This is a genomic window from Lacticaseibacillus nasuensis JCM 17158 (assembly GCF_001434705.1).
GTDB lineage: Bacteria > Bacillota > Bacilli > Lactobacillales > Lactobacillaceae > Lacticaseibacillus > Lacticaseibacillus nasuensis.
Genome location: NZ_AZDJ01000003.1, coordinates 171,154 through 228,824, shown reverse-complemented (window position 1 = coordinate 228,824; position 57,671 = coordinate 171,154). Strand labels below are relative to the sequence as shown.

General features: G+C 55.1%; 44 protein-coding genes (2 of these 44 only partly in view). 13 read left to right on the top strand and 31 right to left on the bottom strand.

Annotated elements, in window-relative coordinates; genetic code table 11:
* Together FD02_RS02770 and FD02_RS02765 are read left to right on the top strand one after the other, a co-directional pair.
* Positions 1-552: the 3' portion of an FAD/NAD(P)-binding protein gene (locus tag FD02_RS02770; RefSeq protein WP_056950241.1), read on the top strand. The gene continues 1,254 nt to the left of window position 1, outside the view; 552 of the gene's 1,806 nt are visible here — the last part of the coding sequence; its start codon lies beyond the left edge, outside the window; the stop codon is at positions 550-552.
* 93 nt (positions 553-645) lie between these two features.
* On the top strand, positions 646-1,338 hold the full coding sequence (locus FD02_RS02765; protein WP_056950239.1) for a zinc-ribbon domain-containing protein: 693 nt from the start codon (positions 646-648) through the stop codon (positions 1,336-1,338).
* A gap of 57 nt (positions 1,339-1,395) precedes the next feature.
* Here the strand turns inward: FD02_RS02765 and FD02_RS02760 are convergent, their stop codons facing one another.
* Positions 1,396-2,544, bottom strand: coding sequence for a baeRF6 domain-containing protein (locus FD02_RS02760; protein WP_056950236.1), 1,149 nt, complete (start codon positions 2,542-2,544; stop codon positions 1,396-1,398).
* A 402-nt stretch (positions 2,545-2,946) separates the two neighbouring features.
* Here FD02_RS02760 and FD02_RS02755 point away from each other — a divergent pair, with 402 nt between their 5' ends.
* Positions 2,947-3,210, top strand: coding sequence for a GlsB/YeaQ/YmgE family stress response membrane protein (locus FD02_RS02755; RefSeq protein WP_054723655.1), 264 nt, complete (start codon positions 2,947-2,949; stop codon positions 3,208-3,210).
* 61 nt (positions 3,211-3,271) lie between these two features.
* Here FD02_RS02755 and FD02_RS02750 read toward each other — a convergent pair whose 3' ends face one another.
* The 7 genes from FD02_RS02750 to FD02_RS02720 all read right to left on the bottom strand — a co-directional run bounded on the left by FD02_RS02750 (position 3,272) and on the right by FD02_RS02720 (position 10,123).
* Positions 3,272-4,234, bottom strand: coding sequence for a Gfo/Idh/MocA family protein (locus FD02_RS02750; protein ID WP_082603282.1), 963 nt, complete (start codon positions 4,232-4,234; stop codon positions 3,272-3,274).
* A gap of 39 nt (positions 4,235-4,273) precedes the next feature.
* On the bottom strand, positions 4,274-6,328 hold the full coding sequence (locus FD02_RS02745) for a BglG family transcription antiterminator (protein ID WP_056950230.1): 2,055 nt from the start codon (positions 6,326-6,328) through the stop codon (positions 4,274-4,276).
* Positions 6,329-6,444: 116 nt separating this feature from the next.
* On the bottom strand, positions 6,445-7,074 hold the full coding sequence (locus tag FD02_RS02740; protein WP_056950227.1) for a beta/alpha barrel domain-containing protein: 630 nt from the start codon (positions 7,072-7,074) through the stop codon (positions 6,445-6,447).
* Between the two features lie 13 nt (positions 7,075-7,087).
* Positions 7,088-7,987, bottom strand: coding sequence for a dihydrodipicolinate synthase family protein (locus tag FD02_RS02735; protein WP_054722955.1), 900 nt, complete (start codon positions 7,985-7,987; stop codon positions 7,088-7,090).
* Positions 7,988-8,069: 82 nt separating this feature from the next.
* On the bottom strand, positions 8,070-9,329 hold the full coding sequence (locus FD02_RS02730; RefSeq protein WP_054722953.1) for a PTS ascorbate transporter subunit IIC: 1,260 nt from the start codon (positions 9,327-9,329) through the stop codon (positions 8,070-8,072).
* A gap of 37 nt (positions 9,330-9,366) precedes the next feature.
* A complete protein-coding gene (locus FD02_RS02725; protein ID WP_054722951.1) occupies positions 9,367-9,657 on the bottom strand; it encodes a PTS sugar transporter subunit IIB in 291 nt (96 codons plus the stop codon).
* A gap of 4 nt (positions 9,658-9,661) precedes the next feature.
* Entirely contained in the window at positions 9,662-10,123 is a 462-nt protein-coding gene (locus FD02_RS02720) for a PTS sugar transporter subunit IIA (protein ID WP_054722949.1), read from the bottom strand.
* Between the two features lie 279 nt (positions 10,124-10,402).
* On the opposite strand from FD02_RS02720, the gene FD02_RS02715 reads away from it, so the two are divergent.
* On the top strand, positions 10,403-11,011 hold the full coding sequence (locus tag FD02_RS02715) for a KpsF/GutQ family sugar-phosphate isomerase (RefSeq protein ID WP_225352497.1): 609 nt from the start codon (positions 10,403-10,405) through the stop codon (positions 11,009-11,011).
* 296 nt (positions 11,012-11,307) lie between these two features.
* On the opposite strand, the gene FD02_RS02710 is transcribed toward FD02_RS02715, so the two are convergent.
* The 3 genes from FD02_RS02710 to FD02_RS02700 form a co-directional block, all read right to left on the bottom strand.
* A complete protein-coding gene (locus tag FD02_RS02710) occupies positions 11,308-12,231 on the bottom strand; it encodes a DUF916 and DUF3324 domain-containing protein (protein WP_263849094.1) in 924 nt (307 codons plus the stop codon).
* Between the two features lie 87 nt (positions 12,232-12,318).
* Complete coding sequence (locus FD02_RS02705; RefSeq protein WP_054722946.1) at positions 12,319-12,885, bottom strand: WxL domain-containing protein; 567 nt, start codon at positions 12,883-12,885, stop codon at positions 12,319-12,321.
* A gap of 250 nt (positions 12,886-13,135) precedes the next feature.
* The gene (locus tag FD02_RS02700; RefSeq protein ID WP_056950225.1) at positions 13,136-15,502 is read right to left on the bottom strand and encodes a phosphoketolase family protein; all 2,367 of its coding nucleotides are present in this window, start codon (positions 15,500-15,502) and stop codon (positions 13,136-13,138) included.
* A gap of 304 nt (positions 15,503-15,806) precedes the next feature.
* On the opposite strand from FD02_RS02700, the gene FD02_RS11160 reads away from it, so the two are divergent.
* The 3 genes from FD02_RS11160 (at position 15,807) to FD02_RS02690 (ending at position 19,581) form a co-directional block, all read left to right on the top strand.
* Complete coding sequence (locus FD02_RS11160) at positions 15,807-15,971, top strand: hypothetical protein (protein WP_156408215.1); 165 nt, start codon at positions 15,807-15,809, stop codon at positions 15,969-15,971.
* 372 nt (positions 15,972-16,343) lie between these two features.
* Positions 16,344-17,795, top strand: a complete 1,452-nt coding sequence (locus FD02_RS02695; protein ID WP_056950222.1) for a family 1 glycosylhydrolase — start codon at positions 16,344-16,346, stop codon at positions 17,793-17,795.
* Complete coding sequence (locus FD02_RS02690) at positions 17,788-19,581, top strand: glucose PTS transporter subunit IIA (protein ID WP_054722944.1); 1,794 nt, start codon at positions 17,788-17,790, stop codon at positions 19,579-19,581. The genes FD02_RS02695 and FD02_RS02690 overlap by 8 nt, the downstream gene beginning before the upstream one ends.
* Positions 19,582-19,626: 45 nt before the next feature.
* Here the strand turns inward: FD02_RS02690 and FD02_RS02685 are convergent, their stop codons facing one another.
* The 11 genes from FD02_RS02685 to FD02_RS02635 form a co-directional block, all read right to left on the bottom strand.
* Entirely contained in the window at positions 19,627-21,087 is a 1,461-nt protein-coding gene (locus tag FD02_RS02685) for a response regulator transcription factor (protein WP_056950219.1), read from the bottom strand.
* 14 nt (positions 21,088-21,101) lie between these two features.
* Positions 21,102-22,796, bottom strand: a complete 1,695-nt coding sequence (locus tag FD02_RS02680; RefSeq protein WP_156408214.1) for a sensor histidine kinase — start codon at positions 22,794-22,796, stop codon at positions 21,102-21,104.
* 101 nt (positions 22,797-22,897) lie between these two features.
* Positions 22,898-25,171 carry a glycoside hydrolase family 31 protein gene (locus tag FD02_RS02675; RefSeq protein WP_056950337.1) on the bottom strand — a complete coding sequence of 758 codons (2,274 nt, stop codon included), beginning with the start codon at positions 25,169-25,171 and terminating at the stop codon, positions 22,898-22,900.
* 21 nt (positions 25,172-25,192) lie between these two features.
* Positions 25,193-28,261, bottom strand: a complete 3,069-nt coding sequence (locus tag FD02_RS02670) for an alpha-mannosidase (RefSeq protein ID WP_056950214.1) — start codon at positions 28,259-28,261, stop codon at positions 25,193-25,195.
* A gap of 109 nt (positions 28,262-28,370) precedes the next feature.
* Complete coding sequence (locus FD02_RS02665) at positions 28,371-29,840, bottom strand: ABC transporter substrate-binding protein (protein ID WP_054721622.1); 1,470 nt, start codon at positions 29,838-29,840, stop codon at positions 28,371-28,373.
* 67 nt (positions 29,841-29,907) lie between these two features.
* Positions 29,908-30,825, bottom strand: coding sequence for a carbohydrate ABC transporter permease (locus FD02_RS02660; RefSeq protein ID WP_056950211.1), 918 nt, complete (start codon positions 30,823-30,825; stop codon positions 29,908-29,910).
* A 19-nt stretch (positions 30,826-30,844) separates the two neighbouring features.
* Positions 30,845-31,762 (bottom strand): ABC transporter permease, encoded by a 918-nt coding sequence (locus FD02_RS02655; RefSeq protein WP_056950208.1) that lies wholly within the window; start codon positions 31,760-31,762, stop codon positions 30,845-30,847.
* 230 nt (positions 31,763-31,992) lie between these two features.
* The gene (locus tag FD02_RS02650; protein WP_054721621.1) at positions 31,993-32,601 is read right to left on the bottom strand and encodes a YesL family protein; all 609 of its coding nucleotides are present in this window, start codon (positions 32,599-32,601) and stop codon (positions 31,993-31,995) included.
* Between the two features lie 58 nt (positions 32,602-32,659).
* Positions 32,660-34,510, bottom strand: a complete 1,851-nt coding sequence (locus tag FD02_RS02645; protein WP_056950205.1) for a beta-N-acetylhexosaminidase — start codon at positions 34,508-34,510, stop codon at positions 32,660-32,662.
* A gap of 12 nt (positions 34,511-34,522) precedes the next feature.
* Positions 34,523-37,195, bottom strand: a complete 2,673-nt coding sequence (locus FD02_RS02640) for an alpha-mannosidase (RefSeq protein ID WP_056950204.1) — start codon at positions 37,193-37,195, stop codon at positions 34,523-34,525.
* Positions 37,196-37,207: 12 nt separating this feature from the next.
* The gene (locus FD02_RS02635; protein WP_056950201.1) at positions 37,208-38,491 is read right to left on the bottom strand and encodes a glycoside hydrolase family 125 protein; all 1,284 of its coding nucleotides are present in this window, start codon (positions 38,489-38,491) and stop codon (positions 37,208-37,210) included.
* Positions 38,492-38,615: 124 nt separating this feature from the next.
* On the opposite strand from FD02_RS02635, the gene FD02_RS02630 reads away from it, so the two are divergent.
* Complete coding sequence (locus FD02_RS02630; protein WP_056950198.1) at positions 38,616-39,680, top strand: GntR family transcriptional regulator; 1,065 nt, start codon at positions 38,616-38,618, stop codon at positions 39,678-39,680.
* Positions 39,667-41,742, top strand: a complete 2,076-nt coding sequence (locus FD02_RS02625; protein ID WP_056950195.1) for a GH92 family glycosyl hydrolase — start codon at positions 39,667-39,669, stop codon at positions 41,740-41,742. The genes FD02_RS02630 and FD02_RS02625 overlap by 14 nt, the downstream gene beginning before the upstream one ends.
* 55 nt (positions 41,743-41,797) lie before the next feature.
* Here FD02_RS02625 and FD02_RS02620 read toward each other — a convergent pair whose 3' ends face one another.
* Positions 41,798-42,625 (bottom strand): AraC family transcriptional regulator, encoded by an 828-nt coding sequence (locus tag FD02_RS02620; protein WP_054721614.1) that lies wholly within the window; start codon positions 42,623-42,625, stop codon positions 41,798-41,800.
* 151 nt (positions 42,626-42,776) lie between these two features.
* On the opposite strand from FD02_RS02620, the gene FD02_RS02615 reads away from it, so the two are divergent.
* A complete protein-coding gene (locus FD02_RS02615; RefSeq protein WP_056950190.1) occupies positions 42,777-44,525 on the top strand; it encodes an ABC transporter ATP-binding protein in 1,749 nt (582 codons plus the stop codon).
* 1 nt (position 44,526) lies between these two features.
* Positions 44,527-46,311, top strand: coding sequence for an ABC transporter ATP-binding protein (locus FD02_RS02610; RefSeq protein ID WP_056950187.1), 1,785 nt, complete (start codon positions 44,527-44,529; stop codon positions 46,309-46,311).
* 37 nt (positions 46,312-46,348) lie between these two features.
* Here FD02_RS02610 and FD02_RS02605 read toward each other — a convergent pair whose 3' ends face one another.
* The gene (locus FD02_RS02605; protein WP_056950185.1) at positions 46,349-47,221 is read right to left on the bottom strand and encodes an ROK family protein; all 873 of its coding nucleotides are present in this window, start codon (positions 47,219-47,221) and stop codon (positions 46,349-46,351) included.
* A 158-nt stretch (positions 47,222-47,379) separates the two neighbouring features.
* On the opposite strand from FD02_RS02605, the gene FD02_RS02600 reads away from it, so the two are divergent.
* Together FD02_RS02600 and FD02_RS02595 are read left to right on the top strand one after the other, a co-directional pair.
* Positions 47,380-48,756 carry a glycoside hydrolase family 1 protein gene (locus FD02_RS02600; protein WP_082603280.1) on the top strand — a complete coding sequence of 459 codons (1,377 nt, stop codon included), beginning with the start codon at positions 47,380-47,382 and terminating at the stop codon, positions 48,754-48,756.
* 69 nt (positions 48,757-48,825) lie between these two features.
* Entirely contained in the window at positions 48,826-49,146 is a 321-nt protein-coding gene (locus FD02_RS02595; RefSeq protein ID WP_056950183.1) for a PTS sugar transporter subunit IIB, read from the top strand.
* A 60-nt stretch (positions 49,147-49,206) separates the two neighbouring features.
* Here the strand turns inward: FD02_RS02595 and FD02_RS02590 are convergent, their stop codons facing one another.
* From FD02_RS02590 to walK, 7 genes are all read right to left on the bottom strand, one after another.
* The gene (locus FD02_RS02590) at positions 49,207-50,367 is read right to left on the bottom strand and encodes an LPXTG cell wall anchor domain-containing protein (protein ID WP_056950180.1); all 1,161 of its coding nucleotides are present in this window, start codon (positions 50,365-50,367) and stop codon (positions 49,207-49,209) included.
* Positions 50,368-50,487: 120 nt separating this feature from the next.
* Entirely contained in the window at positions 50,488-50,919 is a 432-nt protein-coding gene (locus FD02_RS02585; protein ID WP_056950177.1) for an Hsp20/alpha crystallin family protein, read from the bottom strand.
* Between the two features lie 763 nt (positions 50,920-51,682).
* The gene (locus FD02_RS02580) at positions 51,683-53,029 is read right to left on the bottom strand and encodes a S1C family serine protease (RefSeq protein ID WP_054721609.1); all 1,347 of its coding nucleotides are present in this window, start codon (positions 53,027-53,029) and stop codon (positions 51,683-51,685) included.
* A gap of 158 nt (positions 53,030-53,187) precedes the next feature.
* A complete protein-coding gene (locus tag FD02_RS02575; RefSeq protein WP_056950175.1) occupies positions 53,188-53,997 on the bottom strand; it encodes an MBL fold metallo-hydrolase in 810 nt (269 codons plus the stop codon).
* A gap of 18 nt (positions 53,998-54,015) precedes the next feature.
* On the bottom strand, positions 54,016-54,810 hold the full coding sequence (locus tag FD02_RS02570; RefSeq protein WP_056950172.1) for a two-component system regulatory protein YycI: 795 nt from the start codon (positions 54,808-54,810) through the stop codon (positions 54,016-54,018).
* Between the two features lie 12 nt (positions 54,811-54,822).
* On the bottom strand, positions 54,823-56,178 hold the full coding sequence (locus FD02_RS02565; protein WP_054721607.1) for a YycH family regulatory protein: 1,356 nt from the start codon (positions 56,176-56,178) through the stop codon (positions 54,823-54,825).
* Positions 56,168-57,671 carry the 3' portion of a cell wall metabolism sensor histidine kinase WalK gene (gene walK / locus FD02_RS02560; protein WP_056950169.1) on the bottom strand. 395 nt of this gene lie beyond the right edge of the window, so the window shows 1,504 of its 1,899 coding nt (coding positions 396-1,899); its start codon lies beyond the right edge, outside the window; its stop codon occupies positions 56,168-56,170. The genes FD02_RS02565 and walK overlap by 11 nt, the downstream gene beginning before the upstream one ends.

Here is a 57,671-nt window from a genome sequence, read left to right as displayed (position 1 = left end):
ATGGGGCTACTCAGTGACGACGAGTACCTCGACTTTTTCCTGCGGGAATTCGTCGGTACCAACGACTACCTGTCCATCGGCCCACCGCTCCTGCGGATTCGCCAGCTCGCCGCCTTGCTCCGCGCCGGCGTTGTGACCTTGCTGGCGCCGGGCATGCGCGTCACTGGCACCGCCGGCTATTTTGTCGCCAGTGCCGCCAGTGCCCCCACCGTCAGCTATCGCGCCGCCACGCTAATCGAGGCCCGGGTCCCGGCGGCCAACGCGCCGACCGCGGCCAACCCCTTGCTACAACAACTGCAACACGACGGCCTCGCCACCACCTTTGAGCTCCAGCTGGCTGGCGAGCGTCGCTTCGCTTCCGGGGCAATCCTGGTCGACCGCACCGATTCCCGTCTGCTCGACCGCAGTCGCCAGTCACACGGCAAGCTGTTCTTCTGGGGCGTGCCCACCGAGGGCTTCAACTGGCTCACCACCGCCAGCCCGCGCCCGTATGTCAATGACATCAGCCTGCGCCAAGCTAATGCGATTGCGCGGGCAGTCCTCGACATTTGAAAAAGAACATGCAAATCCGCAAAATTGCTCAACTGTTGCGCCACTTCCTCTTATGATGCAATCATGCACCAACAATAGAGGAGTGTGATTCCGATGAAATATTGCATCAAATGCGGCGCACAGTTGCCCGCCACCGCCGAGTTCTGTCCCGCCTGCGGCACTAAACAGCCGGCTGTTTCCGCGCCGGCTCAACCGGCACCAACAGTGACCCCGGCCCAGGCAGCGCCAGCTCAGGCCCAACCGCAGCCCAGCGCGGCTGTCACCACCCCACCACTTACGGCCCAAGGCAACGCCGGGGCGCAAGCCGGCACTGCCCAACCTGCCGGCGACATCCGCGCTGCCATGGCCCGCGCCGCAGCAGCCAAAGCCAAGCCTGGCGATCCGGAATGGGTCCCGTACAATCAATACCCAGAACATGGCTTGATTAACGGCTGGCGCGTCGCGTTCGTGGACTTAGTTCAACCCAACCAATGCATCGGCCGCGCGAATTACTGGTACGCATATATCTACGCCTTCGTCTTAGTCGCAATTTGCGAATTTGGCGGTCCTATCGCTTTGGCAATCGGAAACTTAGTTAGCATCTCCTTAGATTGGCGTCGGTTAAACGATATTATGCCAAATTCGACGTTGGCCTGGTGCATCATCATCGTTGATATCTTCCTCACCTTCACCAGTCTGCTAAACCCATTCATCATTTTTGGCGATGTAGCCATTTCACTATTCATCGGCCTCAGCAAAACCAACTGGCAAACTACCGGCGAACGGCCGGTTAGCCCAGCAGCCTAATTAAGCCCACAAGAATAGCCTTGCTCTCGAGTCAGCTACTCGAGGACAAGGCTTTGTTTACTCAGCCACCCTGTACCGCAACACTGCGACCACCGGTTCGGCCAAACTATCAGCCTCAAGCACTCGCACCTTGCCACCACGGGCCAAGGTTGCATCTGCCAGGTCCGTCAGTAGATTATTGTGCTTGGCTTGTGCGCTGTCGGTATCGACTGTGCCGTCACCCTGCAGCCGTCCGTTGATGCGCGCACCATTGCGAATCACTAACCGTTCGACGGCGCCGCTTTGGCTCGCCGAGATAATGGCGCCGAGATCATCGAGGTAGCGGCCGCCGCTTTTCGCCCCGTCGATCGTGGCGAGGATTCGGTTCCGGACATTGGTGCCGTTGTGCTCGCGCAAGACGTCGATGGCCGCGTCGAGCTCGGCGAGGGTGAGGTTGCTTGGACTCATCTCCACCTGCATGGAGCCAGACAGATGGGGGTTGCGGCTCACTTCCCGGAACAGCGCGATGTTTTGCGGAAGGCCGAACAACACCAGCCGGCGGTCGGCCAGGTTGGAAAAATGCGTGGTCACGTAATCGTCCACCGCCTGATAATAACGGCGCTGGTCAATCTCGGCCTCGCTGGACTGATCACCGTGGCCGTGATAGCTCACCCGCCCGGCCCCTTGCCCGACGGTATTCACGCTGCCACCACGCAGCTCGCTACCAAGCGCCTGTTCCAGCGTCACCGGCGCGCCGGCTGGCAGGTGGAGCGGCACGAGTTCATCGCCTTGATTGCGATACAAGGCGATGCTATCGGCATTCAGCGTCAACAAGTCGAACTCCAAGCGATTTTGGGCATCGAGAATTAACGGCAACAGCTGTGGCGTCGCGGTCACCATAGCCGTATCCACCACGGGATACTCCAGCCCTTGCCAATAGCGCTGCTCGCCGTTGGTCAGCACCCCGAGGGCGGCGCCGGTCAGGGCCATGAGCTCAGCTGGGTCTTGCGCCAGCGAAGTCAATTGGCTCGCATAGGGGGACCAGTCGGTGTCAGGCCAAGTCTCTGCCATGACAGCCTCGGCGTGGTCAATCAGGTGCCGCAACTGCAGGCGAAGCTGGTCGCGGTCGGTCATGGCTTCTCGGTTCAGGTAAATGGCCACGAAGGGTCCGGTCGTGGCGGTGGTCAGAAAGTGTTGTAGCGTCGGTTGCGTTGTGTCGGTTACCATATTAAGCGCCCCTTTCGTCTTTCTTCCCTAAGCTTACCAAGGCGGGTTAATGACATTCAATAAATCTGGTTATCGCCACATGTGGAATAGCGCGATAACCAAACTGTCACGAAACACGCCGGGTTTCGTCACAAAAATTTCACACCCGGCTTGTAGGATGAACATCATAGAAGTGAGCCACCCCCTCACTTCCCAACCCACTTTTTCATTTTCACTCCTCCTGAAATCCGGTGTCCCCGCACCGGATTTTTTTGCGTTAGCCACCGCCTATAAACTAGGTTAATACCGCCTTATCGAAATACTTGTATTCAATCATGCCAATTCGCTAATCTTAGATTAAGGGGTCATGCCCCGGAACTGTCACTGTGCGCGTTGGCGCACACTTACAAAGGAGGTTCTGACATGCTACACCTGATTTGGGTCTTAATCGTCGGCGCCGTTATCGGGGCCATTGGCGCATTGATCGTTGGGCGGGACATGCCAGGAGGCTGGATCGGGAACATTATCGGTGGCCTGCTTGGCGCCTGGCTGGGCACGGCCCTGCTCGGCGACTGGGGGCCAAACGTGGCTGACATGGCCATTCTCCCCGCCATTATTGGCGCGATGATTGTCGTGTTCCTGGTTTCATTGGTGATTGGCGGCATGAGTCGGCGCAGCAGAAGCTGAGTCGACGCTGACCGCAAAGGCACCCGTTGCTGAGTCTTGGACTCAACAACGGGTGCCTATTTTAGTGCTGTTCGTTTGGATACCAGTAGTCCCACGCCGTCCGCATGGCCGTCATGGTGGCCATGACGTCTTGGGTCCAGGCCAAGGTCGGATTCTCACCCGTGTCGATGGCCGTCACCATGTCAGCCACCTCGTACGCCAGTGCCTGGGCGGTGTCACCCGCGTGGCACACCTGATCGGGCTGGCCTGGATGCACGATGGTGGCGGTGTCGGCCCGGCCGTAATCGGCCACGTCGAGGTAGCCGTTCTTATAGGCGACCACCCCGTGATTCGGCAGTTGCCCTTGCAGACTCAAGGCGACGGTAACCTGTTCGCCATTTGGGCCCGCCAGTAAGGTCTGGCTTTGGTCGTCGGCGCCGGTCACCATGCGTCGCATTTGCGTGGCCACCAGCGTCAGCGGTCCGCCTAGCAGGAGCCGCGCGAAGCTTAAGGCGTACACGCCAATGTCCAGCAAGGCCCCGCCAGCCAGCGCGGGATTCAATAGTCGATCGCTGGCTGGCAACGCCGGGTTGATGCCAAAACTGATTTGCATCCCCCGCAGCGTGCCCAAAGCCGTGGCTGCCGTCAGCAACGCCGGGTACAACGGCATGTGATAAATCGTTTGCGCCTCCATCAAGATCAGGTGGCGCGCCTGTGCTAAGTCGACGAGCTCGCGGAGTTCGCTGGCGTTTAGCGTGATGGATTTCTCCGCCAACACGTGCTTGCCGGCCAAGAGCGCCGCCTTGATGTTGGCGTAGTGGAAGTTGTGCGTCGTGGCGATGTACACCACATCGATGGCCGGATCGGCAAACAGCGCCGCGTAAGTCGGATACACGCGCGGGTGCCCAAATTTGGCGGCGAAGGCCGCCGCCCGCGCGGGGTCGTGGGCCGCCACGCCAGCCAGCGTCTGATCCGCCGGTAACGCCGCCGCAAAGCTTTCACCCATGCGGCCTAACCCAATCATGCCCCACTGCAATCGTCTCATGTTGTCCTCCCGTGGTCCGTTTTGCCCATCATACCACGGTCATTGGCAAATGTAGCGCATGACACCTTCGGGGGTTTGCCCCGGCTCGGTGAGTACCGAAAAGAATGCCGGCTTGGCCAGCAGGTCGAGCAGGTCCTGCAGCACGGTGAGGTGGTCAGTCGCGTTGACCGCGCTGAGCACGAAGATGAATTGCACCGGGCGTTGGTTGGCGCCGTCGAAGTTCATCGGGCTGGTCAGCGTGGCAATGCTGATGGCCACCCGGTGCGCCCCGGTGCGCGGATCGGCGTGCGGCAAGGCAACGTTGGGCGCGATGATGTAGGACTCCGGCGAACGCTGGTCGGCCGAGTCGATAATATTATCGATGTAGCCTTGCGTAATCGCGCCGCTGGCTAACAGCGGCGCTGCCGCCTGGCGCATCGCGTCTTGCGGTGTTGCCGCCTCAATGTTGAGCTGAATCTCCGCCGGCGTCACCACGTCGCGCAGCCGCAACCGTTGCGGATCGGGGTCCACCACCTTGGCGTTAAACAGGTTCTCAGCCAACTCGCGGCGAATGCGGCCGCGAGTTTCGTGGTCGTCGACGACATGATCGACGACGGCCATGACGCTGCTCAACGTCGGCACGGCGAAGCTGGCCTCGGACATTTCCGAGTTGACCTTTTGAATCAGGTTGTACTTCTCCTCGGTGGTCATGATCGGGTTGATGATGAAGCACGGCTTGCCCTTGGTGAATAATTCACTGCGGTAGAAGGTCGAGAAAATCAGGTCGATTTCATCCAGGTGGGCATCCAAGTCAACATAGCGAAACGGCTTGAGAAATTTGATATTCGGAAACAAGTTGGTCAGCTGAATGTAGGCCAGCGCCGAGTTGCCGATGCCGTTCGGGCACACGATGGCGGCGCGGACGTTGTCGTTTTTCTTCGCGTCAGCGGTGTAGATGAAGCTGATCAGGTGAATGGTGAGAAAGGCGATTTCCTCATCGGGTACCCGGCCCAGCTCGGCGGAGAAGGTTTGCACGGCCTGGGCCACCAAGGTAAAGATCTCGCCGTATTCGGAAATCACCTGCTCGGTCAAGGGGTTGGTGATGGGGTAGTTGAACTGCAGGCGGTAGTACATCGAGCGAAAATGCGTGAACAGCTGCGAGGCCACCTTGTCGCGGTCGGCAAAGACAATCCCCGAGATGTCGGAGAAGCGCTGCACCACCTGCGTTGTGATCTCGTAGATGTGGCGGTTGAGCTTGAGGTGACCCAGGCCGCCGATGCTGAGGCACAGCACAATGGTCGCCAGGTACTCAGCGGCCGTCGCGCTCGTGACCCCGTCTTGGGCCAACAGCTCCTGAGCGAAGCCGTATTCGTTGGTTTCGGTGATGGCGATGCGCCGCGCGGCACTCGGCAGATACTCCGGGCGAATCCGCAGGCGGCTGATCATGAAGACGTAGATGTAGCCGAATTCCAACAGGCGGTTCTCGACAAAATCGATGTGGTGCTGCTTGGCCAACGCCGTGATCTGCGCGAACACGGCTTGGGTCTTCACGTGTTGAATCAAGTCCGCGCAAGTATTCAGCAAGTCGCCGTTGGTTTTGAACAGCTCGGTGCTCAGCGTCCGAATCAGATAGCCGCGCAACCGGTTCTCGTTGCCTTCCAGCCGGTAGCCGTTTTGCCGGTCGTAGTGAATGTGCAGCTGAAATGGCAACAGCGTGGACTCGAGGGTCTTCAGGTCTTTAGAAATCGTCGACTGGCTGACTTGCAAGTAATCTTGCAGGTGCACTAAGGACAGGTACCCATCGTGACACGCCAACAACAGCGAGATGAACAACTGCCGCTCGCTGGTGTTTAACGTGTAGTGATCCAAAGTCGTCAGGTTCTCGGTGGCCCGCAACGCCAATAGGTAGTCGTACGCCGGCCCGGGCACGACCACATAGGCGCCATCGGTATCGATCTGCGGCTGGTCGTGATCGGCCAGGTGCTGATTGAGCTTTTCGATGGCGTAATCCACCTGGCGGGTCGTTAAGCCTAGAGGCGACGTCAACCGGCTCTTGGTCAGAATCGGATTTTGAATGATGGTGTCGATGATCTGCAATTGCTTGATGTCGAGCATAACGACCTCCTTTGCCACAACGTCATGGCCACTGGCGAACGCGTCGTCAGCAGCCTGACGCCCGAACCGGGTAATTTCAGCTTAGCCCGGTTCGCGTCGTGACACAAATATTTGAACTACTTCGCGCGAAATGCGTCGATGGCCGCGCGAATCTTTTTGGCACTGGCCGCGATGTCGGCACTAGTGCCCTTGGACAAGGCCCCACCGATACCGACGACTTCAACGCCAGCGGCAAACCAGTCGGCGACGTTGCCGGCATTGACACCGCCGGATTCCAGCAGCGGCATGTCAGGAATCGGCGTCTTGATCGTCTTGATGACCTCAGGGCCGAGGATGCCGCCGTACGGGAAGTACTTGATGAAGGTCGCGCCGGCACGCAAAGCAGTCATTGCCTCGGTCACCGTGGTGCAGCCTGGGGCGTAAGGAATCTGGTACTCGTTGGCCAAGCTCATCACCTCGGCGTCGAACATCGGCGAATACAGGAACCCGGCGCCATGGGCGATGGCGTCCTTGGCGGTGGCGCCGTTGTTGACGGTGCCGGCGCCGACGAGAATGCGGTCGCCTAACGTGTCGTGCACCAAATCGATGGCCTTAGGCGCGTCGGCATTGGTGTAGCTGACTTCCATGACGGGAATGCCGCCATCGACGATGCCCTTGGCGATTTCCAGCACGCGCTCGGGGGTGGCCCGAACCACCGCCAGCGCCCCACTATCCAGAATGCGTTTCGTTAAATCAAATTTCTTCATGTTGTTTCCTTTCTTAGATGACACCTTGTTGCTTGTAATCCGCAACCGTTTTGGCAATATCCTTGGCCAGTTGACTATCCGGCGCTGGCATCAAAGCCGGCCGGCGCGCTGGGCCCACGTTAACGCCGCTAGCGGTCACTGCGGCCTTCAAGGACACCGGCGTGGTGGCTTCGTGCAAAACGGTGCGCAGCGGCTGGATGTTGTCCTGATACCGCTTGGCAGCCTCGAGGTCACCGGCCTGGAAGGCGTCATACAGTTTGACCACGTTGGCGACCAAGAGGTTCCCGGTGCCGGCAATCGCGGCGTTGCCACCGTGTTGCAGGGACTCGAGGATGCGGCCGTCGGAGCCCATGATCACCGTGAAGTCATCGCTGTTGCGGTTCTTCAAGTAGCCATCGAAGTTGTGCCAATCGCCTGAGGAATCCTTGATGCCGATGATGTTCGGGTGCTGGGACAGCACCTTCAGTGAAGCCGGCTCGATGTTGATGCCGGTTTTGCCGGGCATGTTGTACAAGACGCAAGGTACCGGCACGGCGTCGGCGACGGCCTGGTAGTGCGCCACCAGCTCGGCCTGGCTTGGCGCGACGAAGGACGGCGCCACCAGCGACAAGGCATCCGGGTGCAGCGTGGCGATGCGTTGCGAAAACGCAATCGTCTCGCGGGTACTGTTCAGCCCAGTGCCGACGATGATCTTGGCCCGGCCGGCCACGTAGTCGATGACGTACTTGGCGAAGTCGTATTTTTCGTCTTCGGTCATCGTGTAGGCCTCGCCGTTCGTGCCGAGGATGAACAACCCGGCCGGCTTTGCCGCCAGCAAGTAATCAATCAGATTTTTGGTGCGCTCATAGCTGACACTTTCGTCATCAGCAAAAGGCGTGACCATCGCAACAAGAATTCCAGAAAATGGCGCCATGAAGAATATCCTTTCTAGCGGGTGACCCCGCTAATACCAAGAGGCGAGGGAGACTTGCCCCCTCGCCTCACCAATCATTTCACTAGTGGAACAGGCCCAAGAATCCATTCAGGAGCGAGCCAACCACGTTGTAGTCGACGTTCGGGAACATGGCAGTCGTGATGCCCAACTGTGAAAAGGCCGGGTAGAGCATGACTGGCAGGAACACCAGCAACAAGCCAACGACGAAGGAGCCAAACACGGCACCGCGCCAGCCGCCAGTGGAGTTGCCGAAGATCGCGGCAGTACCACCGGAGAAGAAGCAGATATGCGCGGCTGGGATGATGACCATGGAGAAGTGGAACATGACCATGATGGCCACCCCAATCAAGCCGGCAGCGTATGAGGACAGGAAGCCAACCAGAACCGCAGTTGGGGCGTACGGGAAGATGGTTGGGACGTCCAGCGCTGGACGAGAACCAGGAATGAACTTCTCGGAAAAGGCCGTAAACGCGGAAGTGATTTCAGCCAGGAACATCCGAACACCAGTCATCAAGACACTGATCCCAGCGGTACAAGTGAGCGCTTGGATGAGTGGGAAGACCAACCAGTCGGTCCCACCAGACAGCTTCAAGACCGCGGTCTTGCCAGCAGCAATGGCGGAAATGTAGAACAGAATCAACATGACGAAGGCGAACCCCATCAGGAAGTCCTTGAAGAAGCTCAACCACTTCGGGAATTTCATGTTTTCAGTGGTGTCATCGGAGTGCTTCTTGAACAAGTTGCCCAGCAAGCCAGACAGCGCGTAACCAATCATGTTAAAGTGGCCGATGGCTTGGAAGTCACCGCCGGTAATCTTACGCATGAACGGCTGGCAAAGTTGTGGCAAAGCAGCGGAGCAGAAGCCCAAGATGGTCCCACCAACAACGATGGTCCAAGTGTCGCCGAAGCCGTGTGCCTTCATGACCAAGGCCAACACGCAGGCGAAGAAGAGACTGTGACCGCCGGTGAAGAATACGTTCTTAAACGGCGTAATGCGGGCAAACACCAGGTTCATGACGAACCCAATAATCAAAGTCATAGAAACGGCAAAGCCGAACTTGCTTTGCGCCAGGGCCGTCGCCGCTTCAGGCGAAGCGATGACCCCGTTGATATGGAAGCCCGCCGTGAACATCGCGTTGAAGTTCTGCAACGTGGTGGTCATGGTCGAAGCCCCAATCCCAAAAATTAAGAAGCCGATGGCCGTCTTAGCGGTCCCGGTAAAGACCTGGGTAGGACTCTTGCGTTGTGACACCAGGCCGACGAATGATACCACCGCCAGAAGAATCGCTGGCGTTGAGAGCAAACTGACAAGAAAGCTCATGATCTATCCCCCTTATGTTAAGCGTGAGCGCGGTACGTTATTTGGCGCCGATCTTGTCCAATGCGGCCCCGACTTTAGTTTCGATTTCTTTCTTATCGAGGATGTTGGTAATGCCGACGACTTCCTTCTTGATGCCTTCGTTCTTCAGGTCGTCTGCCACATCACTCAGCGTCACGACGATTGGCCCATCGAAGCTATCCAATTCATCAAGCGACGAATGTTCAACTTCCATGTCCCAACCTTGTTCGTCGATGACCTGATTCAGCTTGATCTTCAACATCAAACTGGAACCAACACCGGCACGACATGCAACTAATGCCTTGACCATAAAATCACTCCTTTTCCGCAGCCACGTTCTCTTGAACGTACTGCATAATCTCGTCAGGTGATTGAGCCTGATCTAGTATCTGATAAAACGAATCCGCCGATAACAGCTCAACGAGTTCCTGCATCGCCTTCAGGTGCGAATTGGAATCGGGCGCGCTGAGCGTGAAGACGTACTTCACGGGATCGTTATCGGGGTTATTGAACACGACGGCTGGCTTGAGGGTCGTGATCCCCATCGCCAGGTGTTGGGCGCCTGCATCACTCGGTGCGTGCGCCAACGCCACGTGCGGCGCAATGACGAAATACGGGCCATATTGCTCCACGGAATGGATAATTTCTTCCACGTAATTTTGGCTAACCGCGCCCGCTTTGACTAACGGTGCGCCTGCCTTGTGGATGGCATCTCGCCAATCCGACGCGACCACATTCAGTTGGGTCAGCGCTGGGTTCATCATTTTCTCAATCATTCTTTCACCACCTGTTTGCTTGGTACGACTCTAATGTAAGCGGTCACCCCATGCCGCTTCAAGGGGCATTGCTTGTCATCCTTGTTGCCGAGCCTCACAATTTTTACGACCCAGACTTATGAAAATCAGTTGAAATCATTGACCGATGCGGGTTGTGTCGAACTTCACTTGATTGTTGTTTGAAGATTGCGTCGGCAAAAACAAAAATCGTTACCAACCGTCCTTGAGCCCGTCCTATCAAGCCGCAACAATAGGAGGCAGATAAGGAGGACGAGTTCATTGACTGAAACGACTACCGAATTAATTCACAAATACATGGACCGCGAAATCGCGGCCATGCAGTATATCCAAACTCACACCGACGACGCCCAGTACGACGCCTTGGTGGACCGCATCTTGCACCTGCAAGGCCACCTGATCTTCATGGGGGTCGGCAAAACCGGGCACATTGGCGCGAAGCTGGCTGCCACCTTTGCCAGCCTCGGCACCCCAAGCTTCTTCGTTCACGCGACAGAGGCGATGCACGGGGACATGGGCATGATCACCGCCGAAGACCTGGTGATCCTCATTTCCAATTCCGGTGAAACCAAGGAGACCTTGGCGCCGCTGCCACCACTACGCCGCATCGGCGCAACCACGGTGGCCTTCACGGGTAACGCCGACTCCAGCCTCGCCACGGCCTGTGACGCGGTGCTGACCATTCCCGTGGCCGGCGAAGCGGACGACTTGGGCTTGGCCCCGACGAACAGCTCGACGGCGGCCTTAATGGTCGGCGATGCCATCGCCTGTGCGGTATCGCGGTTAAAGGGTTTCACCAAAACCGACTTCGCCGGGTTTCATCCCGGTGGCGCGTTAGGCCAGAAGTTGCTGCAAGGCCAGGCGCTTTAATCAACAAAAGAGGCACTAGGAATGTTCTTCCTAGTGCCTCTTTTTAATGGTTAACGGTCCTTGTCAGTCTCCCAATTGATACCGTAGCGTTCCCCCAAACATTCCACAGTCACTGACATTGATTTGCTAACTAGAAGTAATATAGCATATTCGCTTCGATAATAGTTGGTTTTTGTAACAGTTTCTGAAAAACTGGCCCACCCTTTGCGGTGTCACTCGAAACTTTTTTTATTGCATCCACAAGGTACGGACCGTTCTTCGGCACAATCATTGGGTAGCCAAAGTAATACAGTTTCTCAGCGCTGTTTTCGCCGGGCGAACCGCCACAGTTGCCGAATCAGGAACCCAACGACAATCACAGCGGCCAAAGCATCGATCGCCCACCACAACAATTGTTGCCAATTCAGGCGCAACCGGTGCACCAACGCGCGGCGCCCGGCCGCACCACTGACGGTAAAACCGTGAGCTAAGCGCCAGTGGCCATTATCGCCGTGCACGGTGAGCACTAACCGGTAGCGTCCGGCGCTTAACCCGCTTTTCATATCGAGCGGCAAGGTCACCCAGAACCGGTTGGCTGGCGCAAAGTTCATTCCGGTAAAACGCCGCGCGGTCACGCGGCGCTGCCCGCGGTACACCCGCGCCAGCAAGGTCACCTTGCCAATCAGCGCCGGCTGGTCGTTGTTGATTCGTGCTGTGAGTTGCGGTCGATTTTGTTTATCTGAGTAGCGCACCTGAGGCAGCTTTATCTGTGGCGTCACCGTCGCCGGGGTGCCATGTAGCGAAACCCCAATCAGGTATTGCGCCAAGTTGACCAAGCCGCCTCGCTTGGCGCCCTTAGTTTTAGCGGTTTGCGAATTCACCGCAAACGCGCCGAGAATCAGGCCCCGAAACTTTGGCACAGTCATCGTGTAACTAACCGTTTTGGTGGCGCCTGCCGCCAGGTGTACATTTTGTGCTAACGGCTGTGTCAAAACGCTGCCGAAGGTCGGATGCGCCGGTCCATTCGCCTCTAGCCCATTCGGATAAGTGATCACACCGTTGGTCCCGGTGACCGCATTGGTGGGTGTTACCACCAGTGTTTGGGCCGTAGTCGCCTCGTTGTGCAGGCGCAGTTGCAAGGTGCGCTTGGTCCCGGCAGGCAAAGTCAGATCAAAGTATCCTTTCGTCGCCGCGTTATCGCTTGGCAACAATGGCGTGACGGTGAACTGATGGCACCGCAGCCTGCACCGGGCGCGGTGCCATCAGCAGGCCAACCAGGATCAGGCACCACCCAAAAAGCCGGGACCAGCCCGGCTTCCGAAACTGCATTAGTTACTGGTCTGGGTCGTGCCCAGCGTCCAGGTCAGATCTGCGGTATAGGTGGCATTGATTGCGGGAACTGTAACGCCGTTTAAGGTCACGTTACCCATAGTTAATGTTGACTCACCAGTACCGGTACTTGGGGCCGCATTTTCAAGCAGAACACCCGAATCCCCGGGCGCTGTCTGGGTGACTCCGGAGACAGTTGGTGCAGTGTTTCCAGCTGTCGTCGCGGCAGCAGTATCACCAAGGAAAACAAGATAGCCTGGTTGCGTGGTTAAACCAGAGAATTTCCCAAGCTGCAAGCTTAGCGACCAACCGGCCCCTGTGCCACGTTCATCGTCGACTTTAACGGCAGTGTCACCAGTATTTTTCAGCGTTGCCGCACTTTCGGCCCCAGTCGACGCAAACTTAAAGTTTGGTGCCTGTTCGAGGGTTAAATCTCCCGCGGGCACACTGACCGTAACCGTCGCAGTACTTGTCTTTGTCGTTGGTGCAGCCGCGTGTACCGTTGCCGGCAGACTCAAGGCGGCCGCAACGGCCACCGCGCCTAATGTAATCAATCCATGCTTCATGATGGTTCCCCCAAAATATTTAGATTTTCACGTCATACTACCAGGCGCAACAAGGTCAGCATACCACGAAAGTAACCACATGTTACCGGTCGATTGATAATAAAACTAATAATTTTGATTAATTAGTGGACAAGCCAGGCAAAGGACGGGCCGCTGTGGCAACCACGCAAAAACGCCGCCGCGACTAATCGCGACGGCGTTTCTGTTATCTACGCATGATCTGTTTTGTTTTGCTTAGAAGGGGCGATGACTACTTGATTGGAGACCATACCCAGTTCTCGACTTCTGGAATGTCTTCACCGTTTTCACGGATGTAATCATGGTGATACTGAAGCTTCTCGTCCATCTTTTCGGCATATGCCGCGGCCTTTTGCTCGAAGCCAGGCACGTGGGTGATGATGTCCTTGGACAGGTGGAAGCGATCCAGTTCGTTCAATACCCGCATATCGAAGGAAGTCGTGATGGCCCCTTCTTCACGGTAGCCGTGAACGAACAGATTGTGGTTGTGACGATCGAAGAAGATATCCTTGATCAGGTCTTCGAAGCCATGGAAGGCGAAGAAGACAGGCTTATCGGTCGTGAAGTAACGATCGAATTCTTCGTCACTCAACCCGCGCGGATCGTCTTTCTTCAGCTTGAGCAGATCAACCACATTGATGAAGCGGATCTTCAAGTCTGGGAAGGATGCGTGCAACAGGTCGATGGCGGCTAGGCTTTCCATGTTCGGCTCAGTCCCGGCGGCAGCGATGACCACGTCTGGTTCCGCATCGTCGTCAGTGGAAGCCCAGTCGATACGCTTCAAGCCCTTGTCAGCCAGCACTTCTGCTTCTTCGATGGAGTAGAACTGCGGACGAGGCTGCTTGGAGGCAATCAACAGGTTGATCGTGTTTTCGGAGGAGAATAACTTCGGCGAAATCGCGAGCATGGAGTTGGCATCAGCCGGCAGGTATTCGCGAATGAACGCGCCCTTCTTTTCGGCCAAATGCGTCAGGACACCTGGGTCTTGGTGAGTGTAACCGTTGTGGTCCTGCTGGAAGGAAGTCGACGTGGAAACCACGTTGAGACTTGGGTATGGCTTGTGCCATGGTTGCTCGTTAGCTTCGCGCATCCACTTGAAGTGCTGGGTGAGCATGGAGTCAACGACGCGCAGGAACGCTTCGTAGCTGGTGAAGACACCATGACGGCCAGTCAACGTGTAACCTTCAAGGAAGCCTTCAGCCTGGTGTTCAGACAGCTGGGAGTCGATGACCCGGCCGGCCGGTGCCAAGTACTGATCGTAAGGTTCCTTGATCGGTTCCATCCATTGACGGTTCGTGGCTTCCCACAAACCATACAGGCGGTTACTCATGGTTTCATCAGGGCCGAATACCCGGAAGTTAGTCGGGTTCAGCTTGATGAGGTCGCGCAGGTAGTCGGACCAAACCAACATATCCTGGTTGACGTTGACGCCGCGCTTAGTATTGTCCAGCGCGTAGTCCTTGAAGTTAGGCAAAACGAGTGGCTTGGTGTTGTAGCCCATGTTGGTGATTGGGTTAGCCGCCATGCGCTTGTCACCCTTAGGCGTCAAAGCCTTCAGTTCAGGCAACAGCACACCGTTTTCGTCAAACAGTTCTTCAGGACCGTAAGACTTCAACCAGCCTTCCAGCGAGTCGGCATGGGTCATGTCGTCGCGCTTAACAGGAATCGGAATCTGGTGGGCACGGAAGGAGCCTTCGATTGGTTCGCCGTCCCAAGTCTTTGGACCAGTCCAGCCCTTTGGCGTGCGGACGATGATCACTGGCCAGTGCGGCATCGTGGCATCGTTGTTCTCGCGGGCATTCTTCTGAATGGCCTTGATTTCTTCGATTGCGGAATCGAAGACTTTAGCGGCCGCTGGGAAGACCTTGTCAGGATCGTCGCCTTCAACGAAGTACGGCTTCCAGCCCATGCCTTCGAAGTACTTGGTCAAGTCGGCATCGGACTTGCGAGACAGGATCGTTGGGTTAGAAATCTTGAACCCGTTCATGTGGACGATTGGCAAAACAGCACCATCGGAGATCGGGTTGATGAACGTGTTGCTGAACCAACTAGTGGCCAGCGGGCCGGTTTCGGTTTCGCCGTCGCCAGTCACAGCCGCAACGATCACGTCAGGGTTGTCGAGAATCGCACCAGTGGCATGGCTCAACGCGTAACCCAGCTCGCCACCCTCGTGGATCGAACCAGGAATCTGAGCGTTGGCATGGGAAGCGGCCCCACCTGGGAAGCTGAAGCGCTTGAAGAGAATCTTCATGCCCTTCTCGTCCTGGGTGATGTTCGGGTACGTTTCGGTATACGTGCCATCGAGGTAGGCGTTGGAGATCATGACCTGACCACCGTGACCTGGGCCTTCGATGTAGAACATGTTCAGGTCATACTTGTTGATGACCCGGTTGAGTTCCGTGTAGATGAAGTTTTGACCAGCAATCGTGCCCCAGTGGCCGATTGGGTAGAACTTCACATCTTCGGATTGGAGCGGCCGCTTCAACAGCGGGTTATCCTTTAAATACAATTGGCCAACTGAGACATAGTTGACGGCGCGCCAGTAGCGCTTCATCTTGTCAATGTACGCAGCTGAATCATAGTCGATTGTGGTTGCCATGATGTGGGTTACCTACCTTCTATATTTGATTTACGAGATTCAGTATAGCACGCTGACGTCAGAAAATCACTTACAAGTGCTTAAAACTGCTTAAAAAGTTCCACAACCGCCGCGATTGCTGTGGTTCTAGGGTTTCTCGCAAGATGTTTCGCACGGTCTCCGCGGCAAAACGGCAGACATTGTGGCAAAATGACTTAATTCTCGTCGGTCAACGCGAAATTCAGCCGCCTCCAGCCAGAAAAAAGCGCTTCACCGCGCGGCTCAGGTGGTAAACTGAAGGAGAACCGAGAATGGAGGGAGCCAAATGAAATTCGCTCTGTTTGATTGGGATCTGTTGGGCCTGGCCATCGTGGCCGTCATTATCTTATTGGCGTTGGGTGAGGTCTTACCCGCCGTCGTGATTTTGCTGCTGATGATTGCCGCCGTCGTCATCGACCGCGACCATCCCCGCTCTGGCCACGTGTTATAACAAGGCAAAAATTAATGGTTGACTGCCGGAACTAATTCGGCTAGGATAGCCTCAATTAAATGAATTAGCATTAAACCGTTGACGCGGAGATCAAGACTGTTATGCCCGCACAGAGAGCGACCGGCGCTGAAAGTGTCGCCGGACACAGGCAGTTAAATGGACCGCTGAGGGTTCCCCCGAACGCCTTGCTAGTACGGGGAAACGGGTAGGCACTCGTCAGTTGCCGGGAGGGTGTTGGCCCTTCGCTAAGTGTGGTTTGACGCGGCCGTTTTTGGCGTCGCGTCGAGCTGAATTAAGGTGGCACCGCGGGTAACCGTCCTTACAAATTTAATTTGTATGGGCGGTTTTTGTTTTGCCCGGAAAGAGGTCAAGATGACATATTTACTCGGCGGAGCCATCGCCAGTTCGCAAGCAGAAGGTGGGTTTCACGACGGGGGCAAGGGCCCGAGCACCCAGGACATGCGCTACCTTGACGGGGCTTGGACCCCGGAACAAATCGAAACCAAGCACCAGCAGTCGCCGTTTACGCAAGCAGAGTTGACTGCCGCCTTGGCCGATGATGATACCACCTACTACCCCTTGCGCCGCGGCATCGATTTTTATCATCACTACAAAACGGACATCGCCTTACTGGCCGAGCTGGGGTTGCAAGTCTTTCGCACCTCGATCAGCTGGTCGCGACTTTACCCCAACGGCGACGAGCTGGAGCCCAACGAAGCAGGCATCGCCTATTACCGCGACTTATTCACCGAGTGCCAGCGTCACGGCATCAAAGTCTTGGCCACGATGATCCACTACGACATCCCCGTCCACCTCGTCACGGCTTACGGCGGCTGGCAAAACCGGCAGCTAATCACCTTCTTCAAGCGCTACGTGACGACGCTGTACACCCGCCTCGGGGATGTCGTCGATTACTGGCTCCCCTTCAACGAAATCAACGCGGCCAAGTTCTCGCCTTGGGACGGCGTCTGCCTGATTCCCACGCCGCGCGCCGGCTTAGACCAAGCGATTTACCAAAGCCTGCATCACCAGTTCCTGTGTAGCGCTTGGGCGGTGAAGCTGGGCCGCCAGCTCGTGCCGGGCAAGCTAGTCGGCGGCATGATTGCCCGCTTCACCACCTATCCTGCGACCTGCAAACCGGAAGACAATTTGCAGGCACTACAAGACGAGCAATATGCCAACTGGTTTTACCTCGACGTCTTGGCGCGCGGCAGCTATCCCAGCTACATGACCCGCTACTTCAATAAGATTGGCGTCCACATTCACACCGAGCCCGGGGACGCGGCCTTGCTTCAAGAAGGACGCGTCGGCTTCGTGGCCTTTTCCTATTACTTCTCGCAGGTCGCGACCAACCAACCCGATTGGGAGCAAACCGCCGGCAATCTCATCATGACGAAGAAGAATCCTTACCTCACCACCAGCGAATGGGGCTGGCAAATTGACCCGGTCGGCTTGCGCATCACGTTGAATCAGCTCAACGACCGCTATGGCCTGCCCATCATCGTCGCAGAAAATGGCTTGGGCGCTCACGACGAGCTCACCGCCGACGACACCGTGCACGACCCCTACCGCATCGCCTACCTCAAGGCGCACCTCGCCCAGCTCGACTTGGCCGTGGCCGATGGCGTGAACCTTCTGGCCTACACCATGTGGGGCATCATCGACATCGTGTCTTGCGGCGCGCTGACCATGGCCAAGCGCTACGGTGTGATTTACGTGGACCGCGACAACGCCGGTCACGGCAGCGACCGCCGGGTCAGAAAAGATTCGTTTTATTGGTACCGCGACTACATTGCCGCACATAAGGAGGCCACTCATGACTGATTCTGAATTGGCTCGCACCATTATTGCCGACCTAGGCGGGTCGGCGAATATTACCCACCACCTGCACTGCGTCACGCGCTTGCGCTTCAACCTGCGCGACGATACCGCGGCCGATCTCGATGCCATCGCCGCCCTCCCCGGCGTCCTCGGCACGCAACGCCAAAACGGCCAGACTCAAGTGGTCATCGGCCCGCGGGTCGCCGATGTCTATGCCCAAGTGGCCGCCCAGCTCGGTGGGGCTAGCGCGGCCCCGGCGCGGCGCTTTTCGCTTCAGCTACTCTTCGACGTCATCACCGGCATCTTCAGTCCGATCATTCCCGCCTTGGTGGCCGGCGGGATCTTGAAGGGGCTGTTGGCCATCGTCGAAAGCATTGCGCCGGCTTTGGCCAAGAACAGCACGGTGGCGTTAATCAGCATGATTTCCGACGTGCCGTTTTACTTTCTACCAGTGTTACTCGCTGTCACTGCAGCACGCCGCTTCAAGGTCAACGAGTTTTTGGGCCTGTGCGTAGCGGGCGCCATGCTGTACCCGAGTTTTACCGCCACGATTGCCAGTGGTAAGTCCGGCCTCAGCCTGTTTGGTGCCACCATTCCTAGCTTCACCTATTCGGATTCCGTCTTTCCCGTCATCCTCAGCGTCGGCTTGTTGGCGCTGGTGTATCACGCCATCGATCGGGTGATTCCCGACATGTTCAAGCTGGTGGTCGTCCCCGCTGTGGCGCTATTGATCACCATTCCAGTGGCGTTACTCGTCTTGGCGCCGCTGGGGGCCTATGGCGGTCAATACCTGGCCAGTGGCATCGTTTGGTTATTCACCAAGGCTGGCCTGTTGACCGGTTTTCTCCTGGGCTTCTTCATGCCGCTGATCGTGCTTACCGGGATGCACCAGTCCACCAGCCCCATTCAGATTCAAAACATCGCCACAATGGGCTACGACTACCTGCTGCCGATTTCCTTCGCCCACAACATGGCCGAAAGCGGCGCCGCGTTCGGGGCGGCCTTGCGGATGAAAAATAAGGAACGCCGCGCGGCAGCAATGTCCACGAGCTTTTCGGCATTCCTCGGGATTTCCGAGCCCGCACTGTACACCGTCAACGTGATCAACAAGACGCCGTTGATCGCCGCTATGATTGCCAATGGCATCGGTGGTGCCTTGACGGTCGTCTTTAGCGTCAAGTGCTACGCCTTCGTTATGCCTGGTATCACCTCACTGCCCGTGTACGCCAAGGCGGGCAACATGATGAACTTGGTTTGGATGATTGTCTGCATCGCCGCCACCTTCGTCATCGCCGCTGGCTTGGCCTTCGCGCTGAGTCGTCAGCTCGCCACCAGTGAGTCAGTGCTGGTGCTCCACCAGCCAGTCGCCGGCCAGCGCGAGCCTCTGAGCGCCGTGGCGGACGCCACGTTTGCCTCTGGTCAGGTCGGTCAAGGATTTGCGGTGCAACCTAGCGACGGTGAAGTCATGGCCCCAGCCGCTGGGACCATCGCCAGCATTGCCGAGACGCACCACGCCATCACCATGACGACGCCAGACGGGACCGGTATCTTGCTCCACCTCGGGATCGATACCGTCTCCGCTGACGGAGCGCCGTTTACCGTTCACGTGGCCGTCGGCGATCACGTAACAGTCGGCCAGCCGCTCGTCACCATGGACCTCGCCCAGCTGGCCGCGGCGCATTTGGACCCCACCGTCATCGTCACCTTGCCGGACGCCCACCGGCCCTTTACCATCGCCGCGGCGCCGACTCCCGCCGCACCGGTAGGCAGCACACTGGCAACGAGTTAAGCGAAAACGGCACCGCACGAATGTTGACGTGCGGTGCCGTTTTGCTTAGTCTTGGGCGTTACCGGCAGCCGCGCGGTATTCACGCGGCGACATGCCCGTTTGTTGCTTGAATAATTTATAGAAGTAACTCGGCGTCTGATAGCCTACCGCCAAGGCGATACGATTGACGTCTTCCTCGGAATTTTGCAGCAGGTCCATCGCTAGGCCCATTCGCCAGTCGTTGAGATACTGGGAAAAACTACGGCCCGTTTCCTGCTTAAACTGTTGGCCGAGGTACACGGCATTCAGGTGTAACTCCTTGGCCACCGTGCTCAGGCTAAGTGGCTCCTGGTATCGCGCCCGGACGAGTTCACGCATCATCAAGACGTTGCGGGAATACTGGTGGCGCTCCTGCAACGCGGCGCGCTGGGCCACGTCGACTAAGGTCGTAATCAGCTTCGTCACCGTTTGCGCCTGATTGATCGCGGCAATGGTCGTTGACTTGCCTTCCGTTGCCGGCAGTTGCTCGCTTAATACCAACAACACAACTAAGGCGAACTGCTTGGCAAACGTGACGGAGGCATTGGCCTTGGCAAATTCCGCCATTTGTTGCACTAGCCAGTGGCGAAAGGCCGCCGGCTCGAGGTCTCCGATTGCGTCTTTTACTGTGCTGTACCCCGGTAGCGTCAGCACTTGGCTGGCCTGAGCCGGGCGTGTTAACTCTCGTAACCCCGCCGCGGTTTCGAAGAAATACTGCCGGGCAATTTCGGCCGTGAGCTGCGCGTAATCCTCGCGTAGCTCCGCCGGTCGGCTCGCCGGCGGGCCGATGAGCACTGGCCGCCGCGACGAACTCACCGGCAGTGGCGCTTCCTGCACGAAGGTCGCCAGCTCCTTAGCATCCCCTTGGAACAAGATGAAGAAGTCCTGCCCTTCACGGAAAAACCCGTGCACGGCCGGCATCACGCGCAGAAACTTGACCAGCACCTTGGGCGGAATCGGGTTCATGACAGCCAATAGCCGTACCGGTGTCCCCATACTGGCAAAGTTGACGGCCAGCGAGTCAATTAACGCCGCCTCGTCGCCCGCCCCGGTGACTAAGTCGCGTAGCTCGGCTTGCGCGGCCAGCGAGGCGTTATAGTCGCTTTCCTGCCGCGCCGCGATTCGCTTCATCGCCGCCTCGAGAGTGGTGATCAACTCGTCGGTATCGATGGGCTTGCGCAAGTAATTCACGGCGTGTTGCTGCAAGCCGGCGCGAACGTAGTCGAAGTCCTCATAACCGGAGATGACGATGAGTTCCATATCCGGTTGTAAGGCCTTGGCCTTGGCGACAAAATCGGGCCCTGCGAGTTCCGGCATGTTCATGTCGGACAGCAAAATATCGACGGGTTCTTTGCCAAGGTAATCCAAAGCCAGCAACGGATTTTGCGCCGTATTGACGATAGTTAGACCCATGGCTTCCCAATCGATCAGCTTACGCAGACCGCGCAGCAACATATATTCATCATCGACAATCATCACGCGTAGCATCGCCATCCCCCTTTCTACATCGGCGCCGTTTGTGGCTTCACCGTAAACTGAATCGTCGTCGTCACGCCGTCGTCATCGCTGGCCAGCCACATGGCAAAGCTGTCCCCGAAGTAATCCCTAAGCCGCGAGTAGACGTTTTGCAAGCCAATCGAGTGCACCTGCGCCTCGCCCAGTGGTTGCTGCATCCGGGCATTAAGCTCGCTCACTCGCGCGGCAGATAACGGTTTGCCGTTATTCGCCACGGTGATTGTCACGCGATTCTCTTGGCGCGTTGCCTTGATGTGTAAGGCGTTGTCTCCGCGGGCAAAATCGACGCCGTGCACGAAGTAATTCTCCACAATCGGCTGAAAACTAAACTTCGGAATCTCAAGGGCGGCCACACTCGGTTCAACCGTAATCTGGTACGCCAGCCGCCGCGGGAAGCGCACCTGGTATAAGAAGACATACTTGTCGATGAAGTCGAGTTCCTTTTGAATCGTCGTCAGCGGTGAAAAATCGGTATTGTTACGCAACAAGGCGGCAAAACTGTACACCACCTTTGCCAGCTCCGGTTGGTCGGCGTCTAGCGCGGCCATGCGGATATATTCCAGCGTGTTGGACATGAAGTGGGGATTGATCTGCGCCTGCAAGGCCTTGATGTTGGCCTCTTGCTGGGCGATACGCAGCTGGTAAATCGTGTAGATATAGTCGTCTAAGTCGCTAAGCATGCGGTTAATGCCTTCACCTAGCTCGCTTAAGTCGGCTTGGCGCACCGTTGCCGGCACCCGCGCCTTGATGTCGCCATTGCCCACGGCCTTAACGGTATCGAGAATCGTATCGAGCTGGCGCCGGTAGGTTCCAAACATCAGCCACAACACGACACTCAACAGGAACAGCAACGTGATGCCGATGGCGGCAATTTCGCTGACTCGCAGGATCAGCAGTTGCTGGAGTCCTTTTTTGTTCACAACAAACAGCAGCTGAAACTCATTGCCGATGTCCTTGCTGTGCACGGTATAGCCCTTCAGCTTGGCCAGTGTGTCACCAGTGACCGCCTTAGTCACCTGCCGCCGCTCACTTGTCGCCACAGAGGCATCGCTGAAGTGGTTGACGATAGTGTGATCGCTGTTCAACACGAGCACCTGCAAGTGCGCCTTGACGTCGATGGCGCTGAGCTGTTGATCCAACAGGTGCTTGTTGTAATCCACGCCAATGGAACCGTCCACCGTGGCACTCATCGGGTTGATCAAGGCAGAGAAGAAGTCTGGCGTGTTGCCCCGGAGCTTCTGGACGCTGCCTTCTTTTTTCTGTTGCGTGGCGATGAACGCCTGGTTACTGGTCGCCCGAGGAATCGTCACAATCAGACGCTGCACCTCGGGATGTTGCATCATGAAACTGTATGATTCGTTGGGCCAATAGTAATACGGCGCATCGCCTTGGCTTTGGTCGATGGCGTAATTCGCGTACCGGGCCGGGGATAACACGAAGTATTGGGAAATATTCGTCAGTCTCCGCGGATCCGACGTGATGTTGGCGGCCAAGTCGTCCGTCACCTGTTGGTAGCGGGTGACGAGGTCGCTTGCCCGCTGCGTCGCCATGTTTTCCGCCTGCTTGACCGCCGCTTGCGCACTGCTGACCGAAATGATGATACCCACACCGGTCACGCCCATGCCCATCACAATCAGCACGACGGTATAGATCTGCATCAGTCGCCGAAAATTCACTCTCACCGTCGCACCTCCAATTCATTCAGTTTAGCACAAATGGCCCCATCATTTAGACCCAAAAAAAACGCCGAAGCCCACGACTTCGGCGTCAATATCCGCCTGACTTACCGGACTAATTCATACTGATTCCCGGCTGCATTCAACTGAAACTGCAGCGTCTGGGTCGGGGTTTGCACCGTCACGTGTTGATAAGGTGTGACGCCGCGATGCAGGAAGGTCACGCTTGCCTGCCCCGTCGCGTTCACCTTGACGAGATAACGGTTATACGCCCCTTGTTGGTAGGCGTAGTCACTCCCGTTATCCTGGTAATGCTCACACTCGCCCCGGCTGCCGAATAACTTGAAGGTCAGCGTGGTTTCCGTGGTGGGGTCGACCCACTCACTCGCCGGCCGTAACGGCAACAGGGTATCGGCGTGAACAAACAGCGGCAGATGTCCTAACGGCGCCTGGACCAAGGCAGTTTGCCGACCGGCGTAGTGCTTGCCAGTGGTGAAATCGAGCCAATCGCCGGCGGGGAAGTAGACGCTGCGCGCCGTCTCCCCTGGCATCAGGACCGGGGCCACCAGCAGTTGTTGACCAACCAGGTACTCGCTACTTAAGTCGGTCACCTGTGGGTCATCTGGGTAGTGTAACACCAGCGGCCGCATCACCGGCAACCCGGTCCGGGTCCCGGCTTCCAACAGATCATAGAGGTAATCGATCAGCTGATAGCGTAGCTGGAGATTTTGCCGGTACAAGTCCAGAGTTTGCTCGTCAAACTGCCAAGGCTCCTGCATCCGCGTGCCGGCGCAGCTGTGATTGCGCAACAGCGGACTGAACAAGCCGGCTTCGAGCCAGCGGACTAACAGCTCCGCCGTGGTATCGCCGAGAAAGCCGCCGATATCGGTACCGGCGATGGCAAAACCACTCAGGCCAAGGTTACACAGCTGCGGAATCAGGAGCTGCAGGTTCGACCAAGACGAGCGGTTGTCGCCGGTCCACACTGTGCTGTACCGCTGGGTGCCGGCATACGCCGCCCGCGTGATGACAAATGGCCGCTTGCCCGTTTGTTCCCGCAGGCCTTCAAAGGTGGCCTGGTCCATGTTGTGCGCATACTGATTATGCATCGCTAGCGCCGTGCTTGGCTCATCATCGTCACTAAACACCGTGTCGTCGGGTAGCTCGCCGCGGAAGCTGGCTGGCTCGTTCATGTCGTTCCAAACGCCACTCACGCCGAGGTCGGTGAGAATCTGCTGATTCTTCGCCCACCACCGCCGCACGCGCGACTGCCCGAAGTCCGGATAAACGGCATCCCCTGGCCAAACCTGGTTGACGTACACCTCTCCTTTAGGCGTGGTGGCAAAGGCGTGCTGCTTGATGCCTTCCTTGTAGATGGCGTAGTCGGGATCCACCTTTACCCCGGGGTCGATAATGGTCACCGTCTTCAGGCCAACGTTCAACAAATCCGCCGTCAACTTCTTCATGTCTGGGAACTTGTGTGAATCAACCGTAAATACCCGGAAACCATCCATATAGTCGATGTCCAAGTGAATCGCGTCGGCTGGTAGGTGCAGCTCTCGCAGGTGCGTTGCGACATCCCGTACCGCCCCTTCGGTTTCATAGCTGAAGCGCGACTGCTGATAGCCCAGCGTCCATTTTTGCGGTAGCGGTGTGCGCCCGGTCAAGTAGGTGTAGTTGCGCACCACATCGGTCAGGCCGGCGCCACCAATGATGTAGTAATTCAACTCGCCACCAGCGGCAGAATAATAGAAGTAAGCCGAAGATTCCTTGCCCAGATCAAAATGACTCGGATACGGATTGTCGAAAAACAGCCCGTATGCCCGGTCATGGACCAGCCCCAGCAAAAATGGAATGCTCTTGTATAGTCGCGTAATGTCCTCAAGGTGCGGGCGGCCATCGTCGGTATTCCAGTTGTCATACACATAGCCGCGCTTATCGAGCCAACCGGTTTTGTCCCCAAGGCCGTAGAAGTGCTCATCGGCGCGGAGCTGCTTGACGACCTGCAGCTTGGCCGCCGCTGGCGCAGCGGGCAAGGAATGCCCCTCGGCCTCAACCAAAGCACTTTTGGCGGCATCCATGTCGCGCTTCAGCGGCGTCATTTCGCCGCGATAGTCGATTACCAGCGGTGTCCCCACGCTATCATAGGCATCGACATGGCCGGCGGCATCGACTCGAATCGTCAACGCGCTGGAGGCCAAGGTCAACGTTTCGCCCTGAGTAACCGTAATTGGGGTCGTCTGCTCGCGCTTTGGCAGCACGGCCACACTCGCCCGTCCCGGCGCCTGCAGGCTTTGAACCCGCACGATTTCGGCGGTAATAAAGCTGATGCGTAGGCCGGCGTTGGGAACAGCAAAGCTCTGTCCAGTTTGTTCAAACATTAACGTCAATTGTCTATCCTCCTACTTCAAGGTGACTCGAATTGTTTGGACGGCAAACCCGCCAAATGGCACGGTGACGGTGTGACCATCTGGACTGATGGTCAGTGCCGATTCCGGTTGCTCTAACAGGTTACATAGATCCGCACTCGCCAAGGCCTGTTGGAAGGTGATGGTCGCCGTGGTTTGCGCGTTGGCGTACTCATACGCGCGCAAGATGATGGCGGCATCGTCCTCGGCAGGCTTAATCGTGTCAATGATGATGTTAGGCTGGGCCACACTCACCCAAGCCTCAGTCCGTTGCGCCGGGGCAGCGACATCTGACCACACCACCGCAGGCGTATTCAAGGCTAAGGCCGCCTGCATCGTACCAGCTTCTCGCCAACCACCGGCGTGCGGGAACAGGGTGTAGGTAAAACGGTCATGACCGGTATCGGCCTGCGGATCCGGGAAGGTCGGGCACCGGTGCAGCGACACACCAAGGTGCTGATACCCGGCATCATAACCGTACTTGGCATCGGTGAGGATACTCAGGCCGTAACCATTATCGGATAAATCGGCCCACTTTTGGGCGGGCACTTCAAACTTGGCCTGCTCCCAGCTGGTGTTTTTGTTCACCGGCCGCGTCAAGTTACCGAATTGAATGTCGTAGCTCGCCTCGGTGGCATTCACGGCTACCGCATTTTCACACCGTAAGAACGTATGGTCGTCGTGCCAGTCGAGGTCGCAGTCAATTTGAATCTTGGTGGTGCCGTGAATGAAGTGCAGCCGCGTGTCGATGGTGGAATGTTCAAATCGGCGCACGATATGCAAGGTGTCGCGCAAGGCGCCTTGCCCCTCGATCGTGGCACTGACCACGGTGGCTACCGGCCAGGACTTCGCGTGATAGGTCGAATCGACGTTCCACGCGTCGTATTCCGTCGGCAGGTCTTGATACACCACCAGCTGATTCAATAGCCCGCCAGCAGGCACGACTTCGCGTTGCGCCTGCTTGTCATACAAGCTCGTGATGTTATAGGCAGCATCGAATTTGACCTTCAATTCCGCAGTTTCATAAGTCTGGCCCAGCGGTTTGGCCGCTGGCACAGCCACTGCTGCTTGCTTGACCGGCGTGATGGTGGCAAAGGCAAATGGCGCTACCTGAGGCACCTGCACCAGGGCAGTGGTCGCACTTAGCTGTTGCGTCGCCACGGGTTGCCCGTTCACCGTCGCGCCTTGCTCTGGCGTTAACGGCAACTCAACTGCCACCGACCGCGTCTGGCCCCACGGGTTATATACCGTCGTCGCCCCTGGCGCTGGGGTCAATTGGCCCTTGGCATACTCGGCTTGCAGGTCGTGCAACTGGCTAAACGCGGTGGCGTAGTCCTGGTCCGTTTGCTGATACACCTGCGGAATTGAGCTTCCTGGTAAGACGTCATGGAACTGATTGAGTAGTGCCCGCTCCCAAATTGGCCCCAACACTTCTCGATGGGCACCGGCACTCGGCGTCGTTGCCAACAGTTTCTCGGTGGACTGCAATTGCGTCTCCAATGCGCGGTTAGCGTGTTTAGAATGCGCCTGCGACGTGTAAGTGCCGCGGTGGAACTCAAAGTACAGCTCCCCCATCCACACCGGCACGGCATCGCGATTGGCCGCCATGGTGCCAGCCAAGTGGTCGAAGTACTCGCGCACGCCAGCCTGACGCACGCGTGGCATGCCGGCAATGCCATGCTGGAACCGATTCAGATATTCCATCATCTCAGGCGTCGGGCCACCGCCGCCGTCTCCCCAGCCATAGGCGACCAGAACGCTATCGCTGACGTCTTTTTGCCGATACTTATCCCAGGTTTTCTTCAGCACATTCGGGGTCACCAACCCAGAATAAGTACTGTACCATTCGTTGAGGCTCCAGAACTCACTAATCGTGTTGATGATGTGCGCCACGACCTGCGTCCCGTCGATCCCTTGCCAGTAGAAGCTGGTATCCGGGAAGATGTTGGTATCATTCCAAGCCAATTTGGTGGTCATGAAGTAATCAACGCCAGCTTTTTTCATCAATTGTGGCAAAGAGGCCGAGTAACCGAAGACATCCGGCAACCACAGGACCTTCGAGTCGATATCAAACTCACGCTTGAAGAAGCGCTTGCCGTACATCAGCTGCCGCACCAGCGACTCACCCGATGGCAAGTTCGTGTCAGGTTCGATCCACATCGCGCCTTCCGGATGCCACCGGCCAGCCATCACCGCCGCTTTGATTTCGGCGTATTGGCTTGGATACTTTTCTTTAATCCACTTGTACAACTGCGGTGAGCTGTGCATGAATTGGAACTCCGGGTACTGCTTCATCAGGTTCAACACCGTAGCAAAGCTGCGGTTGGCCTTTTCTACCGTTTGCTCGATGGGCCAGAGCCAAGCCATATCAATGTGGGTGTGCCCGATGGCGTAAATCGTGCCATTCTTCGGATCTGGCGCCTCATCGAGTTGATCATGCAGGATCTGACTGGCCGCCGTCAGACTCGCCTGATAAGCTTCAGAGCCAATGTCCCGCAGGTCCAGGTGGTTAGCCGCCTCTTCCAGCGCGGCCCGATAACGATTATCCAGATTTTGTTCCGCCGTCACATTCTTCCAGCAGCCCAGATACGTCATGAAGTCAAAATACGTCGTGCGCGTCTGTGGGTCGATCAGGTTCACCACCGCATCCAGTGGGAATTTCTTGTCATCGCGGCCGGCATAGATTTGAAGCCGAAAAGTGAGTACCCCATCCACAAACCAGGCGGCATCAAGCGGGCAATCGTGGTGATTCACGTCGAAGGCCTGCACTAATTCCGTGCCGATGAACAGTTTGATTTGCGGGTTCCGCGTGTTGTCATCGTTATACCCGCGGGTCCCAACGGTCAACACATACTGATTCGCCGGGTCAAAATCCGGCACCGACACCGTCATGGTCATATCATAATTGGCGTTTTCCCCACCGAAATAGTCTCCGGCATGGTAGGTGCGCTCGCCATCAGCGTCGCTGAGTGTGGCCGAGGTGAATGGATAACTCTTGGTGACGATGTGTTCCTGAAGTACCTCCGCGATGCGGCTGATCCGCTTAAAACTAGCTTCGTTCATGCTATTCCTCCTTGGTTAGATATCAAAAAAAACTGGTACCGATGGATTTTTCCCACCGGTACCAGTAACCTACCTCCTATGAGGCGAGTGGCAATCAACTTGCCGAGATTTACTTTTCACTCTTCAAAAAGGCATCGTATTGCTTTTGCAGCAACTTCTGCACTTTCGCGTAGCCAGCCTGCTTGAGTTCAGCATCCATCTTCTTGACCGTCGACTTTGGTTCAGCCGTCCCGGTGTTCAAGATATCAGCATACTTACTCATGACGTTACTGATGTTCGTCAGCTCAGTCTTGACGGAGCTGGTGTCTGGGTTGAAGCCCAGAGCAGCAGATTCAGGCGTGTCTTTGATGGACTTGTCGCGAGTCGCCTTGTCAGCAGTCGTGATGTTGTCCTTGGTGTACAGCAGTTTGTTGTTCCCGTTCAGCCAAGCACCGAGTGCCTTAGGCGCATCGTAACCCTTCAAGGTCTTGATGGAACCAGTCTTCTCGTTGGTGAACTTCCACTGTTCCCCTTCAACACCCCAAACCAAGGTGTTTTCGAGCTTCTTATCAGTGTTGATCGCATTCATGACCTGCATCGCAGCCTTTTGGTGCTTCGAAGTCTTGGACATGACGTAAACAGCCATTTGTGCATCAGACGTGTTCTTGAATGGCTCAGAAAGATCATTGATGATGATTTCCTTACCACCGGCAGCCGTATTCAACGCCTGGTTACCATAGTCGAAAGGACCGTTCGTTTGAGTCTGCATGAACCAAGTGTCCGTGCCAGCGTTATAAGTCGTGGAGCTCGTTGCAGCGTCCTTAGGGATGTAGCCCTTTTGGTACCAGCTGTGCAACGTCTTCATGTCCTTCATCATTTCGTCGTTGTCATAAGGGTTGAACACCTTGGTGCTCTTGCCAGTGGCATCAACGGCAAACGGGAAGTTGTTCCCCAACGGATAGGACATCGCCTTAGGCACAATCCGATAGCCCTTAACAATTGAGAAGGCCGCAGTGCTTGGGTTCTTGGCGTGGAACTGAGCCAAGACCTTGGTGGCATCTTGATAGGAGTTAACACCCTTCACATCGATCCCATACTTCTTGGTATACGTCGAGTTGAAGGCCAGAACAGTCTTGGAAAAGACATTGGCGTTAGTCGGGAAGCCGTAAATCTTGCCGTTAACGGTAACCCCTTTCCAATAGGCCGGGTCAATGGCGTTGTAAGCCGGCTTAGCGTATTTCTTAATCAGGCTGGTTTGGTCTTGGAACAGGCCCTTCGCCGCGTTGTTCGCGTAGTCTTCAGCAAACATGAGGTCATATGATTCCCCAGAAGTCGTCATGACGTTAAACTTCTGTGGATAATCCCCCCAGTCGATTTGCTTGATCTTCAATTCGACGTTCGGATACTTCTTTTGCAGTTCCTTGTTCGCAGCAGCCATCAACTTTTTCTCGTTTTGGATGCCGGAACCAGGTTGAATCAAGGTAACAACGGTCTTGCCATTGCTACTACTGTCGCCCGAGCTACTCTTACCGCATGCTGCCAGCAAGAGCACGCTAGCAGCCGTAGCCGCCAACGCTAATGCATGTTTGACTTGAACCATAGTGAACCCCTCCACATATATGTTTTGTGAATCCTTCTAAAACAACTTGAACCCTAATTAAGTGAGACTAACCCTTGACCCCGCCAATGGTCATGCCCTTGACGAAGTACTTCTGGAAGAATGGATACGTGATGGCGATTGGTAACGTGGCCACAACCACCACGGCAAAGCGCATGCCTTCTTGAGGAATCTGGTTCGCGATTTGCGTTGCGCCGCCTTGCGCCGCCTGTTGCGCTAGCACACTGATATCATTTTGAATCTTGACCAGCAGGTATTGCAGCGGAATCCACGTCGAGCTGCTCATGTACAGCAACGCGTTGAACCAGTCGTTCCAATACGACAAGGTGGTAAACAGGCTGATCGTGGCGATCCCAGGCACCGCCAGTGGCACCACGATGCTCCGGAAAGTCCGAAACTCGCTGGCGCCATCCATTCGGGCCGATTCAACAATCGCCTCAGGAACGGAGGTCATGTAGAACGTCCGCATGATCAGGACATTCCACACACTGAAACTCATTGGTAGAATCAGTGACCACACGTTGTCCTGCAAGCCCAGCATCTTAGTGACGACCAAGTAAGTTGGCACCATGCCTGGCGTGAACAGCAAGGAAATCAAGGCGAAAATGGTGAAGAACCGGGCAAATTTGAAGTTCGGCCGCGAAATCGCGTAAGCATAAGTCGAAACGAATGTGGTGTTGATCACAGTCCCGACAACAGTGACAAAGATGGTCACAGCCAGCGACTTAAAGATCTGACCACCCATGTTACCAAGATACTGATAGCTCCCCAGTGACCAATGCTTCGGCCAGAACTGGTACCCGAATTGGGTGATATCCGTTTCCTTCGTCAAGGACAAAATGATGATGAAAACGAAGGGTAAGACACAACTTAAAGCGAAGATGCCAAGCACGATGTTAAAGAACAGGTTCGTTCCAGAACTGAACTTACGGATATCTTCAGCGGTTACAGTTTTTTTCTTCCGCAATCTTGAACGCCCCTTTTCTCTAGAATAGTGCTGCTTCTGGCTGCTTCTTCCGCACGATCAGGTTCGTGATGATAATCAGAACCGCCCCGACCACTGATTGCACAAGCCCGGCGGCGGTTGACATCCCAATATCATTCGTCGTCGTCAACGCACGGTAGATGTAGGTATCAAAGGTCTGCGTGACGTTGATCAGCGTCCCCGATTCTCGCGGCAACAGGTAGAATAGCCCGAAGTCGCTTCGGAAGATGCCCCCGATGTTCAGAATCAACATCAAGGTCGCAACCGGCAAAATGTGTGGCAACGTCACGTTCTTAATTTGTTGCCACTTGTTGGCGCCATCGATCATCGCCGCATCGTAATAGGATGGGTCGATGCCGCTGGCGGTCGCGAAGTACAGAATACTGTTGTACCCAATGCCTTTCCAAACGCCCATGAAGATGATAATGAATGGCCAGAATGTCGGATTGTTGTAGAAATCAATCGCGGTCCCACCGCTACCGGTGATCAAGTGATTGATGACCCCTTTATCCGTGCTGAGGAAGGCATACAGGAAGTACGCGAGAATCGCCCAGGACAAGAAGTAAGGGAACAACATCGACGTTTGGTAAACCTTGAGCAGCCGCTTGCTACGCATTTGGCTCATCACGATCCCAAAGAAGATCGCGAAGACGAAGTTTAACCCGAGGAAGGTCAGGCTATACCCCACGGTGTTCCGTAACACCAGCCCGAAATCGGCAGAATGGAAGAAGAACTCGAAATTCTTGAATCCGACGAATGGGCTATGGATCAGGCTGTAGACAAAGCCTTGCGGATCGTACTGGAAATTTTGGAAAGCGACCACGTTCGCTAGTACCGGAATGTAGAAGAACACGATGAGAAACAACGTGCCCGGTAAAACGAAGAGCAAATAAGTGCCGTTGTCCTTCAGGGTGCGCATGAAGCCGCGCTTCGTGGTCCCTGACTGTTTTGTCGCAGGTGCTTGTGCGACAGCCGTACTACTATCCAATTCACCCGCCCCTTTCTTTGTTTTGTTAACGGTTACAGTATAAAAGCGTTTCCAGAGGTAACCAATCTACAAATTTAAGTTATTCGGTGACAAATTAAAGGAGTGGTGTGATATAAGCCAACACAAAAACGCCGAGACAACTGCCTCGACGCTTGTTGATGTTATTCAGCTAAGTGCGCATCGACAAAGGTAAACCACTTTGCCGAAATATAAAATGTCCACAACACCAGGGCTGGTATGGTCATAAACAGAATCAATCCTGGCCACTTGATCGTGAAGACAACAATCATGAGCAACCCACCTAAGAACAGCAATAGCCGGGGAAAGCTCGAGAAGAACTGACTGACCGCCAGCCGCAGCGCCACCTTAAACGTGACGTCGTAGTGGCTTTGCAGCACTATCGTGAACATGCCCAGCGCCAAGCAAAGCAGCAAGGCAAAAATTAGGATGAAGATGATGAACAACATCCACCCGACCTTAAACTGTAAGGCGAGATATAAGCTTTCACTCAGAATTGCCCCGACAATGGCAAAGCCCCACCACTGCATGTTTGCCGCCTTGAACACTTGCTTAAAGGTTTGCCAGCTCTCATGCCAGTGGTATTCCCGATACTGCCAGCCATGGTGGTCATAAATCTCTGCCACGGTCCGCATTGCGGGGCCAACGCCTGCAATCACAAGGCCGGCAACCGTCAGTATCCAGAAGTAAAAACTCAGAATCAACATCACATACACTTTTGTAAACACATTTTGGGTCGCCTGTCCGAGCATGATCCACCTCTACCTCAAAATTCCGGAATAGCTCCGGGCCTTGCCTCAGTGTAGCACATCAATGCAAGACGTCACTCGGGCTCACGATCTGTTTGTACAAACCATGACCGACAGGGCCATTGGTCCACTTGTCCATCGGTAGCTTGACCTCGAATAACTCAGCTAACTCATCGGCACCGGCGGCAAACCGATCTAGCCGCCATAAAACGGTGTCAACGCGGGCAACCAGCCCACCGAGGCGAATGTCGAGCACTTCATACCCTTCACCGCGCCGTTCGGCATGCCACAACGCACGAAATTCCGTGATTAGCCGCTGTAGTTCTGCCTTTAAGGTCGTCAGTGCTGCCACCGCGACACCAGTGTTTGCCCGGGCTTGTGGCATCAAGGCCGCCAACGCATCAAGGGCTTTCACCTTCGCTGCCAACGTCCTAGCTAACTGCTGATAAAACTTGAACGTTTGCGCAGAATTAGCACTCACCGTGACCTGCGTCAGCTTGGTCGCCAACGCCTCATAATGCTCGGCCAAGTGCTCTGGCGCCAGGTTTTGCCGGTAACGCTGCAACAGTAGGTCTTCGTACAACACCAGCTTGCTCGGGTTGTCGGCATCCGTATTGACGGTGCCAGGCCGCAAGTTATCAAAGTCATCGAGCAAGAGGTAACTTGCTGCGTCTTCGCCTTGCATCAAGGAAAAGGCATCGGCCAATTCAGTCGGGCTGACCGTGTCGTGGTACTGGTACTCGATGAAGTCCTGCAGCCCCAGCCAGCTGGCAGACAGCGGCGTCTCCGCGCCATCGTCGAACCACATCGTCGCAACGACTTCCTTGATTCCTTCTGCCTTGGCGCCGGTCATCCCGGCCTTGATGCTGGCCAACATCTTGCTTTGGTCCGGCGCTAATCCGGCCCAGGTCCAAACCCCTCCGGCCCATACAAGCGACTGCTTAAGCTCTTTATGTTGCTTCAGCCGCACCTTGTAGATTTCTGGTTCGTCGTGGTAATAGTCCCAAAAGACTTGCCCAACGTGTGGCAGACTCGCCACGAACTCGGGGGTGAAGTGTACGGACTCGTCATACATCGTGTGCGTTGGACTGGCAATGGTAAACCACATATCACTCCACATATACGGCGTCAGTCCCAGCTCCTGCGTCAGCTCGACCACCATTTTCAGGTGATCTTGAATCAGTTGCTGCTGGTCAACGTAGCCATCATCGAGGCGCTTACCGCGACCGAGGTTATAGGCCTCATCCATCCCGATGTGAATCTTCTTGGTCAAAAATGGGGCGCTGGCGGCCGTCAACATGCGCTTCAAAAATGCGCGTGTCTCCGTTTTACCCGCATACAGCACGTCATCGGCGTCCTTCACATTGTCAAATGCCTGCCACCGCAACAAGTTCTGCAGGTGGGCCAGCGTTTGAATGGCCGGTACCAAGGTGACGCCGAAACGATCGGCGTACACCGCCAGATCATGCAGTTGCGCTTGCGAGAATCGGCCACGGCCTAAGCCGAAGTATGGTTCGCCGGGAACCTCAAAGACATCTTCAAGATAAAGCCACACCTCGGTGTACCCCAGGCTGGCCGTCCGCTCGATGAACGCCTTCAGGTTGGTCACGGTCGGTACCCCATTTCGGGCCACATCCAGCATCACTGCCACCGAATCGAAACTCGTTTGCTCTGCCACCGAGAACGCCGTTTCATGTTGGGCGTGCCCCAACCACAGCGTGACGCCGCGCATCAAATCCGCCGGGGTGTGATACGCAATGGTGCCGGTATCGCCGGCCCGCTTTAGGGTCAACCCGGCTGGCCCTTCGGTGACGGTGACCGTCGCCGTGACGGCTTGTTCACCGTGTTGATTCGCCAGTTGCTGAACGGCGAATTGATACTTTGCAGGAATCCCCTGCCATTCAACTGCCATGTTTAAACTCCTTTACTTGAATGCATATGTCCGAATTTCAGCCGGCCGCAGCGCAGTCGTTGCCGCTTGTGGTAGCGCCTCTTCCGTAAAATCAACCAATGTGGCCGACTTGCCAGGCACCGTCACAGTCACGGGCTGAGCCTGCCCGGTCAAGTTGTAGCCGCGCACGAGTAAGGTGTCGCTGGCCGGCGCGTGATATGTCGCCGTCACGGTGAAGGCCGGATTGTCGACGGTGAGGTAAGTCGCTGTGGCGGCCTTAGTTCCTGTATGCCTGCCGGTATCGGCGGTTAACACGGGCACTTGGGCGGCCCGGTCTGCTTGATAAGCGGCCAGCCGTTCGGCATCGGAGCCATCGGTCAACGCGAGGCTGAATTCGGCGTGGAACTCACCGAGGCACTGCGCCTCAGGAGTTGGGAAGTAGCCCCAATCCCCCATTTCACCGATGCACCGCAACAAGGTAATGCCAATTGTTCCAGTGCCTTGCATCACTTCATACTCATGCAGCGCATAATTGCCCACAACCACACTGTGCTTGGCGTCAGCCAATTCGACAAAGGCCTGTTGATGCTCTGGGTGGGTTGGATTTTGCCACGTCTTTGGCACGGTGTTGTCCCGCGTCACCACTTCATAAATCGATTCCGCACGATTCTCAGCAGCGGTAATGCCCGTATCAATTAAGGCCCGAATCCGGTGATCCTTGGCCTGATTATTCCCGGTGACGCTGACGGCCAACCGGTTCCCCACAGTTGGCAACGTTAAGGTCACGTGCAACGCCAGTGGCACCAGCGTTTTGCTCCGCCCTGCCGTTCGTACCGTCATATCAATCACCGCGCGTTGCTCGTGCGCTAACTGCGCATCAGCGCTTACCGGCACCATCAGGGTTTGCGTGTAACGCAACGTCGTGCCACCAATATGGTGCTCCCGCCGCAAGTCACTAATCGGCGCGCCGGTCGACAACACTGTCTGCTGGTCAGCGGATTGCCGGTAGACGTATTCATTCCCGATATCGCCGGTATCCTCAAAGGTTAACGCATGTGGCAATACGGCACCGGTTTGCCGATCGGTGACGGTCAGCTCACCGTTACCGGCCAGGCTTACCCGTAACCGGTCATTTTCCAACACGGGCACATCATCTGGCGCAGGCACGCTCGTCGGCGTCCCAGCAACCAAGGCATACGTTGCCCAAGAAAATGCTGGCAGCTGCGGCGCAATTTCGACATCGAGATACAGTGCCATATACGGCACCCGAAACGCGTGGTCCGGCAAATCGTAACCAAAGCGAACTTCGCTATGGGCAATCCGGCTAGGGATTGCGTGCCCATCGCTGTCAACCACTGCTAACGTCGGCAGAGCCTTGCGCAAGGCCTCCAACTTGGCGTATTGGGCATCTGGCTTGCCTTCACTGAATGGCGCGCGGGCGTATTCAACCCGCACGGTAACAGGTTCTTGCTTCGTCGCACCGGTGGTATTCAACAGCACGAACGGTTTGCTACCAGCGGGGCAAGCGCTCGTATCGATTTGGCCGACGAACGCGGCCAACGCCGTATCGCGAACGGATTCGCCCACGGCTTGTGCATTTTCAAAACGGGCCATCATCCCGCGGTGCACCGGATCCACGGAGCAGCCGCAAATACTGTCATGAGGATTATTTTGAAGCAAGGTCCGCCAGGCATAATCCAGGCGGTCTTGGTTCGTTGGAGTCCAAGTACCCGACAGTGCGAGTAGCGGTTCCGCCTCGTTTTCTAATAAGCGTTCCGTACGCACATTTTGTTGCTTCAGGTAGATCCGGCTCGATGCGGTATTGGCCAGCGTGTACCAACCATCTGTGGCCTGGCTCGTTAACTCGCCGTGAATCGTTGACAAATCAGCTGGCAAATCAGCCTTCAACGCCTTGATGTAGGCTGGGAAGTTCGAGTGAATGAATTCATAATCCGGGAACAGCTGATTGGCCAATTCGATGGCCTGCGTCAAGTTTTGTTGTACTGGCTGGTGGTCGACGCCGTTCATGAACAACAAATTATCCGTCGCCGCGTATCGCTCAGCGTCGGCGAGGTGTTTGGTCCAGTATGCCTTAGCAGCCTCGGGCTCGGCCGGAATCTCGTTGCCGTTGGAGTACCAATTGGCGAATAAAATACCGAGGATTTTGCTGCCATCTGGGCCCTCCCACCACATTTCCGAATAGGTGGAATCGAACTTGCCTCGACTAGTTTGGTTGTTGAACCCAGTTGGCGTGACCCCGCGCCCCCAAGCGGCTGTATCAAGGTGTGCCAGTTTCATCATCTGGGCCGTTTGCCCCATGTTGCCGAAGGTATCGGGGAAGTAGCCCAGCGGCACTGGCGACCCCCACTGGTGACTCGCCTTGAGTCCGTACAAGGTGTTCCGGGTATTGGCTTCGCCGCTGATGAGAAAATCATCCTGCAAGATGTAAAACGGACCGATTCGCAGCTTGCCTGCCTTGATCCAATGCGCTAGTTCATCGCGCTTCTCCGGCCGCACCGCTAGGTAGTCGTCGAGGATGATGGTTTGACCATCAAGGTGGAAACTGTCAAACTTGGGATCCGTTTCAAACAGGTGAAACAGGTCATCCATCAAGGTAATCAGGCGCATGTGGTGCTTTTCGTACGCCATGTACCACTCGCGGTCCCAGTGACTATGAGAAATGATAAAGACTTTTTTCTTTGCCAATTTTGCTTCCTCCTACTGGATTACGCGCAGATCAAAGTAATCCATCACTAACTCACAAAACATCATGTTGGCCCAGCTGAACCATTCACGGGTAAACTGGCTCGGGTCTTCAACGTTAAAGCTCTCGTGCATGCGCTGCGTACCCGCCGTTGTGTTGGCCAACAAATCCAGCAACCGCGCCTTTTCCGTTCGATCTGATTGCGTCAATCCTTGCACTGCCAAGGCAATTGGCCAGATGCAGTGCGCGGGGGTGTGCGGTGAGCCCAACCCCGCCCCGAAGCTACCCGCATAGTAATAAGGATTCTCAGGTGACAAGATCGTCCGACGCGTCGCCTGGTAGGTCGGGTCATCAGCAGCCACCGCACCAAGATACGGCAGACTCAACAGGTTCGGGACATTGGCGTCGTCCATCAACAGCTGGTTGCTCCCACCATCGACTTCATAGGCGTAGATTGCCTCGCCTGCCGCGTTTTTGGTCATGCCGTATTGGCGGACCGCCGTGGCGATTTCATCCGCCAGCGCAACAAATTCGTGCGCCTCTGCTGGCTTGTGCAAGACCGTCTCGTAAATCTCGGCCAGGTGCCGCAGTACCTCAACGGCGAACAGATTCGATGGAATCAAATAGCCATAGACGCACGCGTCGTCGCTCGGCCGAAAACCGTTCCAAGACAAGCCCGTCTGAACGACTGGCCGGCCGACCCCCTCGATCAAAGTGTCTTCGGGACGCTCTTCACCCCGATGAAAATGGTAAGGCGAATGGGCATGGTCTTGTTCTTGACGAATCACCTTCACCATCGCAGCAATGGCCTTTTCGAATTGGGCGTTGAAGTGGCTCGTCCGGCCAGTGTTCTTCCAAAATAGATAAGCCAGTTGGGCTGGGTAACACAACGAGTCAAGCTCGTATTTCCGCTCCCAGATCCACGGTCCCATTTCGGTATCGTCGGTTTGCCAGCCGGCCCCATTGGCAGCCTGGTTGAAGGCGTTGGCATAAGGGTCAAGCGCCATGTTGAACATTTGGCGATTGATGACCTTTTCGATGACGTCGGCCAACTCAGGATCCGTTTGTGCTGGCACCAGGTAAGGCCGCATCTGCGCCGTCGAATCCCGTTGCCACATCGCTGGAATGTCGCCCGTCAGAACGAAAATCCGTTCCGCCCCATCCGCAACCAACGCATTTTGCAGCGTATCGGCGTACGTCGCAGCGAAGATTTCGCCCCACTCCCGATGTTCCGGACCACACAGGGCCTGTACCTGTGAAATAAACTTTGTTGCGCCTTGGGTCATAAAGCCGCTCATTGTCATTACCTCGCTTGGTATATTTTTACGCTTGAAATATACCATGCACCCGGCTAGAATAACAGGCAAGCGATTACATTTTCTGGCGAAAGTTGTTGGCCAGACTATATCAAGTGAGGTAGACATGGCGAAGTATCAAGATCTCTTTAATCGTCTCAAAATGGCGATTTTGCGCGGCGAGTACGCGCCTAACCAGCGGCTCCCCAGCGAAAACGCCTTAGCTATTCGGTATCGGCTCAGTCGCATCACCACCAAACGCGCCCTCAACGAGTTGGTCGCTGCTGACTTAGTCTATCGGGTCCAAGGCAAGGGCACATTTGTCAAGCCGCATACCAGCACGGCATCGCGAGACTTGTTGCTGGTGCTTCCCTTTACCGACCCGCGGCAATTTGGGGATTACCAAAGCGGCATTACCCAGACCCTGCGCGGCACCACTTGGCAATTAACCACTATCACGAATCCAACATTCGCTAAGCTGTCCCCGGCCGACTTACGCGAGCAGTATGCTGGTGTGATTTACTACCCGGAACAGCTCGGCGTCGAGTTACCGCACCTGATTGCAATTTTCGAAAACGGCTTGCCATTGGTGTTACTCGACAAGCGGCCTGGGGCGTTGGCCGTACCGAGCATCATCAGTGATAACGCGGAAGGTGGTGCCTTGGCCCTGCATCACCTGCAACAGTTAGGGCACCGGCGCATCGCCTTTTACCCGGGGCATCCATTTTGGGAATCCTACACCGATACCGTTAGCGATCGCTTCTTCGGATATCTCAACGCCTATCGGGGCTTGGCGCCCTCGGCGGAACCCTTGCACTGGGCCCAAGCCCTGTATGGGGCGCCCGCCGAGCAGATTCGTGATTTTCTCCAGGCACACCACATCACCGGCATTATCGCAGAAAACGATTTAGAGGCGCTCAAGTTGATGCACGGTCTGCAACGCATCGACGCCCCGTTTGCCGCAAAGCTGTCGGTTATCGGCTTCGATGACCTGCCAGCGGCCGCTCAGAACACACCACCGCTGACCACTATCGTGCAGGACTTCCCTGCCATGGGCACCGAGGCCGTCACCGCTTTGCTCAGCCAAATCAACAACCCTACCAAGCTCTTCAACCAGCCGGTTACCGTGCCGGTCAAACTCGTCGCGCGTCAATCAACTAAACCCAAAGGAGAATCTAATGCAGACTTCTGACATCGACACCCGCATCGGCACCGCCAACACCGGGAGCTTCTCTCATGGCAACACGTTACCGCTCACCGGAGTGCCATTCGGAATGAACTACCTGAGCGTGCAAAGCGTCAACGAAGACACCGCTTGGTGGTTTGATCCCACTGAGCCGCAGTTCACCGGCATTCGATTGACCCATCAGCCCAGTCCGTGGATCAATGACTTTCAGCACCTCCAGTTTCTGGCGTTGACGCAGGCCATCGCGCCGAATTTTGAAGGCGACTACCGGCCACAAGAAGCGACTTTCGCACCAGATTACCTGCGGCTGGTGGAGCAGACGCAAGGCGTGACCTATGAGGCGACTAACAGCACTACCGGCGGTGCGTTACGGTTCACGGCCAGCAACCACTTAACATTGCGGCTGACGATGCCAAAACGCGTTACCCTCGTCGAAACCACCACCCACACCCTCACGTTAGCGTTACAAAATTTTTCCGCCTGCATCGACCCCGACTTCACCATGTGGTGCACCTTGCGCCTACCAGACACTGCCGAGCCAGCCACGGCTCGGTTAGTCGATGGCCAACTGGACGTGGCGCTCAACACCAACCAGGCGACCGTTTGGTTTGCGACGTCATTCATCAGCGCGGCACAAGCTGCCGTTAACCTCAACCGCCTCCCTGCTAGTTTCGAGGAATTGCGCGCAGCCGATGCGGCGGCATGGCAAGCTAAGTTTGACTTGATTGCGATCACCGATCACCATCCGCAGCGGGTGGCGACGTTTTACCACAACCTCTATCGCGCCTTACTGTTTCCAATGCAGTTTTACGAAACTACCGAAACTGGCGAAACGGTGCATTATGACACCACCAGCCGGACCGTCCGGCCTGGTAAACTCTTCACTAACAATGGCTTTTGGGACACGTATAAAACCGCCTATCCGTTTTATAGTCTGTTGTTGCCAACCGAATACCATAATTTTCTCGAAGGCTTTCTCAACAGCTACCGCGAAACCGGCTTTCTGCCTCGGTGGCTCTCGCCTGATGAACGTGGCATGATGCCTGGCACGATGGTGGATGCGGTCATCGCCGATGCGGCGGTCAAACAAATCGGCTCGGAACTGATGCCGGAGTTCTTAACTGCCATGATCCACGGGGCTGAAACCGTCAGCGACGATGTTCGCTACGGCCGCGAAGGGCTAGCCGATTACCTCAAGCTCGGTTACGTCCCGGCCGAAATTGACGAAAGTGTGAATAAGACGCTCGATTATGCCTACAGCGACTGGTTAATTAGCGTCGTGGCTGGCACGCTGAACGACACCGCCACCCAAGCCAAGTATGCTACGCGCAGCCAAAACTACCGCAAGCTGTTCGACCCCGCCGTTGGCCTCATGCATCCCCGTCTGCGTAACGGTGAGTTCACGCCTAACTTCGATCCATTGGATTGGGGGAGCGGCTATACCGAAGGCAGCGCATGGCAAAATAGTTTCGCCGTATATCAAGATCTGCCTGGTTTAATCGAGCTCACCGGCGGCTCGGCAGCGTTCACCGCACAGCTCCACCGGCTGGTGAACCAGCCGTCCACCTACCATGTCGGCACGTATCGCGGCGTCATCCATGAAATGCGTGAAATGGCTGCGTTGGACTTTGGTCAACTGGCAATCTCAAATCAACCCAGTTTCCATTTGCCGTACTTGTTTGCCGTGGCAGGCGACGCGGCTGGCACCCAGCTGACGGTGAAGCAGCTCTTGCTCACCGCCTTTAACGCTGGTCCCACCGGGTATCCCGGTGATGAAGACAACGGCTCAATGAGTAGTTGGTACCTGTGGTCCAGCCTTGGCCTCTATCCGGTCACCCCGGGCTCTGGTGAATATGTCTTGGGCATCCCATTCTTCGATGCCGTGACCATTCACCTGCCTAACGACAAGACGCTGACCATCACAACAGCCAACAACCATAATCATATGCAGTTCGTCGGCCTCCGCACATTCAATGGGGCTGACCTAGGCACCAGCATCAGCCACGACGCCCTGGCCAGCGGTGGGACGTTAGCTAGCCGCCTGCAACTGCTGCCAAATCCGCGTTAACAAAAAATTGCGTTCCCCACATCGGGAACGCAATTTTTTGATTGAGGCGAACGCTTTATTTTTGGCTCAAGGAAGGTGCTGCGCCAAAGTGACGTTTGAACAGACGGCTAAAGTAAAACGGATCTTGGTACCCCACCGCATGAGCCACCTCGTGCACGGGGCGGTCGGTATCGTGAAGCATCTGGTTGGCCTTGTTCAACCGAGTCCGGGTTAAAAAGGCAGTGACGGTTTCACCGCGTACGGCCTTAAACGTCCGCGACAGATGCGCCGCACTCACATGCAACGATGCCGCAAGACTGGACAAGGTAAGATCGGTGTCATAGCGAGACTCGATGGCATACACGGCGGCGCTCACCAAGGCCTGTTGGGCGGCCGTCGTTCCCGCCGTTTGCGGCACAACCACCGGATCCGCCGCCACAGCGTTAGCCGGCAACGCCCGCATCAGCAGGCACAACAGCTCCACCACCAGCGCCTGGACCAACACGTCATGGCCGAATTGCCGCGGTTTATTTTCTTCCGCCACAATCCGCTTCGCACAAGCCAAATAGGCCGCTTGCTGATCGCCTAGCGTCACAATTTGCTCGGCAAACGGCAGGTGCTCTGGGGCCATCCCCGGCAATGCCACCCGCCGCAAGCCGATGTGCAACTGTAGGCTTTGTGAATGTGGCGGTTGGGTTTCTTGATGATGTACCCCGGGATTGAACACCAAGACCTGGCCGGCCGTGATTCGCGTGTGCCGACCTTCAATGTTGTAATCCGAGTAGCCCGATAACATGGTTGAGATTTCAATGAAGTCGTGTTGATGATACGGAAAAGTCCCCGGGTGGTCGTTATGGTATGCAAACGCATACAAAACATCCGGCGCAAAACTCTTAAGTTCCATGGTGCGCCTCCTTCACTCCACTCACCGTCATCCTATCAAAATAACACAGGAATACAAGCAAAAAACTCCATTCTTATTTGGCAAAAATTCGCCATAATACCTCTGAACATGAATTTGCGCGGTGGACGCCGTGCAACTCTGGAGGAAACTGATGAATCCATATACTTGGGTGTGGCAATACGCCCGCAAAAGCCGCGGGTTAATTATCTGGGCCGTGGTGTTGATTCTCGTGAACGCCGCTGGCATTGTCGTTGTGCCGATACTATCTGGGATGATCGTCGACCAAGTCATCGACGAAGGTCATACGGACCGGCTGGTGCCGATGCTCCTGATCATGATCGGCGTCACCCTAGGACGCACCATCGTCCGTTACATTTATGAGGTGTGCTGTGAGCAAGTCGGCCAAAACGCCTTGTTCGATATTCGCCATGACTTGTTTGCGAAGCTGCAAAGCCTCGACTTTAACTTCTTTAACACGGTTCGTACCGGCGATATCATGGCCCGTCTCACCGGCGATACCGATGCGATTCGGCACATGATTGCCTGGGTGTCATACAACGTCGTCGAGTGTATCCTGTGGTTCTTCACCGCCGTGGCCGTGATGGCAACCATTAACGTGCCGTTGATGCTGGCGCTTGTGGTGGTCACGCCTTTGATTGGTTGGCTAACGTTCAAGATGAGCAACGAAGCGCACCCCGTGTTCTTTGAAATTCGCCAAAGCTTCGCCCGTTTGAACGCCATGGTCGAAGAAAATATTTCCGGGAATCGCGTCGTTAAAGCCTTTGCGCGTGAGCCTTTCGAAATCGAGAAATTCGAGCACCTCAACGATGACTACAAGCAGCAAAACATGAACAGCGCGGCTGTGTCTCGCCGCTACTTGCCGCCGCTGGACTTTTTGGCCTCGTTTCTCTCTGTTATTGTCCTGCTGATCGGTGGGGCCTTCGTCATCGGCGGGCAGATGAGTCTTGGTGATTTGGTCACGTTTAACGGCTTCTTGTGGATGCTGAACCAGCCGATGCGCATGAGCGGCTGGCTGGTCAACGACATCCAGCGGTTTTCTGCTGCTACAGTAAAGATTCGCTCAATGCTCGGCGCAAAGCCGGCAATCGTGTCCACGCCCACCGTCGCTGCCAAACAGCTCCAAGGTAAAGTACAGTTCGACCATGTGAGCTTTGCCTATCCCGACGCCCCGGACACCAATGTCTTAACGGACATCAACTTTACCGTCGAACCAGGGCAAACGCTTGGCATTCTCGGCGAAACCGGCGCCGGCAAATCCACCTTGATGAACTTAATTACGCGGTTTTATGACCCTACGGAAGGCCACGTCAAGCTTGACGGCATCGATGCACGCGACTGGCCGGTGGCGACCCTCCGCGATCAGATTACCATCGTGATGCAGGATCTGTTTCTGTTTTCCGACACGATTCAAGACAACATCAGCTATGGCAATCACACCGCCACCCCACCGTTCATCCAGGAAATGGCGACCGTCGCCGATGCGAACGAGTTCATCGCCGCGATGCCAGAAGGTTACGACACCGTCGTCGGTGAACGCGGGGTCGGGCTTTCTGGGGGACAAAAACAGCGCATCTCGCTAACGCGGGCCTTGGTCAAGGATCCAAAGATTCTCATCCTCGATGACACGACGAGCGCCTTGGACATGGAAACCGAAGCCGCTATCCAAACCCGCCTAGGCAATATCACCAACCAAAAAACCGTCTTCGTGATTGCCAGTCGCATCAGCTCGCTGCGCCACGCCGACCAAATCATTGTGCTTCGACACGGCCGTATCGTCGAGCGCGGTACTCATGACCAGCTTGTGGCGGCCAATGGGTATTACGCGGAAACGTACCGCCGGCAATTAGGAAATAACGCGGACTTGAAGGGGGGCGAGTAGCATGGCCAAACGGAATACTTACGACGAAGACGAAGAGCTCGAAGAAAAGTTCAATCTGCACGACTATGTGCGCGTCGCCCATTATCTCATCCCCTACCGCCGGCGGCTGGGCATCGCCTTGGCGTCAATCTTGCTCGGCAACGTCGCCATGATCATGGGGCCATTTTTACTTAAGTCAGCCATCGACTCCGCAATTCCGCAGCACGACATGACCCAGTTGTGGCAGCTTTCGGCATTCTTTCTGATCACCTTGGTGGTCGCCTTCGGGTGCTTCCGCTACCGAATCTGGGCGATTACCGAAATCGGCCAAGACCTGCTCAAGGATATGCGGACGGACATCTTCACGCATTTACAGGAGCTACCATTTAGCTACTTTGATAGCCGTCCACATGGGAAGATTCTGATTCGCGTCGTCAACTATATCAACACGTTGTCTGACCTGTTGAGTAACGGCTTGATCAACTTGATTTCCGACTTGATTTCGCTGGTGGTAACGTTAATCTTCATGTTTGCCATCAACTGGCGGCTCACCTTAGCCAGCCTTGTGTTGATTCCCGTGCTCGCTGTGTGGACCTATTTCGTCCAAGTCGCGCAGCACAAAGCCTACCGCGAATTATCCAACAAACAATCCAATCTGAACGCCTACATCCACGAAAGCATCGCGGGCATTAAGGTCACCCAGGGCTTCGCTCAAGAAGCCAATGCCATCGAAACCTTCGATGGTGTGGCGGAAGAAAATCGCCAGTCCTACATGAAGGCGATTTACGTCCAGTTTGCCTTGTGGCCAGGGGTGCAAAATATTTCCGTTTTGACCACTGCCTTAATCTATTACATTGGGATTCAACACGTCGGCGTCATTGTGAGCACCGGGACCTTGATTGCCTTCCTGGGTTACATCAACAATTTCTGGAACCCGGTCATCAACATCGGGAACTTCTATAACTCACTGATCACCGCTACGGCCTATCTCGAACGGATCTTCGAAACCCTTGACGAGCAACCGGAAGTCAAAGACGCCCCTGGTGCCTTCGCCTTACCACCGATCAAGGGTGACGTTCAGTTCGATGACGTCTCATTCCGCTATGATGCAGATTCGCCGATGACCTTAAAGCACGTCTCTTTCCATGCTGAACCCGGGCAAACCATCGCGTTAGTTGGCCCTACTGGCGCCGGGAAATCAACGATTATCAACCTCCTGTCACGCTTCTACAACGTCACGCAAGGCGCCGTGTTGATTGACGGTGTCGACATTTCGCGGGTAACTATCGAATCCCTTCGTGCGCAAATGGGCGTCATGCAGCAAGATACCTTCATCTTTTCAGGGGACATTCTGGACAATATCCGCTACGGGAAGCTCGATGCCACCGAAGAAGAGGTCATTGCGGCGGCAAAAGTTGCCCGCGCTGATGATTTCATTCGCCAGTTGAAAGACGGTTACCACACCACCGTTCAAGAACGTGGGGTCACCCTGTCCGCTGGTCAGCGCCAACTGATTGCCTTTGCTCGCACCCTACTGGCCGATCCGCGCATCCTGATTCTCGACGAGGCCACTGCGGCAATCGACTCACAAACCGAGATTCTACTGCAGGAAGGTCTTCAACATTTGCTCGCCGGGCGCACCAGCTTTATCGTTGCCCACCGGCTTTCGACAATTCGCGCCGCCGATCAGATTCTAGTGGTCAACGATGGGCAAATCGTTGAGGCCGGCACGCATCAGGAACTATTAGCGAAGCATGGCGAATACTTCCAGCTGTATGAATCACAATACAAAATGCTAGAAGAATAGGAAAAAATCCCGAAGCCGTTAGTCTTCGGGATTTTTGTTACGCATGTTGCTGCAGATAATGTACCGCCGCCCCAACGAGATTAGCATCGTTGCGGAACTGTGCAATCCGCACATCCGGACGAACTGGGGCAATCGCCACAGTGGTCATCACGTCATCTAACGCCGCTGACACACCGGGAAGAAACGCCGGATTGGCCGACACCCCACCAGCTAAGACGAAGCATGTCGGATCAATGCTGTATTGTAGATTAAAAATGGTCCGCGCCAATACTTCATTCATCCGCTGCAGGTACTGCGCGCTGGTGCTATCGCCTTGAGCCGCTCGGTCGAACAAATCACGGCCACTGACGGGCACCTCATCCGGGTGATCCGCGCTATACGCCAGGGCCATATTCACTGCGGTCCCACCGCGACTCACTGTCAACGCCGCATCCGTCAACATATAGCCAAACTCGCCGCCAAGCAAATGCGCCCCATGCCGGACGCGCCCATCCAAAATCACCGCACCGCCAACACCAGTGCCGATGACCAGCACCACGACATCGCTGATACCTTTCGCCGCGCCATATGTTGCTTCGCCCAGCGCTGCGCAATTCGCATCGTTTTCGATGCTGACCGGTACCCCGAAGCGCTCGGTAAGTTCGCTGATCAAAGGGCGGCCATGGGTGTAATCCGCTGCACCAGCGCCGCTAATGATCCCAGTGGTCACATCGACGACGCCGGCGGTACTGATACCGACGCCAGTGATCGTCGATGTCTCCTTCATTGCAGCCACTTCATTACTGATCAGCGTTAAAAAAGCCGACAGGGTTTGCGGGGTCGCGACTGCATGCTGATCATGCACCGCCGTCTTGGCCCAAATGCCGAACTTAATACTCGTGCCTCCGATGTCGATCAATCCGATTGCCATGTCCTTCACTCCTTTTCCCCAGTGTACCGGATTGTCTTGCTCTGCGTCACCTGACATGTGCGTCTATAACAAGTTTGCCCAACCGCCCGAGTGAAGCGGTGTACACCAATTAATAAAAGGCTTACACTGAAAACGACTGAAAATCAAGGAGGAATGACATCGTGCACGCATTACCCAAAGACTTTCTCTGGGGCAATTCGACCTCAAGCATGCAAACTGAAGGCGCAGATCAAGAAGACGGCAAAGGCAAATCGGTGTACTCTGACCGCCCAGCCACCGCTAACGCGAGTGACTGGCAAGTCGCCATCGACGAATATCACCGCTATCCCGAAGACATCGCGTTGATGAAAGCAGCTGGCATGAACTGCTACCGGTTCCAGATTTCTTGGAGTCGGGTGTGTCCCACCGGCGACGGCGATTTTAACGAGGCTGGGATTGCCTTTTATGCCAAGCTCATTGACGACCTGCTGGCCGCAGGCATCACACCAATGGTCTGCCTCTATCACTTCGATATGCCGCTGGCTCTGGCCAAGCAATATAACGGGTTCATGAGTCGCCATGTTGTTGAGGCCTTCGTACGTTACGCCAAGGCCATGATTGACCGCTTTGCCGACAAGGTGCCCTACTGGCTGACCTTTAACGAGCAGAACCTCTATTTCCAGCCCGACGCGTTCTTGATTAGTGGTTACGACCATGGCAATCGTAGCTTGTCGGATCTTTACACCATCAACCATCACGTCATGCTTGCTCATGCCACTGTAGCCAATTACCTTCACGCCACAACGCATGCCCAGATTGGCGGAATGCTGGCCTATGTGCAAACCTATCCGGCGAGCCCCGATCCGCAAGACGCCTTATACGCCCAACAAATCGATGAGTTCCTTAACCGTAACCAGCTTGATGTCTTCGTCAATGGCCACTATTCGTCACAAGTCATGCGCTACATGGCAAACCACGATATCGATGGCGACATTCAAGATGCAGACTTAGCGATTCTGGCCGAGTGTCACAGCGACTACATTGCCTTTAGTTACTACCAAAGCACCTTGATTGATAGCCACCACGTTCCAATCGGCACCGCCCCCAACAACTACCTAGCCGCCGGTGGCCTCACGCAGAATCCAACTCTCCCAGCCAACGAATGGCATTGGGTGGTCGACCCGACTGGTTTCCGCAACCTCATGACTAGCGTCTATAACAGTTACCACACACCAATGTTTCCGGTTGAAAATGGCCTCGGCGTCCGTGAACAATATGATGGCAAACCAATCAATGATGATTACCGTATTGCCTATCACCGCGCCCACCTGCAGGCACTAAAGGCTGCCTATGGCGAAGACGGCGTACCAATAATCGGCTATCTAGGGTGGGGCTTGATTGATATTCCTTCTTCCAGCGGCAACATGGACAAGCGTTATGGCCTTGTTTACGTCGACCGAACGAACCATGATTTACGCACGTTGGCCCGGATCCCGAAGCGCTCCTATGAGTGGTTCAAGCAAGTCACAATGAGCAATGGTGAACGGCTGGATTAAGGACGTTGCTTGAATCTACTGAAGCTGTTACCATCAAGCTAAGTAATCGCTTACTTTGGAGGTGACAGGATGATTCAAATCTTACTGGTTTGTTCCGCCGGCATGTCGACTCACCTATTAGTGCGCCGCATGCAACAAGCTGCACCTGCAAACATCACCGTCACCGCCACTGCTGCCGCCACAGCGGGCGAGGTAGCAAAGGAGCTAGCCCCGGGCCTGGTGATGCTAGGGCCTCAGGTTCGGTTCATGATTGACCAATTGCGCCATCAGGTCACCGCCCCGTTGGTGATTCTCGACACCCAAGCCTTCATGCAGATGGATGGTTCGGCGCTGATGGCGCAAGCTATGGCGGCGCTCGCTCCGGCACCACCCTCGCCACCTCACGCTTAGCTTTGACAAAAATGCGCCACGAATGATTTTCTCATTCGTGGCGCATTTGCGCTTGTGGCATCACTTGGCTACTCGCGTTATCACGCTTTCAGTCCCTGTTGCGATTAAATCCTGAATTCGGTCCAGTAAGAGCAACAACCACCCAAAGGCCAAAAGGAAATCAAGCATCTCAAACGCGGCCAACGAAAGATACCCCCAGACCTTAAAACCCATCGCAATGACTACCAAGGTGGCCGCTACGCCATAGGACAACCACAAGAAATCGCGCGTGACCCGTGGCAATAACCATCGCACTCCAGCGATGAGGCTGATGATAAACCACACCAATAGCCAAGAGACCCGGTCGTGCCACACGTGCCCGGCAGCATTATTTGGAATGGCCCCGACAGCCCCAAAATCCAACGCCGTGGCGGATAAAATTAGTCGTAAGACCAACAACCGCTTTGAGCCAGGAAACTGCGCCTGCAACGCGACAAACAGATAATCAATCAATGCGAACATCAGCAATGCCGAGAAAATCAGCGTGAGATTGAACTGCCAAGCATTGGTGGCGGCCGCCGTCCCGAGGAAGCTCAGATTATGTTGCCACCAGTGATGCTGGCCGTTGGTCGCCATCGAGATGACTACCCCGCACACAATCACCAAGGTCAACAGCGTCGACAGCACACCGGCATCGATGGCTAATGCTGCATATACCATGACGATATTCACGAAGAGGCCAAAAATGAAGAAAATCAGACTCGCAGTGAACCGGTCAAAGCTGGCGCCCGCAAACGCCGAGCCCAGCAACCAGAACCACCCTAACAAGCCTAGCAACAGAATCACTGTGACTGCCAACGTGATCACCGGAAACGTCCGCCAGTACACACTAGCTTTGTAGGTGTGATTGACTCGCCGGCGATTACGAATGAAGAATCCGGCAAACAACAACATCCCCACCAGGACCCCGACTAAGATAAACCAGCTGGCCAAAGATTGCGAGCCGGTTAGGCTTATTTGTGCAGTCAGTCGATTCGCCAAGTAAAAGCCGATACTGGCGATAAACGCCGTTACCACCGGCCAAATCCACACGCTAAGCTGAAAGATCCGCAACGGCAGGTCGGTAAACTGAACGACCAACTGGTTATTTTTCACCACCAAGCGCACCGGCGTCTCCGCATTCAGGTGCAACTGCTCCCCCACCTTCGCTGGAATCGTTAAATGAAAATCATTTTCCTTCATGTTGTCCTCCAATTCGCTACCTAATCATACCGGATTTTCAGACGTTGCGCGCAGGGAATTTATCTACTGTGTAATGGGACAAACAAAAGGCCGCTCAAGAGGAGCGGCCTTCATTGTCAATTAATTGATTTCGATATGATGTGGATCTTGGGTAACTTCAGTGAGCTTTGGTAACGTAATCGTCAGCACACCTTTGTCGTAACTGGCCTTGATATTTGCCTCGTCAACATTTGGCAAACGGTAGCTACGGCTCATCGACCCATAGTGTCGCTCGCTCATTAACAAGTTGCCGTCTTTATCTTCGTGATCGTCAAAGCCAGCCTTTTTAACACCAATGTTTAACACGTTGTCTTGATAGTTCAGCTGGATGTCTTGCTTCTCAATGCCAGGCACATCCACCTTTGCGATATAGGACTTATCGGTTTCCTTGATGTCCGTCTTCAGGACCTGACTGGCCTGTGCAGGCGCGAAGTCCGCAAAGAAGCGACGACCAAAGTCACCAAAGAACGGATCATCCAACCAATCATTGCGACGCATCAATTCATTTGCCATAACAATCATCCTTTCTATCTGCTTGGGACCAACTACACCTAATATTTTGCCACGATGCTAGTGCGAGATGCGAGGATTACGATCAGGCACTTGGTTGTTCCCTTGTTTACATAATGTATTATCACGCAAATTAGCACTCTTGTCAATAGAGTGCTAAAATTTTTCAACAAAATCTCTGGATCACCGCTTTCGGAAATCGTTGGTCAGTGGTCTGGCTTTCCGAGTGTGGTCGTTGCGAATGGTTAGTGAATGACGGACTTCTACACGTGATTCACACGTTATCCCCTATAGTTATCCACACTGGGGAAAACTCATGGACCAAATATAGCGTCCGGAAGAAACATTGACACCATATTTTGCCGGGGCAAAAATCAAGAGAATTATTTTCTGATCACGTTTGTCCACAACCCTCATTCTCCAATTTTCCAATCGCTGATGCGTGAAACGCCTACTCGCACAGGGTTCATTCCAGAAGCTATGACTGGCAATTTTTATTTATCCACAGGTTGTTCACAGGGTTAATCGTTCGCTCCGAATCTTCGTTCAGCCTAGTTATGAACACTATCCACAGAGTTATCCACAGCCCAGCTCGTAAGTTATCCCCGGGTCGAATTCACACTTGACAAAGCTTGCTCGAACATTTGGCCGGTGAAATTATGAAGCATTCGTAGTTTTGGCGTGAAACACCTGTTCACTCGCCTGAAATAAGAAGTCCCCCGACCACACAAAAACGCGACCGAGGCTTTGCTCGATCGCGCAATGGTTACTTGTTGGTACTCGTGCTACTACTCATGGACTTGGTCAGCTTAACGCTGACAGTTTTCTTCGTTCCTTGATGGTAGTAGGTCAGCTTTATCGTATCGCCGACACTGTGCTTGTACAGCGCCGTCCGCAGGTCTGCGACGCCGGTCACTGTATCATCGCCAATGCCGACGATGACATCATACTGCTTAACCCCGGCAGCTTTGGTGACGCTGCCGCTGGTGAATCCGGCAATGACAGCACCAGACTTAACGCTAGACGGAATTTTCAACACGGAGCTTTGTTGACTTGCAGAAACGCTACTCAGGTCGCGCACTTCAACCCCGAGTGATGGCCGGGTCACCTTACCATTCGTGGCCAATTGATTGATGATTGAAACGACCTCATCGCTCGGAATGGCAAAGCCCATACCTTCAATCGTCGCTGTCGAGGAATCACTGGCGTTATTCGACAGCTTCATCGAATTAATCCCGATTACTTGCCCAGACAGGTTAATCAGTGGGCCGCCAGAATTCCCGGAATTAATCGCGGCATCAGTTTGAATGACGGTTGCTTGACCAGTCTCCTGGCCGGTTTCTTCGTCAGTTACCGCGACGGTACGATCCGTGGCACTAATGATTCCTTGGGTCACGCTGGTAGCATAATCTGAACCGAGCGGCGAGCCAATAGCGAGCACCGTTTCGCCAGCCTTCAACTTGCTTGAATCGCCGAAAGAAGCAACGGTGCTGATTTTGCTCCCATCGATACTTAATACTGCCAGGTCCGTCGTTTCATCGGTCCCAACCAACTTCGCCGTCAGCTTGGACCCATCGCTAAGAATGACTTCCAGCTTGTCTGAATCAGCGACCACGTGATTGTTCGTGACTAGGTAGGCCTTACCATCCTTCTTTTGATAAATCACGCCTGAGCCTTCACTGGCCTCTTGCAAAGTCCCTGAATTCGCACTCGATGAGCCGTCATTGCTTCCACTAGAATCGGAATCATCACCAAAAATCTGACTCCACTGATCGAGTCCAGAGCTCGTACTTTGCGCCTTTTGCAAATTGACGACGGTCACGACCGCCTTTTCCACCTTGGCGTAGGCCGCACTCGAGGCGCTACTAGTATTCACCGACACGTTTGAGACTTTCGTCGTGCCAGCTTGCTTGCTCGTACTCGTGACCCCCAAGTCACCATTCGCTTGCTGACTGAAGGCCCAATATGCCGCACCGCCGCCGACGCCTCCGCCAACGATTGCCGCAACAGCCGCAATCACAACTGTTTTCCATAACGTGCTCCGATGACGCTTTGGCGCTGGTTGTGGTGTTGATTCTGGACCATTAATTGATTGATTTTGATTGTTATCCATGACGATCCCTCCTCGCTCATTTAGCTTACAGTATCAGCTTACCGACCCCGTATGACGTTTCTGTGAAGTTTGCCGAGTGAAACGGTGAAAAAAAGGTGGCGAAACTAGCCGCCACCAGTTATTTTCAGGATACCACGCCATGGTTGATCGGCCAAAGATTACACTGTAAACAGTGGGTCTGCTACAGCTGGATCGGTATCATAAATGTTGAAATCATGACCAACGCCCAGCCCTTGTTCCATCAGCATGTTTGCCACGGTGATATGCGCCAACGCTTTGACGTTATTATGTGGTGACAGATGGCCCAGGTAAACACGCTTCGTGTGCGGACCCATCACATCCATTAAGGCATTGGCGCCATCTTCGTTGGAGAGGTGACCCGTATCGCCGATGATTCGCTGCTTCAACGACCAAGGATACGGACCCGTACGTAACATCTCGAGGTCGTGATTGCATTCCATCACATATGCGTCGGCATCCCGAATCGTTCCTTCCACACGGTCGGAAACATAGCCCGTATCAGTCACAATCGCAAACCGCTTGCCTGCATGGTAGAACTGGTAAAATTGCGCAGCGGCGGCGTCATGAGAAACCCCAAAGCTTTCCACATCGAGGTCCCCCAAGCTCATCGTTGCCCCTTCTTCAAAGACGCGTAAGCGCTCTTGTGGCAACTTGCCCACTGATTTGGGCAATGCCGCGAAGGTCGGTGCGTTGGCGTAAACCATCAATTGGGGATACCGTCGTGCTAAGACACCAAGTCCGGCACAATGATCTGTGTGCTCATGGGTGATAAAAAGACTATCCACATCGGCAAGATCACGGTTGATGCTCTTCATCAAGGCGGCCAGTTTCTTGCCTGATAATCCGGCGTCGACTAAGACCTTATGGCCTGGTGTTTCGATATATGTCGCGTTACCCGAGCTAGAGCTCGCAAGTACGCTGACCCTTAGGCCAAAATCTTCTGTCATGAATCTGCCTCTTTCATGTTACTCCGCCGTTTTCACCACAGTTTTAGTGATGGCGTTTAAATGTTTAATCGTGACTGTTTTACTGCCGGCAGGCTGAACGCCAACCAGCCACATCGGCACATACACGGTACTGCCCTTGGCATCGAGTAGGTAGCTATAGGCAAGCTTCGTCCAAACCACCTTGGCGTTGTTCGTTAACTCGTTATCGCGATACAACGTGATGATCGCGTCTTGCTCACTACACAGGCTAACGTTACTGCGCAACACCCGCAGTGTTTCGATGTAGGTTTGTGTGTACCCGATGAGTCGCGAATCGCTAAAACTGAACACCAGCTGGGCCCGTCTGTCATAGACTAACTTACCACTATTTTGGGCAAAGACGATGTGATTGCCGCTAGATAGCCCAGGGGCGTACTCGTATTGATCGCCAAACCGTACGTTGCTACTAGTCTTCACCCAATTCTTGAGAAAGCGGACCCGGTCAGCACGCTTCACGGTTTCTGGCGTCACCAGCTGCGAATGTAGCGTCAAAATCTTACTGCCTGAATAGGTGATGGTTTGGTTCGTCAATGCCTGCTGACTGCTCCGTAAGGCAACATTCCGTTGACTCGATAGATAACCACCAGTGGGCGCTTTTTTGCTCAGCTTGGGCACTTTAATCTGATCTCGGCGGATATCTGCCATGATCTCACTATTGCCACTGCGGGTCGTCGCCAGGCTGACCTGATGATTTTGGAAATAGCTGATGCCTAAGAAGATATTGAGCCCGATAAAGACAATCAAGAAAATCGATTCGATTCGGCGAAAATCCATCAGCGCCCCTCCTTAGTTAGCCTTTGCCTGTGGTGCCGTCTGCGTCGTCGCCTTGGTCTGTAGTGTCAGCCAATCCGTGTAACTGCGATACTCGTTATTAATCTCGACAAAATAGGTCGGCGTTAACGTCACCAGTTGGCTATTCTCCCCTTGCTTGGCCCAGTTATAGCCCAGCGTCACATCTTGAATCTGCGATTGTGGGTAACCTGCCTCCCGTAACCTAGCCAATAACGTCGCCGTGCTGGGTAGTGTAACCCGTGGTTGCTTCGTCGGAATTGGCACGGTGAGGTTATTGCTCGAAAAAGTCATTTGCAACCCACTGCTGGTCACGGCTACTGCGACGCGTCCATAATAATCCGAATTGAAAATCGGGAGCCCTTGCGCGTAAGAACGGAAGGTCACGGTTTGGCCGGCCGCATCGTACCCGGCATAACGCATATAGGTAAGCCCCGTTAACCCCAGGCTACCAACAGCCGTGTAGGCCCGACTCAGAATTTTCGCCATGCCGCCACTCGGATTGGTGGCCGCCGCGTCCTCAAACGCCATCACGCCAGTTTCCATTGTCTCCGTCAGGCGATAATCCGAACCGGCGGTATACACGGTCTCCCCGCCGATTTCCCGTGAGTCAACAGCGCTGGTTTCCTGAGTCGGAATCAACTGGGCCACATAATGGTTGGCGCTTTGCTGATCCAATAAATACAAGTAAGGCTGCACCCGAATCGCGGTGCGGTAGTCGGCAATCTCTCGCGTCCCCAACCGAACCTCAGTGACTGGGTAGCCCTGATCTTGACCGGTAGCGATTATTTTCCGAATCCCATCCTTGGTCACGTTACTCAAGGTGCCGATGCGCATCGTCCTCGTTGCGTCATCAATCAGATGTAACCGAGTGGTCGTCGCCCCTAGTGTTACCACCAAGCGGTTGAACTTGAACTCCGGGTTAGTGCCAGCTGCGCGGTGCTTGAAAAAGGTGCGGTCAAACGTCGAAAAGGTAATACTGGTTGGATAAACCAGCTGAAGGGTGTCAGGCATCGTCAGTTGCGCCTCGAAGTTTGCTGAAGACAAGGTCGCAGCTTTCGATAGTTTGCCCAACTGCCAATTCCGCATTTTTGACCGCAACTGTTGCGTCACCATCTGGTCGTTGATCAACAACTGATACTTTTGGTGTTGGCCCTGATAATAGGCCGTGTTAGGCGCGTAAACTAGGGCTTTTTGCTTAGCCACATTTGGATCCGCCTTGGTTTTCACGGCCACCGTCGCCTGCTGACTGCCAAGCCGTGAGGGGTTTTGCCAAATCAGCCACGTGAACACAAGGCTGATCGTGATCATCAAGATGAGGCTTATTCGTAATAACCAGCCGCTAAGCTTCATCCCAATCACCTCCAGTGGCTAGTGGTTCATAGGGGAGCGAAATGTAGAAAGTACTACCCCGGCCTTCGCGAGAATCAACCCAGATGCGGCCGCCAAGTGATTCGACAACCTCCTTGGAAATGGCTAAGCCCAACCCGGTCCCGCCTTGCTTGCGAGAGCGCGCCTTGTCGACACGATAGAAGCGATCGAATACCTTGTTAATGTCTTGGCGCGGAATCCCCAAGCCTTGATCGGTAATGGACAAGATGACGTGGTTGTGGGTCTCTAATAACCGAGCCGTGATCGTTCCCCCATCGGGACTGTATTTAATCGCATTGTTCATGATGTTATCGATTACCTGCATAAACTTATCCTGATCGATTTCGACCCACAAGTCTCGCTTGGTAATCTCGCGCCGAATTTTGTACTGTTTCTTCTTCCCGTTCGGCTGAGGTAACGGTTGCGTCTCACCAGCCCGTTCGTTATCCGTTTTGAGCATCATGTCGAACCGGTCGAGAACATAGTTAAAAAACTCGTTGAGGTTGACGGTTTCTAACTCCAGCTTACTGGTGCCTGAATCCATTCGAGACAACGCCAATAAGTCGTTAATCATGCGGATCATGCGGTCGGTTTCTTCTTGCGTCACCTTGAGAAACTGTGGCGCAATGGTTGGATCCTGCCAGGCACCATCGTTCAACGCCTCGATGTATGAACGCATCGAGGTCAACGGCGTGCGCAACTCGTGTGACACATTCGACACAAATTCGCGCCGCTCACGCTCGTTTTTCTGTTGCTCGGTGACATCGTGCAGAACCGCGACTAACCCAGAAATAAACCCAGTCTCGCGTTGAATCAGCGAAAAATCGGCCCGTAGAATCAACTCGTGATCACTTTGGGCGGTGAAGTCGAGTAACAGCTCCTGTTGATTCTCCAGCAAATCCCGTAACGTGTAATCGGAATCGATGTGCAAAAGCCGCAGAATCGATACCCCGATGACGTCTTCGTTTTTGGTGTTCAAAAAGTCCAGCGCCATCTCGTTAATGATGATGACATTGCCTCGACGATCGGTGGCAATCACCCCGTCGGTCATGTGGGCTAAGACGGAATCGAGTCGCCGGCGCTCGGCTTCGCTCGCTTCTTGCGCCTCTTCCACCCGCACACTTAAGTTGTTAACGGCGACGGCCAGCTGCCCCAACTCGTCTTGCCCGTAAATCCGGACCTGGCCGGAGTAATCGCCGCGAGCCATCCGAATGGCCTGCTTCTTCATTTCGTCGATTGGCCGCGTGATTGCCCGCGAAATCACGATGGAGATCAGGGTGCCCAGCATCGCCGCCACCGCACTGGCAATCCAGAAAATACGCACGATTTTGTTGATGTTGTCGTAGACCGAATCCATATTCGCGGTGATCACAATGGCCCCGGTCACTGAGCTGCCATCCCCAGTTGAGTTCGGATTTTTTACCGGGATAATCTTCGTGTAAATCGAGCCACTGCCCTGATTATAGGAATAGCCT

Bases quoted from the DNA above. Each gene is read 5' to 3' on its own strand.
- FD02_RS02595 (WP_056950183.1), top strand. From the start codon at position 48,826: ATGATTCAAATCTTACTGGTTTGTTCCGCCGGCATGTCGACTCACCTA.
- FD02_RS02725 (WP_054722951.1), bottom strand. From the start codon at position 9,657: ATGGTCAAGGCATTAGTTGCATGTCGTGCCGGTGTTGGTTCCAGTTTG.
- FD02_RS02765 (WP_056950239.1), top strand. From the start codon at position 646: ATGAAATATTGCATCAAATGCGGCGCACAGTTGCCCGCCACCGCCGAG.
- FD02_RS02690 (WP_054722944.1), top strand. From the start codon at position 17,788: ATGACTGATTCTGAATTGGCTCGCACCATTATTGCCGACCTAGGCGGG.
- FD02_RS02590 (WP_056950180.1), bottom strand. From the start codon at position 50,367: ATGAAGGAAAATGATTTTCATTTAACGATTCCAGCGAAGGTGGGGGAG.
- FD02_RS02750 (WP_082603282.1), bottom strand. From the start codon at position 4,234: ATGAGACGATTGCAGTGGGGCATGATTGGGTTAGGCCGCATGGGTGAA.
- FD02_RS02645 (WP_056950205.1), bottom strand. From the start codon at position 34,510: ATGGCAGTTGAATGGCAGGGGATTCCTGCAAAGTATCAATTCGCCGTT.
- FD02_RS02675 (WP_056950337.1), bottom strand. From the start codon at position 25,171: ATGTTTGAACAAACTGGACAGAGCTTTGCTGTTCCCAACGCCGGCCTA.
- FD02_RS02625 (WP_056950195.1), top strand. From the start codon at position 39,667: ATGCAGACTTCTGACATCGACACCCGCATCGGCACCGCCAACACCGGG.
- FD02_RS02650 (WP_054721621.1), bottom strand. From the start codon at position 32,601: ATGCTCGGACAGGCGACCCAAAATGTGTTTACAAAAGTGTATGTGATG.
- FD02_RS02695 (WP_056950222.1), top strand. From the start codon at position 16,344: ATGACATATTTACTCGGCGGAGCCATCGCCAGTTCGCAAGCAGAAGGT.
- FD02_RS02700 (WP_056950225.1), bottom strand. From the start codon at position 15,502: ATGGCAACCACAATCGACTATGATTCAGCTGCGTACATTGACAAGATG.
- FD02_RS11160 (WP_156408215.1), top strand. From the start codon at position 15,807: ATGAAATTCGCTCTGTTTGATTGGGATCTGTTGGGCCTGGCCATCGTG.
- FD02_RS02610 (WP_056950187.1), top strand. From the start codon at position 44,527: ATGGCCAAACGGAATACTTACGACGAAGACGAAGAGCTCGAAGAAAAG.
- FD02_RS02755 (WP_054723655.1), top strand. From the start codon at position 2,947: ATGCTACACCTGATTTGGGTCTTAATCGTCGGCGCCGTTATCGGGGCC.
- FD02_RS02655 (WP_056950208.1), bottom strand. From the start codon at position 31,762: ATGCGCACCCTGAAGGACAACGGCACTTATTTGCTCTTCGTTTTACCG.
- FD02_RS02740 (WP_056950227.1), bottom strand. From the start codon at position 7,074: ATGAAGAAATTTGATTTAACGAAACGCATTCTGGATAGTGGGGCGCTG.
- FD02_RS02615 (WP_056950190.1), top strand. From the start codon at position 42,777: ATGAATCCATATACTTGGGTGTGGCAATACGCCCGCAAAAGCCGCGGG.
- FD02_RS02665 (WP_054721622.1), bottom strand. From the start codon at position 29,840: ATGGTTCAAGTCAAACATGCATTAGCGTTGGCGGCTACGGCTGCTAGC.
- FD02_RS02720 (WP_054722949.1), bottom strand. From the start codon at position 10,123: ATGATTGAGAAAATGATGAACCCAGCGCTGACCCAACTGAATGTGGTC.
- FD02_RS02760 (WP_056950236.1), bottom strand. From the start codon at position 2,544: ATGGTAACCGACACAACGCAACCGACGCTACAACACTTTCTGACCACC.
- FD02_RS02565 (WP_054721607.1), bottom strand. From the start codon at position 56,178: ATGAAGCTTAGCGGCTGGTTATTACGAATAAGCCTCATCTTGATGATC.
- FD02_RS02635 (WP_056950201.1), bottom strand. From the start codon at position 38,491: ATGAGCGGCTTTATGACCCAAGGCGCAACAAAGTTTATTTCACAGGTA.
- FD02_RS02705 (WP_054722946.1), bottom strand. From the start codon at position 12,885: ATGAAGCATGGATTGATTACATTAGGCGCGGTGGCCGTTGCGGCCGCC.
- FD02_RS02730 (WP_054722953.1), bottom strand. From the start codon at position 9,329: ATGAGCTTTCTTGTCAGTTTGCTCTCAACGCCAGCGATTCTTCTGGCG.
- FD02_RS02585 (WP_056950177.1), bottom strand. From the start codon at position 50,919: ATGGCAAATGAATTGATGCGTCGCAATGATTGGTTGGATGATCCGTTC.
- FD02_RS02575 (WP_056950175.1), bottom strand. From the start codon at position 53,997: ATGACAGAAGATTTTGGCCTAAGGGTCAGCGTACTTGCGAGCTCTAGC.
- FD02_RS02630 (WP_056950198.1), top strand. From the start codon at position 38,616: ATGGCGAAGTATCAAGATCTCTTTAATCGTCTCAAAATGGCGATTTTG.
- FD02_RS02570 (WP_056950172.1), bottom strand. From the start codon at position 54,810: ATGGATTTTCGCCGAATCGAATCGATTTTCTTGATTGTCTTTATCGGG.
- FD02_RS02735 (WP_054722955.1), bottom strand. From the start codon at position 7,987: ATGGCGCCATTTTCTGGAATTCTTGTTGCGATGGTCACGCCTTTTGCT.
- FD02_RS02745 (WP_056950230.1), bottom strand. From the start codon at position 6,328: ATGCTCGACATCAAGCAATTGCAGATCATCGACACCATCATTCAAAAT.
- FD02_RS02605 (WP_056950185.1), bottom strand. From the start codon at position 47,221: ATGGCAATCGGATTGATCGACATCGGAGGCACGAGTATTAAGTTCGGC.
- FD02_RS02670 (WP_056950214.1), bottom strand. From the start codon at position 28,261: ATGAACGAAGCTAGTTTTAAGCGGATCAGCCGCATCGCGGAGGTACTT.
- FD02_RS02620 (WP_054721614.1), bottom strand. From the start codon at position 42,625: ATGGAACTTAAGAGTTTTGCGCCGGATGTTTTGTATGCGTTTGCATAC.
- FD02_RS02580 (WP_054721609.1), bottom strand. From the start codon at position 53,029: ATGGATAACAATCAAAATCAATCAATTAATGGTCCAGAATCAACACCA.
- FD02_RS02685 (WP_056950219.1), bottom strand. From the start codon at position 21,087: ATGCTACGCGTGATGATTGTCGATGATGAATATATGTTGCTGCGCGGT.